Origin of the sequence: Paenibacillus uliginis N3/975, from assembly GCF_900177425.1 — a bacterium.
In the GTDB taxonomy this organism is placed as follows: Bacteria; Bacillota; Bacilli; order Paenibacillales; family Paenibacillaceae; genus Paenibacillus_AQ; species Paenibacillus_AQ uliginis.
The window spans coordinates 6,173,233-6,228,857 of sequence record NZ_LT840184.1; the positions used below are offsets into that span (position 1 = coordinate 6,173,233).

General features: G+C 46.7%; 52 protein-coding genes, 1 tRNA gene, 1 other RNA gene, 1 pseudogene and 2 riboswitches. Of the genes and pseudogenes, 17 read left to right on the forward strand and 38 right to left on the reverse strand.

Features of this window, described 5'->3' with window-relative positions; all coding sequences use genetic code 11:
* Positions 1–240: 240 nt before the first annotated feature.
* The 14 genes from B9N86_RS28680 to rpoE form a co-directional block, all read right to left on the reverse strand.
* Positions 241–504, reverse strand: a complete 264-nt coding sequence (locus B9N86_RS28680; protein WP_208916602.1) for a pro-sigmaK processing inhibitor BofA family protein — start codon at positions 502–504, stop codon at positions 241–243.
* A gap of 48 nt (positions 505–552) precedes the next feature.
* Complete coding sequence (locus tag B9N86_RS28685) at positions 553–840, reverse strand: DUF2508 family protein (protein ID WP_244562884.1); 288 nt, start codon at positions 838–840, stop codon at positions 553–555.
* A 142-nt stretch (positions 841–982) separates the two neighbouring features.
* Entirely contained in the window at positions 983–1,579 is a 597-nt protein-coding gene (recR, locus tag B9N86_RS28690; RefSeq protein ID WP_208916604.1) for a recombination mediator RecR, read from the reverse strand.
* Between the two features lie 27 nt (positions 1,580–1,606).
* Positions 1,607–1,918, reverse strand: a complete 312-nt coding sequence (locus B9N86_RS28695) for a YbaB/EbfC family nucleoid-associated protein (protein WP_208916606.1) — start codon at positions 1,916–1,918, stop codon at positions 1,607–1,609.
* Between the two features lie 39 nt (positions 1,919–1,957).
* Entirely contained in the window at positions 1,958–3,685 is a 1,728-nt protein-coding gene (dnaX, locus tag B9N86_RS28700; protein WP_208916608.1) for a DNA polymerase III subunit gamma/tau, read from the reverse strand.
* Between the two features lie 280 nt (positions 3,686–3,965).
* Positions 3,966–4,232, reverse strand: an RNA gene (ffs, locus tag B9N86_RS28705) — signal recognition particle sRNA large type.
* A 107-nt stretch (positions 4,233–4,339) separates the two neighbouring features.
* The gene (rpmE, locus tag B9N86_RS28710) at positions 4,340–4,537 is read right to left on the reverse strand and encodes a 50S ribosomal protein L31 (RefSeq protein WP_006207505.1); all 198 of its coding nucleotides are present in this window, start codon (positions 4,535–4,537) and stop codon (positions 4,340–4,342) included.
* Positions 4,538–4,721: 184 nt separating this feature from the next.
* The gene (locus tag B9N86_RS28715) at positions 4,722–5,999 is read right to left on the reverse strand and encodes a radical SAM family protein (protein ID WP_208916610.1); all 1,278 of its coding nucleotides are present in this window, start codon (positions 5,997–5,999) and stop codon (positions 4,722–4,724) included.
* 40 nt (positions 6,000–6,039) lie between these two features.
* Positions 6,040–7,362 (reverse strand): transcription termination factor Rho, encoded by a 1,323-nt coding sequence (gene rho / locus B9N86_RS28720; protein ID WP_208916612.1) that lies wholly within the window; start codon positions 7,360–7,362, stop codon positions 6,040–6,042.
* A 191-nt stretch (positions 7,363–7,553) separates the two neighbouring features.
* Positions 7,554–8,810: a UDP-N-acetylglucosamine 1-carboxyvinyltransferase gene (locus B9N86_RS28725; protein WP_208916614.1), complete on the reverse strand. Its 1,257-nt coding sequence runs from the start codon at positions 8,808–8,810 to the stop codon at positions 7,554–7,556.
* A 296-nt stretch (positions 8,811–9,106) separates the two neighbouring features.
* Positions 9,107–9,961, reverse strand: a complete 855-nt coding sequence (gene fba / locus B9N86_RS28730) for a class II fructose-1,6-bisphosphate aldolase (protein ID WP_208916617.1) — start codon at positions 9,959–9,961, stop codon at positions 9,107–9,109.
* Between the two features lie 167 nt (positions 9,962–10,128).
* On the reverse strand, positions 10,129–10,512 hold the full coding sequence (locus B9N86_RS28735) for a response regulator (protein WP_208916619.1): 384 nt from the start codon (positions 10,510–10,512) through the stop codon (positions 10,129–10,131).
* A 248-nt stretch (positions 10,513–10,760) separates the two neighbouring features.
* A complete protein-coding gene (locus tag B9N86_RS28740; protein WP_208916621.1) occupies positions 10,761–12,362 on the reverse strand; it encodes a CTP synthase in 1,602 nt (533 codons plus the stop codon).
* A 465-nt stretch (positions 12,363–12,827) separates the two neighbouring features.
* Positions 12,828–13,385: a DNA-directed RNA polymerase subunit delta gene (rpoE, locus tag B9N86_RS28745; protein ID WP_208916623.1), complete on the reverse strand. Its 558-nt coding sequence runs from the start codon at positions 13,383–13,385 to the stop codon at positions 12,828–12,830.
* Positions 13,386–13,848: 463 nt separating this feature from the next.
* Between rpoE and B9N86_RS28750 the strand changes: the two genes are divergently transcribed.
* On the forward strand, positions 13,849–14,997 hold the full coding sequence (locus tag B9N86_RS28750; protein ID WP_208916625.1) for a S8 family peptidase: 1,149 nt from the start codon (positions 13,849–13,851) through the stop codon (positions 14,995–14,997).
* A gap of 155 nt (positions 14,998–15,152) precedes the next feature.
* Here B9N86_RS28750 and argS read toward each other — a convergent pair whose 3' ends face one another.
* The 4 genes and pseudogenes from argS to B9N86_RS30875 all read right to left on the reverse strand — a co-directional run.
* Positions 15,153–16,832, reverse strand: coding sequence for an arginine--tRNA ligase (argS, locus tag B9N86_RS28755; protein ID WP_208916627.1), 1,680 nt, complete (start codon positions 16,830–16,832; stop codon positions 15,153–15,155).
* Positions 16,829–17,254 carry a YwiB family protein gene (locus B9N86_RS28760; protein WP_208916629.1) on the reverse strand — a complete coding sequence of 142 codons (426 nt, stop codon included), beginning with the start codon at positions 17,252–17,254 and terminating at the stop codon, positions 16,829–16,831. Before B9N86_RS28760 ends, argS begins: the two co-directional genes overlap by 4 nt.
* Before the next feature lie 177 nt (positions 17,255–17,431).
* Entirely contained in the window at positions 17,432–17,956 is a 525-nt protein-coding gene (locus tag B9N86_RS28765; protein ID WP_208916631.1) for a hypothetical protein, read from the reverse strand.
* Positions 17,957–18,101: 145 nt separating this feature from the next.
* A pseudogene (locus B9N86_RS30875) lies at positions 18,102–18,253 on the reverse strand (GNAT family N-acetyltransferase); the annotation flags it as partial.
* A gap of 213 nt (positions 18,254–18,466) precedes the next feature.
* Between B9N86_RS30875 and B9N86_RS28775 the strand changes: the two are divergent.
* On the forward strand, positions 18,467–18,943 hold the full coding sequence (locus B9N86_RS28775) for a YiaA/YiaB family inner membrane protein (RefSeq protein ID WP_208916633.1): 477 nt from the start codon (positions 18,467–18,469) through the stop codon (positions 18,941–18,943).
* 108 nt (positions 18,944–19,051) lie between these two features.
* Here B9N86_RS28775 and B9N86_RS28780 read toward each other — a convergent pair whose 3' ends face one another.
* The 3 genes from B9N86_RS28780 to speE form a co-directional block, all read right to left on the reverse strand.
* The gene (locus B9N86_RS28780) at positions 19,052–19,240 is read right to left on the reverse strand and encodes a hypothetical protein (protein WP_208916635.1); all 189 of its coding nucleotides are present in this window, start codon (positions 19,238–19,240) and stop codon (positions 19,052–19,054) included.
* Between the two features lie 72 nt (positions 19,241–19,312).
* Positions 19,313–20,182 carry an agmatinase gene (speB, locus tag B9N86_RS28785; protein ID WP_208916637.1) on the reverse strand — a complete coding sequence of 290 codons (870 nt, stop codon included), beginning with the start codon at positions 20,180–20,182 and terminating at the stop codon, positions 19,313–19,315.
* Between the two features lie 16 nt (positions 20,183–20,198).
* The gene (gene speE, locus B9N86_RS28790; protein WP_208916639.1) at positions 20,199–21,026 is read right to left on the reverse strand and encodes a polyamine aminopropyltransferase; all 828 of its coding nucleotides are present in this window, start codon (positions 21,024–21,026) and stop codon (positions 20,199–20,201) included.
* Between the two features lie 262 nt (positions 21,027–21,288).
* Here speE and B9N86_RS28795 point away from each other — a divergent pair, with 262 nt between their 5' ends.
* A complete protein-coding gene (locus tag B9N86_RS28795; RefSeq protein WP_208916641.1) occupies positions 21,289–23,361 on the forward strand; it encodes a transglycosylase domain-containing protein in 2,073 nt (690 codons plus the stop codon).
* A 126-nt stretch (positions 23,362–23,487) separates the two neighbouring features.
* On the opposite strand, the gene B9N86_RS28800 is transcribed toward B9N86_RS28795, so the two are convergent.
* Together B9N86_RS28800 and B9N86_RS28805 are read right to left on the reverse strand one after the other, a co-directional pair.
* Positions 23,488–25,143 (reverse strand): zinc ribbon domain-containing protein, encoded by a 1,656-nt coding sequence (locus B9N86_RS28800; RefSeq protein ID WP_208916643.1) that lies wholly within the window; start codon positions 25,141–25,143, stop codon positions 23,488–23,490.
* Between the two features lie 24 nt (positions 25,144–25,167).
* Positions 25,168–26,064, reverse strand: coding sequence for a zinc ribbon domain-containing protein (locus tag B9N86_RS28805; RefSeq protein WP_208916645.1), 897 nt, complete (start codon positions 26,062–26,064; stop codon positions 25,168–25,170).
* A gap of 293 nt (positions 26,065–26,357) precedes the next feature.
* On the opposite strand from B9N86_RS28805, the gene B9N86_RS28810 reads away from it, so the two are divergent.
* From B9N86_RS28810 to B9N86_RS28820, 3 genes are all read left to right on the forward strand, one after another.
* The gene (locus B9N86_RS28810) at positions 26,358–27,074 is read left to right on the forward strand and encodes a DNA-3-methyladenine glycosylase (RefSeq protein WP_244562885.1); all 717 of its coding nucleotides are present in this window, start codon (positions 26,358–26,360) and stop codon (positions 27,072–27,074) included.
* 148 nt (positions 27,075–27,222) lie between these two features.
* Positions 27,223–27,618, forward strand: coding sequence for an ArsR/SmtB family transcription factor (locus B9N86_RS28815; RefSeq protein WP_208920928.1), 396 nt, complete (start codon positions 27,223–27,225; stop codon positions 27,616–27,618).
* Positions 27,619–27,620: 2 nt separating this feature from the next.
* Positions 27,621–29,822, forward strand: coding sequence for a heavy metal translocating P-type ATPase (locus tag B9N86_RS28820; RefSeq protein WP_208916649.1), 2,202 nt, complete (start codon positions 27,621–27,623; stop codon positions 29,820–29,822).
* A gap of 93 nt (positions 29,823–29,915) precedes the next feature.
* Here B9N86_RS28820 and B9N86_RS28825 read toward each other — a convergent pair whose 3' ends face one another.
* Positions 29,916–30,728: an endonuclease/exonuclease/phosphatase family protein gene (locus B9N86_RS28825; RefSeq protein ID WP_208916651.1), complete on the reverse strand. Its 813-nt coding sequence runs from the start codon at positions 30,726–30,728 to the stop codon at positions 29,916–29,918.
* 113 nt (positions 30,729–30,841) lie between these two features.
* Here B9N86_RS28825 and B9N86_RS28830 point away from each other — a divergent pair, with 113 nt between their 5' ends.
* Together B9N86_RS28830 and B9N86_RS28835 are read left to right on the forward strand one after the other, a co-directional pair.
* On the forward strand, positions 30,842–32,095 hold the full coding sequence (locus B9N86_RS28830) for an amidohydrolase family protein (RefSeq protein ID WP_244562886.1): 1,254 nt from the start codon (positions 30,842–30,844) through the stop codon (positions 32,093–32,095).
* Between the two features lie 105 nt (positions 32,096–32,200).
* On the forward strand, positions 32,201–33,379 hold the full coding sequence (locus B9N86_RS28835; RefSeq protein ID WP_208916653.1) for a copper amine oxidase N-terminal domain-containing protein: 1,179 nt from the start codon (positions 32,201–32,203) through the stop codon (positions 33,377–33,379).
* A 127-nt stretch (positions 33,380–33,506) separates the two neighbouring features.
* Here B9N86_RS28835 and B9N86_RS28840 read toward each other — a convergent pair whose 3' ends face one another.
* The gene (locus tag B9N86_RS28840; protein ID WP_208916655.1) at positions 33,507–34,022 is read right to left on the reverse strand and encodes a YwhD family protein; all 516 of its coding nucleotides are present in this window, start codon (positions 34,020–34,022) and stop codon (positions 33,507–33,509) included.
* A 150-nt stretch (positions 34,023–34,172) separates the two neighbouring features.
* Between B9N86_RS28840 and B9N86_RS28845 the strand changes: the two genes are divergently transcribed.
* From B9N86_RS28845 to B9N86_RS28870, 6 genes are all read left to right on the forward strand, one after another.
* Positions 34,173–36,161 (forward strand): M1 family metallopeptidase, encoded by a 1,989-nt coding sequence (locus B9N86_RS28845; RefSeq protein WP_208916657.1) that lies wholly within the window; start codon positions 34,173–34,175, stop codon positions 36,159–36,161.
* 11 nt (positions 36,162–36,172) lie between these two features.
* Positions 36,173–36,997, forward strand: a complete 825-nt coding sequence (locus tag B9N86_RS28850; RefSeq protein ID WP_208916659.1) for a hypothetical protein — start codon at positions 36,173–36,175, stop codon at positions 36,995–36,997.
* 271 nt (positions 36,998–37,268) lie between these two features.
* A riboswitch (cyclic di-AMP (ydaO/yuaA leader) is annotated at positions 37,269–37,407 on the forward strand.
* Positions 37,408–37,410: 3 nt separating this feature from the next.
* Entirely contained in the window at positions 37,411–37,884 is a 474-nt protein-coding gene (locus tag B9N86_RS28855; RefSeq protein WP_208916661.1) for a C40 family peptidase, read from the forward strand.
* A gap of 259 nt (positions 37,885–38,143) precedes the next feature.
* Positions 38,144–38,280, forward strand: a riboswitch (cyclic di-AMP (ydaO/yuaA leader).
* Position 38,281: 1 nt separating this feature from the next.
* Positions 38,282–38,749: a C40 family peptidase gene (locus B9N86_RS28860; RefSeq protein WP_208916663.1), complete on the forward strand. Its 468-nt coding sequence runs from the start codon at positions 38,282–38,284 to the stop codon at positions 38,747–38,749.
* A 113-nt stretch (positions 38,750–38,862) separates the two neighbouring features.
* Positions 38,863–39,387, forward strand: coding sequence for a GNAT family N-acetyltransferase (locus B9N86_RS28865; protein ID WP_208916665.1), 525 nt, complete (start codon positions 38,863–38,865; stop codon positions 39,385–39,387).
* A gap of 132 nt (positions 39,388–39,519) precedes the next feature.
* Complete coding sequence (locus B9N86_RS28870) at positions 39,520–39,876, forward strand: c-type cytochrome (protein ID WP_208920932.1); 357 nt, start codon at positions 39,520–39,522, stop codon at positions 39,874–39,876.
* Between the two features lie 157 nt (positions 39,877–40,033).
* On the opposite strand, the gene B9N86_RS28875 is transcribed toward B9N86_RS28870, so the two are convergent.
* Both B9N86_RS28875 and B9N86_RS28880 read right to left on the reverse strand, forming a co-directional pair.
* Positions 40,034–40,348, reverse strand: coding sequence for a 4a-hydroxytetrahydrobiopterin dehydratase (locus B9N86_RS28875; RefSeq protein ID WP_208916667.1), 315 nt, complete (start codon positions 40,346–40,348; stop codon positions 40,034–40,036).
* Between the two features lie 92 nt (positions 40,349–40,440).
* Positions 40,441–40,734, reverse strand: a complete 294-nt coding sequence (locus tag B9N86_RS28880) for a hypothetical protein (protein WP_208916669.1) — start codon at positions 40,732–40,734, stop codon at positions 40,441–40,443.
* A gap of 192 nt (positions 40,735–40,926) precedes the next feature.
* On the opposite strand from B9N86_RS28880, the gene motA reads away from it, so the two are divergent.
* Both motA and motB read left to right on the forward strand, forming a co-directional pair.
* Positions 40,927–41,727, forward strand: coding sequence for a flagellar motor stator protein MotA (motA, locus tag B9N86_RS28885; protein WP_208916671.1), 801 nt, complete (start codon positions 40,927–40,929; stop codon positions 41,725–41,727).
* Positions 41,711–42,538: a flagellar motor protein MotB gene (gene motB, locus B9N86_RS28890; RefSeq protein ID WP_208916673.1), complete on the forward strand. Its 828-nt coding sequence runs from the start codon at positions 41,711–41,713 to the stop codon at positions 42,536–42,538. Before motA ends, motB begins: the two co-directional genes overlap by 17 nt.
* A 51-nt stretch (positions 42,539–42,589) precedes the next feature.
* Here the strand turns inward: motB and rluF are convergent, their stop codons facing one another.
* On the reverse strand, positions 42,590–43,294 hold the full coding sequence (rluF, locus tag B9N86_RS28895; protein ID WP_208916675.1) for a 23S rRNA pseudouridine(2604) synthase RluF: 705 nt from the start codon (positions 43,292–43,294) through the stop codon (positions 42,590–42,592).
* 36 nt (positions 43,295–43,330) lie between these two features.
* Complete coding sequence (locus B9N86_RS28900) at positions 43,331–45,622, reverse strand: PAS domain S-box protein (protein ID WP_208916676.1); 2,292 nt, start codon at positions 45,620–45,622, stop codon at positions 43,331–43,333.
* 364 nt (positions 45,623–45,986) lie between these two features.
* Here B9N86_RS28900 and tadA point away from each other — a divergent pair, with 364 nt between their 5' ends.
* On the forward strand, positions 45,987–46,478 hold the full coding sequence (gene tadA, locus B9N86_RS28905) for a tRNA adenosine(34) deaminase TadA (protein WP_425298560.1): 492 nt from the start codon (positions 45,987–45,989) through the stop codon (positions 46,476–46,478).
* Between the two features lie 108 nt (positions 46,479–46,586).
* Here the strand turns inward: tadA and B9N86_RS28910 are convergent, their stop codons facing one another.
* The 9 genes from B9N86_RS28910 to guaB all read right to left on the reverse strand — a co-directional run bounded on the left by B9N86_RS28910 (position 46,587) and on the right by guaB (position 55,108).
* A complete protein-coding gene (locus B9N86_RS28910; protein ID WP_208916677.1) occupies positions 46,587–47,663 on the reverse strand; it encodes a DUF6612 family protein in 1,077 nt (358 codons plus the stop codon).
* Between the two features lie 331 nt (positions 47,664–47,994).
* Positions 47,995–48,147 carry a small acid-soluble spore protein P gene (locus tag B9N86_RS28915; RefSeq protein WP_208916678.1) on the reverse strand — a complete coding sequence of 51 codons (153 nt, stop codon included), beginning with the start codon at positions 48,145–48,147 and terminating at the stop codon, positions 47,995–47,997.
* Between the two features lie 95 nt (positions 48,148–48,242).
* Positions 48,243–48,584, reverse strand: coding sequence for a hypothetical protein (locus B9N86_RS28920; protein ID WP_208916679.1), 342 nt, complete (start codon positions 48,582–48,584; stop codon positions 48,243–48,245).
* Positions 48,585–48,753: 169 nt separating this feature from the next.
* A tRNA-Ser gene (locus B9N86_RS28925) sits at positions 48,754–48,842 on the reverse strand.
* Positions 48,843–48,906: 64 nt separating this feature from the next.
* Positions 48,907–50,187, reverse strand: coding sequence for a serine--tRNA ligase (gene serS, locus B9N86_RS28930; protein WP_208916680.1), 1,281 nt, complete (start codon positions 50,185–50,187; stop codon positions 48,907–48,909).
* 140 nt (positions 50,188–50,327) lie between these two features.
* The gene (gene pdxT / locus B9N86_RS28935) at positions 50,328–50,912 is read right to left on the reverse strand and encodes a pyridoxal 5'-phosphate synthase glutaminase subunit PdxT (protein WP_208916681.1); all 585 of its coding nucleotides are present in this window, start codon (positions 50,910–50,912) and stop codon (positions 50,328–50,330) included.
* Positions 50,913–50,927: 15 nt separating this feature from the next.
* Positions 50,928–51,809 carry a pyridoxal 5'-phosphate synthase lyase subunit PdxS gene (gene pdxS / locus B9N86_RS28940; RefSeq protein ID WP_208916682.1) on the reverse strand — a complete coding sequence of 294 codons (882 nt, stop codon included), beginning with the start codon at positions 51,807–51,809 and terminating at the stop codon, positions 50,928–50,930.
* A 187-nt stretch (positions 51,810–51,996) separates the two neighbouring features.
* Complete coding sequence (locus B9N86_RS28945; protein ID WP_425298629.1) at positions 51,997–53,340, reverse strand: D-alanyl-D-alanine carboxypeptidase family protein; 1,344 nt, start codon at positions 53,338–53,340, stop codon at positions 51,997–51,999.
* Positions 53,341–53,650: 310 nt separating this feature from the next.
* Positions 53,651–55,108, reverse strand: a complete 1,458-nt coding sequence (gene guaB, locus B9N86_RS28950) for an IMP dehydrogenase (protein ID WP_208916684.1) — start codon at positions 55,106–55,108, stop codon at positions 53,651–53,653.
* Positions 55,109–55,625 lie beyond the last annotated feature (517 nt).

A 55,625-nucleotide genomic window follows, 5' to 3' on the forward strand; every position in this document is an offset into this window, starting at 1 on the left:
ACCGAAGTAAGATCGGTTTAACTCACTCGTTGTTCAGTTTTCAAAGATCAATGCTTGTTTTTTCGTCATCGCTTTATCTCAGCGGCGACTTTTATAATATATCATACTAGCTTGCTGTTGGTCAAGAACTTTTTTTTGATCTTTTTTTCAATCAATTTTCTCTCAACCTCGTGTTTCTCAATCACCCAATTCAAACGGGCGAAAATTAATATATCATAGAGAAGTGGCTGGCGTCAACCATTATATTAAAGTTAATTTAAGACCGAGCAGCAATGCCACTCCCGGAACACCGAGCACCATCACCGTCCCTACTGTCATAGGATTAAGCGGAATGTATGTTTCAGCCGATAGACCCGAGAAGTTCACAATGTAAATAGCAAGCGCCGAAAGCGCCAAATGAGATCCGAACACGGTAAGCCATCCGAGTCCCAGCCTTTTTTTAAAAACGACAAGTACTAGAAGAAGAAGTGAGATACACAGGACTCCGGCTACTATTAATTTCATCACTATACCTCCTGATTTAAGTTTTGCGAGTTATAACCGCCACTTTTATCACCCATTCTCCCGCTTTCGTTCTTCTTCGTGCATATGAGCACTGTTCATTTTCAATTCTTTGGCTTGTTTCAGGTTCATCTGATATTTACGCTCAGCAGCCTCCAGCATGTAGATCGCATAATCAATCTGATCTTGTCCCATGGCCTCTTGAAACATGAGATGCGCTCGCTCCCACTCCATCTGGGATTTTCGCACGTCCATAAATACACTCCACATTTTTTCTTGCTCTTCAGCCGTTATCATTGGTTCCCGATTGGATTTACCAGTCCTGTTCCACCAACTCATCTGAATCTACCTCCCTAATATGTAGTCCGGATAATACCGCCTGTACCATACATATCGAGAGAAGGACAAACTTAGAACAACAAAAAAAGGAGCCCCTCAGGACTCCTCATGACTAATCTTTAATAATACATATAAGAAACCGTTAGAGCTCTCTTCGGCCCTCAAGAGCCTTGGACAGCGTCACTTCATCCGCATATTCCAGATCCCCGCCTACCGGCAAACCATGGGCTATACGTGTTACTTTAATTTCGAAGGGACGAACCAATCGTGAAATATACATTGCTGTCGCTTCCCCTTCGATATTCGGGTTGGTAGCCAGAATAAGTTCTTTCACCCGTTCATCACTAAGTCGAGTAAGGAGCTCTTTTAGCCGGATTTCCTCAGGTCCAATCCCCTCCATCGGGGAGATTGCTCCATGAAGCACATGATAGTACCCGTCAAACTCCTTAGTTCGCTCCATCGCCACCAGATCCTTGGCATCCTGTACCACACAGATGACGGATGGATCCCGGGTCTTATCCTGACAGACACGGCAGGGATCAGTATCGGTGATATTGCAGCAGACCGAGCAGTAATGAAGATTGCGTTTCACACTGACCAGCGCTTTGGCAAAATCAATGACGTCGTCTTCTTTCATATTAAGGACGTGAAAAGCCAGGCGGGCAGCCGTTTTCGGCCCCACACCCGGCAACCTGGTAAATGCATCGATCAGCTTCGCGATCGGTTCGGGATAGTACAAATGTAAACTACTCCTTCTACCTATAGATTAGAACAAGCCCGGAATTTTCATACCGCCCGTAAATTTACCCATATCGGTGTTAGCAAGCTCCTCAGCTTTAGTGAGCGCGTCATTTACTGCTGTCATAACGAGATCCTGTAGCATTTCAACGTCGTCTGGATCTACTGCTTCAGGCTTGATGTTAATAGCTATAACTTGCTTGTGACCGCTGACTTGTACGGTAACTACCCCGCCGCCAGAAGACCCTTCTACTGATTTCGTAGCGAGTTCTTCCTGCGCCTTCAGCATTTGCTCCTGCATTTTTTTTACCTGCTTCATCATTTGGTTCATATTATTCATGGGTTCATCTCTCCTTTGTGGAATGCACGAAAAAGCGTGCTAATCTTTTATGACAACGAGGTCTTCACCAAATAGTTGGATCGCCTCATCAATCCATGGCTTCTCTCCGCTGGCTTCGGCTTCTTCATGCTCCAGCTTTAATTCCTCGGCTGGAGGCTTACCAGCGCCTTCAACGGCATCGCTCCAATCGCGCAACATCATAGTCACCAGACGGTACGGATTACCGAGCTGAGACTCCAGCACTCCCTCAATCACCTGTTTGTTAGCAGGCTTCTCGGTTGTTTCGCGGTGGATGTTATTCTTGAAGGCGACCAGAACGTTATCTTCCCATACGGATACAGGCTCTCCATCCACAAACCAGGCATGAACGGTGACCTTCTCCTCCTTCACGCTCTGTAGGATCTGACCCCACTGCCGCTGCACATTCAAAAATGGCTCACCGGTTTTTGCCGCTACATACTGATCCATATGCTGCGGCTTCTTAGCTGTTGATGCCATTTTCGGAGCAGGGGTCCGTGTTGGTTTGGAAGCATCACGGCCTTCGGCTGCCGGAACGCCTTTCTGCAGAATACGCTCAAGCTTTTTCTCAAGAGAAACTACCTGCTGCTTCAATCGGTTCAGTTCATCGGCATCAGCCGATCTTCCCGCAGAAGTACCTTGTTCAACCGCAGCGTCGCCGCCTTGCGGTATTCCGCATATCTTAAGCAGCGCCACTTCAAACAACGTCTGTGGCTGTGATGCGTATTTCATCTCGCTTTGGTAGCGGTTGAGCGTATCAATCATCCGGAAAAGCTCTTCCTTGGAGAAAGCCTCTGCCATCTCCTTGAAATCAGCCGGATTCAGTACACGATCCGTCAGCTTATCTGCTCCTGGGACCATTTTGATCATGAGCAGATCACGGAAGTAATACAGCAGGTTTTCCATGCATTTGTCGGCACTTTTACCTTCCTGCATAAACTGTTCTACCATTTGCAGCACAAGTCCTGCATCTCCCTGCTTTATGGCAGCGGCCAGACGGCCAAACTGCTCCGAGGGGATGCCTCCTGTCATGTCCATAACCTGCTGATAGGACACCTTGCCTCCGGTAAAGGATGCAATTTGGTCTAAAATGCTAAGTGCATCACGCATTCCACCGTCTGACAATCTTGAAATATACTGCAGGGCAGACGGCTCAGCAGTAATGCCCTCTTCCAAACATATGCGCTCCAAGCGCTCACTCTGCTCTTCCAGAGAAACCCTCCGGAAATCGAAGCGCTGACACCGTGATATGATGGTGGCCGGCAATTTATGCGGCTCGGTAGTAGCCAATATAAACATCACATGCGCCGGGGGTTCTTCCAGCGTCTTCAGCAATGCATTAAACGCCTCCGTGGTAAGCATGTGTACTTCATCAATAATGTAAACCTTGCGCCGTACCTCGGTAGGTGCGTACTTCACTTTTTCCCGCAAATCGCGGATTTCCTCAACGCCGCGGTTTGATGCCGCGTCAATTTCCTGAACGTCCATTACAGCCCCAGACGTTATCCGCTTGCATGCTTCACATTCGTTGCAGGGTTCCTCTGCCGATCCATTCTCACAGTTCACGGCTTTGGCCAAAATTTTAGCAGCACTGGTCTTACCTGTACCCCGCGGACCGCTGAACAGGTAGGCATGGGAGACCCGCTGCTCGCGGATAGCGTTCTGCAGGGTTTGGATAATATGCCGCTGGCCTACCATGTCGCGGAACGACTGGGGCCTCCAGGCACGATATAACGCAATATGTTCCACTCTGCTTTACCCTCTTTCAACTTCCACTTCCGCGGCTTAATGCCGCTTTTTTAGGATATAAGAAAGCATAAACTCCCTTATATCACAAGAATAAACTTACGCATAACCCAGTCCAGCCAGGCCATATACGTCGATAAAGTTTTTCTTATTATACTACATTCTATACTAATTTCCTCAGCCCAGCAAAACGTTTGCCAAGGAAAAAATCAAGGACATAATTCATGAAAAAAGCACCCCTGTCCAAAATGACAGAGATGCTTGTGTACTCGGTATGTATGTACCGTGCACCTGTTATTGATAATTGCGATCCGAGCGGCAATCCTGAGCAACAACTCGGGTTAGGCACCCCTCCGGCACAAAAGCGGACCTGCTTATGGCTGCTTCCTTCCGGACCTGACCAGGTTCACAGGTGCTCATTGCGGAGGACCCAGCCGTCAACATCGAGCGCAGGGACCAGCCTCACATCGACAATACCTCTAACAGGAATTCAACCTCGCTACAGCGGATTGCGAGTTACAGGGCACCGCTACCTCCCCGTCTAGCACGGCGAAATTAAGTATATCGCATGCATGTCGAAATTGCAACCTGAGGGAAGAACTTGGCGAGCGTTCCATTAAATCGAAAACCCTCCGCACAAGGCGAAGGGTCTGATTATTAGATACCGTATTTCTTTTTAAATCTATCGACACGGCCACCAGCATCCAAGAACTTCTGCTTACCAGTGAAGAACGGATGGCAGTTGGAGCAGATTTCCACGCGAAGGTCCGGCTTTACGGAACCTGTTTCAAACGTGTTACCGCACGCGCAAGTTACCGTGGTAACATGATATTTCGGTTGAATATCTTGTTTCATTAGACTTTCACCTCTTTCCGCCCTGAGCCTCATGCGGACTCAGAGTTAAATGGACACATAAAAAAAGTATATCACGGGGACATTATTTGTGCAATAGCCCATATAAAACGACGTCAGCAGACTCGTCCACGGCCCGAATTTCAGCAGTTGATTGTCAAATAGCTGGCATTCGTATCGCCATTTTCTAGATAACAGACGGCTTCTTCTTCGGACGCCTCATTCCGGGAGGTGGTACATGCGTGTACGAGCCAATAACTACATCAGGCAGCTCTTCCTGCATAATCTCAATCGCTTGCTTCATACCAAGGATTTCTCCTTGCGCAGGCGGAATCAGCTCAAGATAACTCTCCGGATCAATATTCAAGTTCCGAAGCTGAATCAGACGGAGACCTGTGCGGCGGACAAACTCGATCATGGCCTCAACCTCTTCCTCACGGTCGGTGACACCCGGGAAGATGAGATAGTTGATGGACGTATATACCCCTTGATCAGTCGCATACCGCAGTGATTTCTCTACATTAGCCAGGTTGTAGCCGCGGGGCTTATAGTAGGCATTGTAGTGATCATCCAGTGCACTAATCGTGCTGACACGCATCAAATCAAGGCCAGCATCCACGATGCCGCGAATAAAATCGGTCAACCCAGCGTTAGTATTGATGTTGATGTAACCCATATCTGTGATGGACCGGACTTCGCGCATCGCTTCAATGATAATCTTCGCTTGTGTGGAAGGCTCGCCTTCACAACCCTGTCCGAAGCTGATAATGGACTCCGGTGTCTTCAAGTGCTCCAGCATAATTTGAACCAGTTCATCCGTGCGGGGGCGGAAGTTCATCCGGGTCTGAGGTGATACAAAGCCACTGTCGTCCGGCTGTTCTGAAATACACCCGAAGCATCCTGCATTACAGGAATAGGATACTGGTACAGCACCCTCCCAGCGGTTCAGAAACGTGTTGGATGCCGTCAAGCATTCATAACCGAGAGCACAATTGGTCAGATGTTCATAGAGACGGTTCTCCGGGTATTTTTCAGTCAATTTCTTAACACCCAGCTCCAGCTCTCCCAAATCACAGTTAACGGGATTCCACTTCTCGGGATCGTCTGTTAAGCGGGCAGCTGTATAGAAAGCTCCATCTTTCCACACGACAGCAGAGTAACCAAACAGCGGAAGCTTATATTCTTTATCCGTCTTTACGTATCCAGGAAGACACAGACGTGTATAGCCTTGAGGCAAAAGAGCGCCAACGGCTGTCTCGTTCCCAGGTAGCGCAGACATTTCCCCCGTTTCCGGATCCATTCCGATAGCACGGGTGTTCGGCAGCCCCACCAGGGTTGCGCCTTCCGGCAGTGGAATCAATTCATCTTCCAGTATCTCAACAATCATATCCCCACTGCGGGCAAGTCCGAACAGTTCGGAATGATCATAGACATTTCCTTGCTCATCTGCATAAACCAAATACATGTCGTTCTCCTATTCTAAGGTTGATTCTCAAACCTTGCTCTCAGCCTTGTGTAACTGAGGCCGTCGAAGGACGCGTTGTGCGTCTTGTCGGTTGGCTTGGTGCTGCAGAACCGTTGCCCCCGTTCACATCGAATGAAGCGAGGAATTCGGCGTTGGTCTTGCTATCCCGCATTTTTTTGAGGAAACCTTCCACAAAATCAGCGGAGTCGTTCATATTTTTACGGATAGCCCAAATCGTGTCCAGTTCTTCCTTACTTAGAAGCACTTCTTCACGCCGTGTGCCAGAGCGTCTGATGTCGATCGCAGGGAAAATACGACGTTCCGCAAATCTGCGATCCAGGTGCAGCTCCATATTACCGGTTCCTTTGAACTCTTCATAGATGATATCGTCCATTCTTGAACCTGTGTCAACCAAAGCCGTCGCCAAAATCGTCAGACTCCCGCCTTCCTCCACGTTACGCGCCGAACCAAAGAACCGCTTCGGACGATGAAATGCTGCCGGATCAATACCGCCGCTGAGTGTTCTGCCAGAGGGTGGAATGACAAGGTTATATGCCCGTGCCAATCGTGTAATGCTATCCAGCAAAATAACGACATCCTTCTTATGTTCAACCAGCCGCAGTGCGCGCTCCAAAACAAGTTCCGCAACCTTAATATGGTTCTCTGGTAGCTCGTCGAATGTCGATGCAACCACTTCACCCTTTACAGAGCGCTGCATGTCGGTTACTTCTTCAGGACGTTCGTCAATGAGCAGTACAAACAGTTCAATTTCGGGATGATTGGTTGAAATACTGTTGGCAATTTCTTTTAAGAGGAGCGTCTTTCCCGCTTTTGGCGGAGCTACGATCAAACCGCGTTGTCCTAAGCCTACAGGAGCAAGTAAATCCATAATTCGAGTGGACAACTGATTAGGGGATGTTTCTAACACTAGCTTATCTTGCGGATAAAGAGGAGTCAGGGCCGGGAAATGCAAGCGTTCCGCTGCAATTGCAGGATTCTCGCCATTAACGGCATTTACCTGCAAAAGACCAAAGTACCGTTCGTTCTCTTTAGGAGTTCTGCACTTACCGGAGACCAAGTCTCCTGTTCTCAAATCAAACTTGCGTATCTGGGATGCAGAAATGTAGATATCCTCCGTGCTCGGAAGATAGTTGATCGGTCTCAAAAAACCGTATCCCTCTGGTAAAACTTCGAGAACACCTTCCATAAACATCAGGCCGCTCTGTTCCGCCTGTGCCCGGAGAATAGCGAATATTAGTTCTTTCTTCTTCAGCTGACCATAGTACGGTATCTGGTACTTTTTGGCCAGTTTATACAGATCCGTCAGCTTCATGCCTTCCAAATCGGAAATTTGTAAATCCATTCAATAACCACCTATTCAATTTTTAATTCTGGGTAAGGCTTTTCAGCCGCTTCAAGTCTATAAGTCTATGATTGCATCACTAGGATAGGATTACCCAATTCAGAGGGAGATATGCAGGCCAAGTAACCTTTTTTGTGAATTCTTAAAAAGGGCCGCCTCTGCTACTCCCTATGAGGGTTATGTTATCCTGATTAATCTTCTGTCTCCCGCCATACATCAGCGCCAAGCAGACGAAGATTGGTGACCAGATGGTCATAACCACGGTCAATAAACTCCACGCCGCTGACTTCTGTAACACCTTCCGGAACAGTCAATCCCGCAATGACAAGTGCCGCGCCTGCACGAAGATCGGTTGCCTTTACTTTGGCAGCATTCAGCTTCCCGCCATCGATAATAGCAGAGCGTCCTTCGACACGAATTTTCGCTCCCATACGCACCAATTCCGGTACATGCTTGAACCGGTTACTGTATACAAAATCGCTAAGCACACTGACACCCTCCGCCTGCGTCAGCAAGCTGGTCATCGGAGATTGGAGATCCGTTGCAAATCCGGGATAAACGAGCGCCTTCACATCAACATGCCCATAGCGTTCCTTACCAATGACCCGGATGCTTTCGTCCAGCTCTTCAATACCGACACCCATCTCCAGCAGCTTGGCTGTGAGAGCCTCCAAATGTTTAGGAATGACATTATCAATTACAACATCACCGCGAGTAGCTGCTGCGGCAATCATATAAGTTCCGGCTTGAATCCGGTCGGGAATAATGGAATGACGGCAGCCATGCATATGAGTGACGCCTTCGATCCGGATCGTTTCCGTACCGGCGCCCTTAATGACAGCTCCCATGGAATTTAACAAAGTAGCAACATCTATGATTTCAGGCTCTTTCGCCGCATTTTCGATAATTGTGGAGCCTTTGGCTTTCGCAGCCGCCAGCATAATGTTAATTGTCGCCCCGACACTACTTACGTCCAGATAAATTTTTGCGCCCCGCAGCTCTTTCGCGTGCAGATGAATAGCGCCATGCTCATTAGTCACGGTCGCTCCAAGCGCTTCAAATCCTTTGATATGCTGGTCGATAGGACGAGGTTCAAAGTTACAGCCGCCCGGCAGGCCGATAACGGCTTCTTTAAATCTTCCAAGCATTGCGCCCATCATATAATACGAAGCGCGAAGCTTCTTAACAGGCCCGTTTGGCATCGGAATGGATTTGATTCTGGAAGGATCGATTTTCATCTGATTACCTTCCCACAAAACTTGTCCGCCCAGCTCTTCCAATATTTCAGAATACACAGCTACATCACTCAAAAGTGGCAAGTTGTCCAGCACAACTTCTGTTTCCGCCAGAATCGCTGCAGGTATTAATGCAATCGCACTGTTTTTGGCACCACTAATTGTCACAGTACCTTGCAGTGGACGTCCACCGCTGATCATCAATTTTTCCATAAGCTTAAGGGTCCCCCTACATCACTTCGCAGCCGATAATGGTTATGATTGGCAGTATTTTGGGTTGATAACAAGCGACAAACACAGTTTCGCCGTCATAGGATGACATAAGTTTCTAAGAGAAGAATAAAAAACAGCAGAATTATGGCTACCCACAATTAAAATGGAAAAACACCGGCTTAGCGGTGTGCTTTCCATTCTAAACTATGGAAGTGGACAGCCCGGAGAGGGCTGTCCTCATTTATATTAAATCAAAAATATATTGAAGTGCCAAAAAGGCGCATCGCAAAAATCAATTATGCTTTGTTGTTGGATCCAAATTCGCGGATTTTACCAATAACCGTTTGTTTGATTGCTTCACGGCCTGGTTTGAGGAATGTACGCGGATCGTAAGCTTCTGGCTTCGCAGCAAGCACTTCACGAACAGCTTTCGAGAATTCAATCTGGTTCTCAGTGTTCACGTTGATCTTGGAAGTACCCAGCGAGATAGCTTTCTTGATATCATGAGTCGGGATACCTGTTCCGCCATGAAGAACGAGCGGCAGGCTGACTGCGTTACGGATTTCTTCCATTTCTTTAAAGCCAAGGTTAGGCTCGCCTTTGTATGGTCCATGTACAGAACCCAATGCAGGTGCAAGAGTGTCGATACCCGTTTCGTTCACGATACGTACGCAGTCGTCCAACTTCGCATACATAACATCACCGATAACGTCATCTTCTTGACCGCCAACCATTCCAACTTCTGCTTCAACAGAAACACCTTTAGCATGTGCATACTCAACCACTTGCTTAGTTGTTGCAATGTTGGTGTCAATCGGGCTGTGGGAGTCATCGATCATAACAGAAGTAAATCCTGCGTCGATAGCTTCCTTACATTTCTCAACACTTGAACCATGGTCCAAATGGATAGCTACAGGTACAGTAATTTTCAAGTCTTCGATGAGGCCTTGTACCATTTTTACAACCGTATTAAAACCGCCCATGTAACGCGCTGCACCTTCAGATACACCAAGAATTACTGGCGACTTCTCTTCTTCTGCCGCTTCAAGAATCGCATGTGTCCACTCGAGGTTATTGATGTTGTATTGACCAACTGCATACTTTCCTTCGAGAGCTTTGTTGAGCATGTCTTTCATTGATACTAATGGCATGGTCCATCCTCCTATAGTCGATATGTCTAGTATATATAGCCGACGTTCTTATACGTTAGTATTATACCACATCGCGTAATAAATACTAAACAAGCAAATAGCAAAAAGCTGTGCATCCTCTCACAAGAGGCAAAAAAAGAATTCTGCCATAACGCAGAATTCAATGTTTAACTGCATGTATTCGTTTTATTTTTGAGTTGCATATTGACGGCCAGGCGCATTTCATCAATATCGAAAGGTTTGGTGAAATGCATCAGAGCCCCGAGATCTGTCGCTTCCTTAATCATATCTAGCTCACCGTAAGCGGTCATCATGATCACTTTGATATCCGGATTCATCTGTTTGATATGCTTTAAAATTTCAAGTCCGTCCATTCCAGGAATTTTCATATCGAGAAGTACTAAATCAGGTTCATGCTTCCTCACAATATCGAGCGCTATCTTGCCGTTGGCGGCCTGGTAAGTCTCATAACCTTCGCTACTAAAAACCTCCATCAGCAAAATACGAATCCCGTTCTGATCGTCCACAATCAACACTTTATGTTTGTCCATTCAACAACCTCCCCATCAATGATCAGCGTTATATATATCAAACGAAATAAAAGTTCCTAACTTTCCCTTTACTAACCATTATTTGTATTCGCCTGATGATAGCAAATTCCTTCCTTACATCTGAAAAGTACTTAAAAAAACAATGTTTTTCTTCATTCTTATCGCAAGGAACTGGAAATTTCATTTTATGGACGGTTCATTTCTTTGGCATACAAAAAAATCCTCCCTAATGAGGGAGGATTTGCGTATTAAGACTGATGCTGAATCGAAGCTTTTACAAACTCACGGAACAGCGGCTGCGGACGGTTCGGACGGGACGTAAATTCCGGATGGAATTGAACCGCAAGGAACCAAGGATGTCCTGGAAGCTCCACGATTTCCACTAATCTTCCGTCAGGAGACGTGCCGGAAATGCGCAGGCCTGCTTTTTCAACATCTTCACGGTATTGGTTGTTGAACTCATACCGGTGACGGTGTCTTTCATAAACCAGTTCATCATCGTAGCAAGACATAGCCAGGGAACCCGGTGTCAGCTTACAAGGATACAAGCCAAGACGCATGGTGCCGCCCAAATCCTCCACGTCCTTCTGCTCCGGCAGAAGGTCGATGACTGGATATTCTGTTGCCGGGTTGATCTCGGAGCTATTAGCACCTTCCAGACCAACCAAAGAGCGTGCATACTCGATAACGGATACCTGCATGCCAAGACAAATACCGAAGAAAGGAATGTTCTGCTCACGAGCGTAACGGATTGCTGTGATTTTCCCTTCAATACCACGGTCGCCGAAGCCGCCTGGTACGAGGATACCACCGATTCCGCCGAGCATCTGCTCCACATTGCTCTGGGTAATTTCTTCCGCGTTAACCCAGCGGATCTTCACTTCAGCATTAGCATCGAATCCGGCATGTGACAACGACTCAACCACACTAAGATAAGCATCATGAAGGGCAACGTATTTACCTACAATTGCAATTTCAACGCTCTTCTCCAGCTTGGAAACGCGGTCCACGAGCGCTTCCCACTCGGTCATATCCGGCTCCGGTGTGTTCAGCTTCAAGTGATTTACTACGATCTCGTCAAGACCTTCCTCACGCAAATTTAGAGGAACTTCGTACAGTGTAGATGCATCACGGCATTCTACAACCGCATTCGCGTCAATGTCGCAGAACAGAGCTATTTTAGCTTTCATCTCAGTAGAAAGCTCATGCTCGGTCCGGCATACGATAACATTTGGCTGAATACCGATGCTGCGGAGTTCTTTTACGCTGTGCTGGGTTGGCTTCGTCTTCACTTCGCCGGCTGCTTTGATATACGGGATGAGTGTTACGTGAATGTACATCACGTTATCGCGGCCCACTTCGCTTTTGATTTGGCGGATCGCCTCAAGGAACGGAAGGCTTTCGATGTCGCCTACAGTACCTCCGATTTCCGTAATTACGACGTCAGAGCCTGCCTCGCGTCCAGCGCGGAACACACGCTCCTTGATTTCATTCGTAATGTGCGGGATAACTTGAACGGTGCCGCCCAAATACTCTCCACGGCGCTCCTTGCTAATAACGGAGGAGTATATTTTACCGGTCGTGACGTTGCTGTTCTTCGACAGATTGATATCAATAAAACGCTCATAGTGCCCAAGGTCCAAGTCCGTCTCCGCGCCGTCATCCGTTACGAAAACTTCGCCGTGCTGATAAGGGCTCATCGTACCCGGATCTATATTAATGTAAGGATCAAATTTCTGGATCGTTACCTTTAGCCCTCTGTTCTTCAGCAGTCTGCCGAGCGAAGCCGCGGTAATCCCTTTACCCAAGGAAGACACAACCCCGCCTGTTACGAAAATATACTTTGTCACAGTAAAAACCCTCCTAAATAAATTCGAAAAAATCAGGCGACATATGATGTTTATGGTAACCCTTTTACTTCTGATTCATCATCAAACAGCAATAAAAATGAACGGTGCCCGCTTCTATAGTAAAAAAGCGAGCCGACCGATTGACATATGACAGCTTTCCGGTGAATCAAGTCGGCCTGTCAGCTAACAGCAAATAACTCTATAATCACGCGCCGTTAACCCACGGGGGTTACTTGAAATCCGCAAATGGTGCTGCGTACACTATTACAACAATTCCCTAAAACAAACAAAAAAAGTGACCCCGAAAAGTAACGGGGCACTTTTATAAATTAATCATATTTAAACACTTAAATCATAAGCCCAAGCAATAGTTTACTCTGTGCCTTGTCTCCTTGTCAAGAGAAGAACCAGCCCCAAATCGCCCCAATATGGAGGCAAAAAACTAAAGCATGAGAAACCATTTATTTATCGGTCCAAATCGTTGTCGTTCTCATCGGCATCCGAGGCGTCTTCATCCTCGTCCTCAGAATCCTCATCGTCCATATCATCGTCGTCAAGGACAACTTCTTCGTCTACTTCTTCATCGGCATCGTCATCATCGGAATAGATATCATCATCTGATTCTTCATCGACGTTGTCGTAATCTTCTTCCGTATCATCCACGCTATATGTTTCTTCTTCGTCTGCGAAATCATCATCGTCGTCCTCGTCATTAATGATGCGCGGACGCTTCGCATTCGCCACGGGATCGTCGGAACGCTCAAGAGGGTACCACCGCTTCAAGCCCCACAAGTTGGTGCCAACGCAGGCAAAACGCCCATCGATATTGATCTCGGTATATAACTGAGCAATCGTTTCGTTAATTTCTTGTTCCTTAAAACTGCGAAGCTTGGCCACCTCATTCATCAGGTCACGGTAGTAATACGGCGTATTAGCCGCTTTGAGTACCATAAAAGCCAGGTCCACCATCGGGATTTCCTGAATCTTTTCTGGATCGATTTTTAAATTGAGCGGATTACTCACTAACGTACACTTCCTCTCACGCAATCTTCACCTTGCATACCATTATTATCTCAACATATCCATTATCAAAACTAAGTAAAACCTATTTAGACTCAAAAATCAAGTTTTTATCACTTCACTGCCAACGCAAGTAGAAACGACTTCGTCGTCCTGTTCTAAGGGCGACAGAGTTTCTGCGAAAAATATAAGCCAAGTATAAAAATTCAGATTTATACTTTCTTGCATTTGGAAAAAGACGGAGAGCAACTCTCCGCCTTCTGACTGTATCCGCCCCAAGGATCGACTCCTCACGGGATAGATGAAAGAACCCCAATGTTCTCTCCGTTTATATTATGTTCGCCATTAGCGTTTGACACGCCGAACAGGGCCTATTTCCCTGAAAAAAGGGCAGTGTCCCATTCGGGCAACCTCCTCCATTCATACAATACTTCAGCAACGGTTCATCGAAGGGGGATTGCCAGGCATGAACTACACCCGGATCATGCAATCATTGCTTTTGGAGACGGCCCCTCTGCAGCACGGCCTGGAAGAGGATCGGAGGATCCTGACATTTCATGATCCTAAGGTCTACTTCGACTGCGTTCATGAATGGAATGAGCTGTCCGGATCCGCCTCACATTTGCAGAATGTCAGTTATTCTTCACTCACTCACTCGATTATCGCCTCATCTTCCCTTACAGCCCGTATGGAATCAGAATTTAAGCATGATATAACCGTGGAGGAAGATAGCCGGGTATGCATTCATGCCGTACAAGGTAGCATTGGCTCCGGTCCGGGAGTACCTTGGGGAGTCAAACAGATTAGAGCCCCTCAAGCCTGGTCGATCTCAACCGGGCATCGCATCAAGATCGGGGTTATCGATACCGGTGTTGACTTCAGCCATCCTGACCTCCAACATTCCGTGACTAGAGGAGTCAATCTGGTCAACCGAGGTATGCTGCCCTATGATGACAACGGTCACGGCACACACATCTCCGGTACCATCGCAGCAGCTAATAGTACTCAGGGAATGATCGGGGTCGCCCCTAGATCGACAGTGTATCCTGTAAAAGCGTTCGACCACAACGGATCCGCTTTTGTGTCGGATATTGTCATGGGCATTGACTGGTGTGTGAATACCGGTGTTGACATTATCAATATGAGTTTCGGTATGCAAACCCGCAGCCGAGCCCTGCTTGATATCGTCTCTAAAGCCTACCAGTCCGGCGTCATTATTGTAGCTTCCTCAGGTAACGACGGTAAGCGTCGTTCCGTGGATTACCCTGCCCGTTATCCGCAGACCATCTCGGTAGGCGCAACGGACCGGAACCGTAGAATTCCGCCTTTCAGCAACCGGGGGCAGTATGTTGATATTTATGCTCCAGGCGACAAAATTGTATCAGCCTGGCTGCACGGTAAATATCATGAAATGAGCGGCACTTCTATGGCAACCTCCCATATCAGCGGCACAATCGCCCTCCTGCTGGCGCAAAAGCCCGGTATCAAACCCGCCACAATCAAGTCACTGTTGCGGCGAACCTCGATTCCACTACGTCTTCGTAAAGGTCGAACGATGTCTGATAGTGGCGAAGTTCATACACTAAAATTCCTCCGTGAAGGATTAAAGCTTTAATCTCATGGAATCGGAAGTATCATTTCATGTCATAACAAACAGCCGCTTGCCTATAACGGGTAAGCGGCTGTTAAGGTTGAATCGGTTGAATCGGTTGAATACGGTTGTCTCATTCCGTTACTACGCACTATAACTGGCGTAAAGACGATTCGCTGTTACATCCGTTCTGGGGCAGATACGCCCACCAGACGCAGCACATTCGCCAGAACGGTCCGAACAGCTCCGAGAAGCGCAAACCTCGCTTGAGTCTGCTCTGCATCCTCTGTGATCACACGTTCGGCTCTGTAATAACTGTGGAACAGCGAAGCCAGTTCATATACATAGCGGATGAGGCGGTGTGGCGCATAGTTCTCAGCGGCAAGAGATACTTCTTGAGGAAGCTCGCCGATTTTGCGCAAGATGTCATATTCATGCTCCGCTGTAAGGAAGCCGAGGTTAACATCCTTCAGAGGAAGCAGGTTAATTCCCTGTTCTTCAGCTTGGCGGAACACGCTGCAAATCCGAGCATGAGCATACTGCACATAAAACACCGGATTTTCATTGGACGTCGAAACAGCCAGATCCATGTCAAAATCAAGGTGCGAATCCATGCTTCGCATCGTGAAGAAATAGCGGATCGCATCGACGCCTACTTCATCCATCAGATCTTCCATCGTTACGGCTTTGCCGGTACGCTTGGACATCTTCACCTTTTCGCCGTCCTGGAACAGACTTACCATCTGGGCGATCAATACGATCAGCTTGTCCGGATCGTTGCCCAAAGCCTCCATGGCGGCCTTCATGCGTGGTATATATCCATGATGGTCCGCACCCCAGATATTCATCACGCGGTCATAGCCGCGCTCATATTTATTGCGGTGATAAGCGATATCCGGGGTCAAATAGGTGTATGTGCCATCATTTTTCACAAGTACGCGATCCTTGTCGTCCCCGTAATCCGTCGTACGCAGCCAAGTTGCTCCGTCCTGATCGAACGCCTCGCCCTTGCTTCTCAGCTCTTCAAGAACCTGCACAACCAAACCGTTCTCATAGAGAGACGTTTCACTGAACCATTCGTCAAAATGAACGCGGAAACGACTCAGATCGCGTTTGATCTTGCCAAGCTCTTTCTCCAGTCCGTATTGACGGAAAAAAGCTGTCCGTTCCTCCGGTGACAGGGATAGCAGGGAATCGCCTTTTTCAGCAACTAGTTCCTTGGCAAATCCTTTGATGTCTTCTCCATGGTAGCCGTCTTCCGGCATCTCAACTTCTTGCCCCAGCTCCTGCAGATAGCGCGCTTCGATGGACTTGCACAGGTTAACCACCTGGTTGCCGGCATCATTAATGTAGTATTCACGGGTAACATCATAGCCTGCAAAATCGAGCACGTTGCAAAGCGCATCACCGACTGCGGCTCCACGGGCATGTCCCAAATGAAGGCTTCCCGTCGGGTTGGCACTGACAAACTCCATCTGGATTTTTTGACCTTGGCCTGTCTTTACGCGTCCGTAGTTCTCTCCCTCTTGTTGAATAAGTCCAATTACGGGATAAAGGTAGCTTTTGTTCAACGTAAAGTTAATAAAACCCGGGCCCGCAATTTCCGCTTTTTCAATCGATGCTTTGCCCGTATCCAGATGCTCCAGAATAGCTTCTGCGATCTGGCGTGGGTTCTTCTTCGCAATCCGAGTCAACTGCATTGCAGCGTTTGTGGCCAAATCGCCGTGCGACTTGTCCTTCGGCACCTCTAGCGTGATGGCAGGCAATTCTTCGCGGGACACCAGTCCTGCCGCTACCGCTGCGTCAGCTACCGCTTCAGCAACAAGCTGATTAATGTGATCGAGTGGATTCAATGTCATGATTCATGAGCCTCCTGAATAGTCAAACTAATAGAAAAGTGTCCCGAAAACTCATCGAACACATATAAATCATACGCCCACGAAGCACTGCCGGACATGCCGCTGAGATCGATGCTCAGATGCTGGGTGTGCGTAGACAAATTAAATGAGGTGAAAGGGGAACGGTAATAGCCCGGCAGTTTCTGCCCAAGCCTGAAAGCCTGCTCCGATTGTACTTCACCGTGACGTATAATCTTCAGCTCGTCCTCGGTCAGCTTCACAGTCGTGCGGGTCTCTCCTTGGTACGGCCCCATCTTTGGTTCTTCGTAGCGAACATATAAAGCGCTCCCCTTGGCAAATACCTCTGCCGGAAGCTGCTGCACCGTATTCTCTCCTTCATGAAGGCTCTGAAGACGGATCGTCGCTTGTTTTCGGTCTGACATGATACGCTCCTCTTTTCCTTACCTATTGTATTACTATATCCAGTATGGCACGGCAATTCAATTGAGGATTTTTGCAAATTTTCATAGAATGACCTTTGACTAACCATATATTGATATAAAAGATCCTGTAAATCTATATATTGCATTAGAAAAGTAATGAAAATTTGCAAACCCCTTTCAGTCGGTGTATTTCTGTGCCCATTGTGTTATCCACTCCCCATAGGAAATGCCGGTCACTTCTTCAAGTGTTCTGCCATCCAGAGAATAAAGGCTACCATCCAATCCACCGACATCCGGAGTAGATGTACCTCCAATGACTTCACCGTCTGACATCATAATATTTACTATTGTATTTGTGTTGTACTGTTTATCCAAAGGGTGGCCGGAAACGGTAAATATATACGATGAGATTTCTTTCCCAAAATAGTTATCCGGTTCGTTCTCTTGTACGCTCCACGTTTGAATATACGACAAATTTACTGTAGCGGAAGCGGAAACCGACTGAAGAAGTGATTTATCCAATGTGTAGGTATAAACCTTGCCTTGATGGTCCTCAATCTCGTACCCCTGTGATTCAACATAGTTTTCAGCTGTCTTTTCATCCTCAGACCTCGGCGGATCTGAAGCGCAACCTAATGGAATTAGCAAAAGCAGTATTGCCCAAATGAAATATGCCAATAACGGGAACTTTTTTCGGATCACCTTGCACCCTCCAAAAAACGTCTTTTCCGCTATTATATACCCTCTAATTACAATAAAGGGCCGAGACCGTAGAGATCCAATAAAAGAAGCTTAATCCCAAGGATCAAGCCTCAAAATTTTATAATGGAAGCAGTGTTACTGTTTCTTACTGCTCCAGCTTGGCCACCATATCTAAATCATTCGAGGCCTGCGGTTTTTCCGGAAGAACAGCATAGTAGCGCTTCAGGAAGTTCACGATCAATTCGGCGGCAATTCATGAACCGCGTCATCGCTAGGCATGAAGCAGAAATCAAGCCCACATGCTCAAATTGAGCATCTCTCCCCACTCTGGCTTGACCTCCATTAATCAGGGCAAAAAACATATATTTACAATATCATTCCAACTCCTTATACTATATCCAAGTTTAAAACAGCCGCCCGGAACGGTGGAATTAATATCACTAATACATTGTTAAACGCATTCATCAGCTCGTGTATTTTAATTCAAATGATCTGTGGAGGGGGATTTTTTTGCACAGGCGAAAAAGAAACACCTTTGCTTTTACCGCATTGGCTTGGTTATCTTTTGTCCTCGCTTTGAGCTTTGTAATGGTCGCTCTGTTTAATGCGAGTTGGGAGCTCGTTGAGAAGGGATATTACGCAGCCTGTACGCTGTGGGTCATTTCCGCTGCCATCGTCCTGCAAAAGGTCGTACGCGATAACGAGGAAGACAAAGAGTTGTATGGTGAGGCAGGACCGCGAAAACGAAACACCTTCGCTTTTACTGCCTTGGCCTGGGGTTCATTCCTGCTCGCACTCGGCTTTATTCTGGTAGCGCTCTGGAATGCCGATTGGCCTTTGGTGGAAAAAGGGTACTACGCCGGCTGTACGTTATGGGCTATCTCCGCCTCCATCGTTCTGCAAAAAGTCGTACGCGATAACGAGGAGGACAAAGCTTTCTTCCCTCCGGTTCATGCCGAGGATAAAAAGCATGACCTGCTGGGCTGAAAGTTTTGATAGCTCTAAGCTCTCCTTAATGTTTTTAGCTTTAAAATGAAAAACAAGCATCCCCCGATAGCCGCTAGGCTCAGGAATAGGGATGCTTGTTTTTTCAATTCACGATCCGATCCCGCAATAATAGGGGATCGGATCGTGAAAGGTTCTATATTCAGCCGAGGCAGCGAAAGCGAGCCAAGGCAGCCCCGCATGAAAGGCCTCCGATGGCGATCCCGAAGGGAAGCCGAGGAAGGGCCGAGCACACGCGCCACCCCAGCTCATATCCTCTCCCCCAACTCCTACTGCCAAAATTCCGGGTGTCCAGAGGGCAGAGCCCTCTGGGGTCCTCCCTGGTAGGGAGGATTTAGGTGGGTGCCCCTCCTACTTTACAAACCCCAACAACATCTCGCGGATCAGCTTCGCTGCGACAATCTGGGTCTGTTCGGTCGGATCATAGATCGGTGCCACTTCCACCAGATCACAACCGACAACGTTCACATCGGAGTTCGCGATCAGATGTACAGCTTCTAGCAGTTCCTTCGATGTAATGCCGCCTGCTTCAGCGGTACCCGTACCAGGTGCTGCAGAAGGGTCCAGAACATCAATGTCAATCGTCACGTATACGGGACGATTCCCCATTTTTGGAAGAGCTTCTTTCAGTGGAGCAGCTACCTCAAACGGGTGGAAATTGATGTGCTTATGTCCGAACTGGAACTCCTCACGGGAACCGGAACGGATACCGAACTGATAAATGTTCTTCCCGCCCATGATCTCAGCCGCTTTGCGGACTGGCGTGGAGTGGGATAAAGGCTCTCCCTCATAATGTTCACGCAAGTCAGCATGCGCATCAATATGAATCAGCAGCAGGTCTGGATATTTCTCGTGCATCTTTTGGATAATCGGCCAAGTGACTAAATGCTCGCCACCAAGGCCAATCGGAAACTTGCCTTCATCCAAAAGCTTGCCCACATATTCTCCAATAACCTCCAGGCTGCGCCCTGCGTTGCCGAAGGGAAGCATCAGATCACCAGCGTCGAAGTAGGTTATATCTTCAATGCTTTTATCCAGGTAAGGGCTATACTCTTCCAATCCTACGGATGCCTGACGAATCCGGGACGGGCCAAAACGCGAGCCCGGACGGAAGCTAACGGTAAAGTCCATCGGCATCCCGTAGATTACCGCTTTGGAATTCTCATAATCGTCGGAGCTGCAAATAAATACGTTGCCAGAATAGGCTTGATCCAGTTTCATTTGAGTACGCTCCCCCTTACTTCACCAAGTCTTCTACGAATTTAGGCAGCACGAAAGCTGCTTTGTGCAGGCGTGGTGAGTAATACTTCGTATCCATCTCATCAATAGCTGACTCATCGACTTCAAGCGGATCATACTTTTTGCTGCCCATGGTGAAAGTCCACAGACCACTTGGGTAGGTCGGAATGTTGGCACCATACACACGCACGATCGGGAAGATTTCCTTCACGTCTTTGTTTACCTGCTGAATTAGGTCCGCTTTGAACCAAGGGTTGTCGGTCTGCGCAACGAAAATACCGTCTTCCTTAAGCGCCTCATAAATGCCTTGGTAGAAACCGCGCTCAAACAAAGGTGCAGCGGGGCCTACAGGTTCTGTAGAATCGACCATGATGACGTCATATTCGTTCTTATGTTCCAAAATGTGCATATATCCATCGTTAACCAGTACTTCTACCTTCGGATCGTCAAGCTTACCGGCAATCTCTGGCAGGTACTGCTTCGAGTATTCAATAACTTTCCCGTCGATTTCGACGAGTACGGCTTTTTCCACTCCTGGATGCTTAATCACTTCGCGAATAACGCCGCCGTCTCCGCCGCCCACAACGAGCACTTTTTTCGGATTTGGATGCGTGTTCAGTGCGGGGTGAGCGACCATCTCATGATAGACGAATTCGTCCTTAATCGTAGTCATGACCATTCCATCCAGGACAAGCATGCGTCCAAATTCTTCGGTATCGATCATATCCAGCTGTTGAAACTCCGTCTTCTCATGTACAAACGTTTCCCGTATTTTCGCAGTAATGCCGAAAGTCGGCGTTTGTTTCTCCGTATACCATAATTCCATCGTCTCTACCTTCTTTCCGCTAGAATAAATGTTCAGCCTTCCAGATCCAAGCCGTAAAACTTTATTCGGGCGAGATGCCTCTAGTATCAGTTTCACACTTTTTCTATTTTACCAAACAAATAAGATTATATTAAAACAGGCCCAAAATGCAACCAAATTATCCAGCATCCCGTTCGAATCGCAAAAAACCATACCCGATCTATGAATATCCTTACTCATCGGACCCCATAATGTATAGCAAAAGGATGAGAGGGGTATTCATATGGCGGGACACAATCATAAACCGAATAAACGCAAAAGACCGCTATTCCGGCTCACCATTGTTCTATTCGGACTCCTTGTGCTTTCACTCATCGCTGGCGGTGTTATGCTGGCCTATTTGTACATCACGCCGCTGCCTGTTGCCGAAACTCAGCGCTATTCCCGGCTGCTGGACAGCCGCGGCGATGTGATCGCCACGTTCTCCTCTTCCGGTCACCCTCCTGAACGAGTCGTATTAAAAGACATCTCACCGATGCTCATCAAAGCTACACTAGCGGTGGAAGATCGCAAATTCTATGACCATCCGGGATTCGACCTCAAAGGCATGGCCCGGGCCGTGCTCGTCAATCTCGAGCATATGGATAGCAAACAGGGTGCAAGCACGCTAACCCAACAGCTTGCCCGAAATCTATATTTATCCCATGAGAAGACACTGGTCCGGAAGCTCAAAGAAGCCAAGTTCACGGCCCAGCTTGAAATGAAATACGATAAAGATGAAATTCTGGAAATGTACTTGAACGAAATTTATTACGGACACGGGGCATACGGCATAGAATCGGCAGCGCTGATGTATTTTGACAAACCGGCAAAAGATCTGAGTCTCGCTGAAAGTGCCATGCTTGCTGGAATTCCGAAGGGTCCTACCTACTACTCACCTTACAACCATATGGATAATGCGGTTAATCGGCAAAAAATCGTACTGAACGCCATGGTGGAAACCGGGTTTATTACACGTGCCGAAGCCGATAAGGCCGCTTCCGTAAATGTAGCGCTTCAGCCGCAGGACCGTCAGCAGAACAAGGTGATCGCTTCTTTTTTCCGGGATTATGTACGCGGCCTTGTCACCAAGCAGCTTAACATCACGGAGGAGCAGCTTGAGCAAGGCGGATTGAACATCTACACCACCCTTGATCCTCAAGCCCAAAAGGCAGCAGAAGAAGCCGTAGAAAAAGAGATGGACAGCAAAAGCGGACTGGAGACAGCACTCGTATCGATAGATCCTCGCAACGGTCATATCAAAGCCATGGTTGGGGGGAAGAACTATCGCGAAAATCAATACAATCACGCCCTTGCCAAAACACGCCAGCCGGGCTCTACATTCAAACCGATCATGTATTTGACGGCAATCGCCTCCCGCCAAATGACGGGAATTTCGATGTTCAATAGCCAACCGACCCTGTTCCATTACGATAACAACCGAAAAACGTACCAGCCTAGTAATTTCGGGGACAAATATCTCGGTGAAATTAACATGCGCCAGGCAATCGCTGCTTCCGACAATATTTATGCAGTAAATACGATCTTACAGATCGGCCCTGAAGAAGTGAAGGAAATGGCCAAGAAAATGGGCATCTCAAGTCCCCTCGAGGCGGTACCATCTCTCGCACTGGGAACATCACCAATCAGTCCGTTGGAGATGGCATCCGCTTTTGCGGTTCTTGCCAGCAATGGACAGCGTATTCCACCTATAGCGGTGCTCCGGATTACGGATGTGACTGGACGAAATCTCTATACCGCACCGGAGGAGAAGGGTGAACAGGTGGTAGAACCTGCGGCAGCTTACGTTTTGACCCGTATGATGGAAGGTGTCTTTGAGACGGGAGGCACCGGCAGACGAGTCTCCTCACTAATGAAGCGTCCTGTTGCTGGTAAGACCGGGACAACAGATACCGATGCCTGGCTCGTGGGTTATACCCCGGAATTGTCGACTGCTGTCTGGGTTGGATATGACAAAGGAAGGCAGATTAATTCGACTGACTCACGACGGGCAGCACCGATCTTTGCGCAGTTTACGGAAAAGGCGCTTGAAAGTGTACCTCCAAAAATTTTTCCCATCCCAGAAAATGTCGTCAGCGCCTATATTGATCCCAAGACTGGCAAACTGGCCGATACGGAATGTCCAGAGAAATCGCTTGAAGTATTCATTAAGGGGACTGAACCTGTGGAATACTGTGACGCGCATGGCAGTAAGCAAAAATCTGTAAAGCCTGAGGATACCACAAAACCTGAGGACACCGTGAAGCAGGAGGAACGGTCATGGTGGTCTGACTTCAAGCGTTGGTGGGTGGAGTAACACGCTCTCCCTGCTGTGCCTTGAGTTTATAGTACGAATAAAAATAAGCCCTGCATCGGATTTCGGATCCATGCAAGGCTTATCTTCACTTCATTACTGCTCGTCCGTGCTCAGCAGCTTGTAAACCTAGAGCTTGCCGTCTGTAACCTTAATAACACTTTCGGCAGGTGAATCCTCTTTTGCAGTTTCATTCCAAGTCGATTCATAAGTCACTGACTTATCTTCTTTATATTCCTGAAGATCCTCTGTCTTGAATCCCCAAGTGTTAGCAATGAAATCCACTCTCCAGTTACCCTGATTCTCGTCATACAGCAGGCCTGTTTCGCTATAAGCCTCCTGCATTTCAAGGAATGGTGACGCACCTTCGACATAGGTGGCTGCTTCAATCAAAGGCTTCGTGATGAGTGTCAAATACCATTTACCGCCCCGAAGGTCGAGATCAAAGGAACCGATATCAAATACCGTACCTACATAATTGGCCTTGTAAGCATAACCGCTGTCTTTAAACTGATCAATGACGTTTTGAAACACGGCTTTATAATTATCTGTTGAAACCGTGAGCTTGCCTGCATCCCCGGATGCAAAAGCGTCCAGATTCTCCTTCGCATGCTTGATAATCGTATCCTTGATCGTCTTTTGGAAGCTCTCCTGCATTGTAAAATCAAGATCGATATAATCATCCTTTATCGGTACCTCAGCACTTTTCATCGTCCCCCATGGAAAATCGGCCTCCACAGCCAAGGTCATGGAGCCATCCATAGTGACTGGCCCAAATTCAGGGTTGTCAAAAGGGTTCACCTCTACCTTTTTTCCATTGACATACAAACGCCCCTTCAAATCGGCCTGTTCTGAAAAGCGGGTATCCCATCTGACAACCTCACCGTCCAGTCCAAAATATGCACTATAAGACTCTTTCGGATAAAGCAGCTGTACCTCTTTAGCCTCCTGCAGATCGATAAACTCATTATTGAATCTGGCCTCCAGCTGGTATAACCCAGGTACATAAGGGCCTAGCTTGGTCTTATAATCTGGAGTATTGGCTACGGCCGCCTGCTGCCCGTTCACAGTGAACACCGTACCTGCGTAATTCGTCTCTACGCTGATGTATACGCCATCGATGGTGAGTGTATAGTTATCATAAAAAAGCACTTTACCGCTCTTCTCCAGGTTAACGATACTGTTCAAGCCGAGATTGCCAAATACATCTATTAATTGAGCTTCCTCTGCGGATTTTGCTTCTGCTGCAGCTGTCTGCTCTTTCAGCGTATTGATGATCTCTTCTTGCTCACCCGGATGCTGGCCCAGATAATTCATGAAACCTGAGATCGACTTCTCGTCGATAACCAGATCCTTGTTCTTAGAGGTTAGCAGCTGGGCAACAGCTTTATGATCTTTGGACTCCAGTGCTTTCTCGAACCGTCCGATCAGCCGCTCCTCGGATGTGAAGTACTCTCCGACTTTATAACCTCCAAAAAGAGCAGCCAACAAGAGTACGCCCGACAAAATAAATATTTTCTGCTTCCGGCTCATCCGTACAGATGCGGCTACAACTTCAGCTTCACGGGATAGACCAGCAGTCGTTCCGATGGAAACAGCGACCGCGCTCTCACTCTGAGCTCCAGCCAAAGAAGAGCAGCCTTGCCGTTGGGGATCTATCTCATCCTCTGGTAGAGCCTCTTGAGACTTCTTTTCTCCGTCCGCCGGTCTCACCGAGGCACCGCATTCTTTGCAGAACTGAGCCTGCTCAGATAATGATGTACCACATTCTGTACAAAATCTCATGTCGTATAAATTCCTCTCACTATTTTAAAAACCGAAGAAATTAGATGACCCCAACATGGATCCTAGCGAGTCACCCAAAATAAATATCGTAAGGAATACAGCGGCATAAATCAGCAGAATGGAATACAATGTGTCAATTCCACCGGGCGACTCCCGCTTGTAGCTTAGCGTAATAAGTGCAGGAATTGTAAAGATCGTGCCTAACAACGCGATAGTTATAAACAAATTGCCGATCCCACTTCCCATTAACAGAAAGAGAAACGCTACTAAAAAAATGACGATAAACGGAATAAGCAGCGTACCGAAACGGGCAATAACTTCCTTCAGACCTACCCTCGGATTCGTTGAAAGCTTTACGGCTCCGAATGTGTATACGGCAATCAAAAATATAAACAAGGCCAGCCAAAACACGGGTTTCAGCACAATGTCCACGAACGGACTTCTCATAAACCCACGAGCTGATCCGAGTGATAAGTACAGCATTAACGGGAGTAATATGGCGAAAATGACCATAGATATGATCCCGTTCAATAACTGCTCACTACCTGTTTTTTGAGCGACGCGGAGCGGGCTTTTCAAACCGGTAATAAAATAATTGAAATAAATTTTTGAGTTCTGCTTGGCACTTTCCAGATACGGTTTAAGCTGTGAAGATTCGCTTTCCGCTTGTCGAGACGAAGAATGCTCAGTCGGCGGCGGAGCCGTGAAGGCAGTATGCGGGTTACCCGCTGGTGCTTTAAATGTAACCGTCTCTACTTCCTTAGGAAATGTTGTTGTCGTGTTCGCTGAACTATGTATCTCTTGGTGTTCATCCGGCTGAACTGTAACCCTTCCCTCTACTTCATATTCAAGCTTGGACCCGCATTTCTCACAAAACTTGGCGTCCACATTCTCATGCCCGCAGATCTTACAAACCATCATCTTACCTCCTTGTTTGGTTGCACATACTTTTGGATTCGATAGCAGGGACGAAGAACTGGTTCATCCTGTATACTGCTTATGTACCGGGAATACGAAGTACTTATTATATGTGAGCATGGTATGTTTGCCCTAAGTATACATCGTATAACATCCAGAGTATGTGATTCTGGCACTATTTTAGGTACTAGTATAAGTGTGACGGTATATGAATGGAAGCATTTTCTTGTTTACGGCTTACATGCCACTCGAAGAGGTATGCTCGAATTTGTTTATACTATATATAAAGATTCTATATGAGATTCGTACTTAACAAAGAAAGGTACTTCCTGATGAATTCAAATAAAAAAGATACCTCACAGCTCTATGGCCGACCTCTGCCGCCTTCTATTTATACCGCCACCGCACTTGAAGCCGCGCCCAAGCTTCTTGGACAAACACTGGTACGCTGTACCGAGGACGGCGATATCCGGTGCAAAATCGTGGAAACAGAAAGTTACGGAGGCAAAGAAGACAAAGGGTCACACGCATTTGGCGCCAGACGAACAGCCCGGACGGAGATGATGTTTCAGGCAGGCGGTGCATGTTATGTGTATCTGATCTACGGAATGTATCACTGCGTCAATGTGGTCACCGGTGACGAAGATGATCCGCACGCGGTCCTGATTCGGGCCGTAGAGCCTTTGACAGCCCGCGACGCGGAGCTAATGCAGCTATACCGCGGTAAGCTTCCTGCTGGCAAAGCTGCCAATCTGAGCAACGGGCCTGGTAAGCTGTGCCGTGCTCTCCGTATTGACAAAAGTCTGAACGGCTGCCAACTGAACCGTATGGATGGACCGTTATATCTTGAACTAGGCGCAGGTACCTCTGGTCTTTCAATTGTTCAGGGACCACGTATTAACATTCCTTATGCGGAAGAGTATGCAGCTAAGCCTTGGCGTTTTTATATCCAAGAGAACCCGTATGTGTCTGTGATCGATAAGAAAAACGACTATCGACGTACTTCAAAGTAGACAGACCACACTTAGTAACAACAATCAAACCAACGTTTGAATAACGGTTGATTTTGGGTTATATTCAAGATAACAATCAAACTATTGTTTGAATATAATGGTTTGTAAATCCGAATAACGAGGTTTGATGGAACTACAATGGGAGGTAATGAGGGTGACTGCCAAAACGGATCTGATATCCTTTGACGAGACACAAGATATATGCGAAACATTTTGTCCCACTGCCGAGACGGTATCGCAGCTGAAGCAGGCTATATCGGAAGATGACATCATCGGCATGACCGAGATTTTCAAGGCTCTCGCTGACCCTACTCGGGTTAAGGTCGCATATATGCTGGACCGGGGTGGCGAGCTGTGTGTATGCGATGTAGCAGAGGTGCTTGGGAGCTCTACCGCAACGGCCTCCCACCATCTTCGAACATTGAAGAATAAGCATATCGCCAAATCACGCAAAGAAGGTAAAAATGTGTTTTATTCCTTAAAGGACGACCATATCCGCACCCTGCTTCATATGACACTGGAGCATCAGAAGGAGAAGGTGTAAGCATGAGCACTTATAACGAATCCGCACAGAGCGGCAAAGGAAAAGATGAGAACCAGAAGGAATACCGCGTCCAGGGTCTTTCCTGTCCAAACTGCACACGTGAAATGCAGGAAGAAATTCAGAAGCTTGAACATGGTCAGAATGCAAAACTGAGCTATAACAGTGGAAAGCTGACTCTTTCACCGAATGTAGACCTCCGCCGTGTGGAAGGCATTTTAAAAAGCGACGGGGCCCGTATTATTTACATGTCAGATCATAGTGCCGCCGCAGCTTCAAGCTCTGACCACCCACATGGACATAGTCACGACCATAGCCACAGCTCAGGCCGAACTATGAAATGGGTGCTTTCGATTTCGGCTGTCTTTTATCTTCTTACGTTTGTTTTGGAAAACAATGTACCCGCTCCCGTCATTATTACCTTGTATGCTGCGGCTATGATTCTAAGCGGTTATACCACGTTCCTGCGAGGACTCCGGAACTTGACGAAGTTTAAATTTAATATGGATACGCTTATGACTGTGGCACTGATCGGTGCCGTGATCATTGGGGAATGGCGAGAAGCGACACTCGTAGCCATCTTGTTTGGTCTTAACGAGATGCTCGAAGGTTACGGTATGAACCGTGCCCGCCAATCGATGGAAGCTCTGCTTGCCGCTGCCCCAAAAGAGGCGGAACTGCTCAAGGACGGTCAGACCGTGCGTGTGCCTATTGCGAGTCTTTCCCCAGGCGACATTGTACGTGTCCGCCCAGGAGAGAAAATCCCTTCCGATGGAGTCATTTCACAAGGCACTGGAGCAGTCAATGAGGCCGCCATTACCGGTGAGTCGGTGCCAGTTACCAAGCGGGAAGGCGACACCGTGTTCGGCGGCAGTATCAGTACGGACGGCCTGCTGAACATAGAGGTCACCAAAGCCTACGAGGACTCTTCCCTCGCCAAGATTATGCATCTGGTCCAAGAAGCACAGGACAGCAAGACTCCGACTGAGCTGTTCATCGATAAGTTCGCTAAATATTACACACCGGCAATCATGATCATTGCTATGGCTGTTGCCGTGATCCCGCCGCTGCTACTTGGCCAACCTTGGATGACATGGGTGTACCAAGGTCTCTCCATCCTCATTGTCGGTTGTCCCTGTTCTCTGGTGCTCTCATCCCCGATTGCACTGGTTAGCGGTATGACCCGGTCCGCCCGCAACGGGATTTTGGTCAAAGGCGGCGTTCATATGGAGCAACTCGGAAGGCTCGAAGCCATCGCTTTTGATAAGACCGGTACGCTAACACGCGGCGAACCTGCTGTGTACGCGGAAACGGTATATGATGAAGAGAAATTTTACGCTATCACAGGCTCTATAGAACAATCTTCCTTGCATCCGTTGGCAAAAGCAGTCATGAAACACTTGGCTGCGAAGCAGCCGAAAGAGACATTTGCGGAGCCACTGCAGTCCACAGTGTTGCCAGGAGAAGGCGTCCGTGCTGAGGTCGGCGGAAATCTGTATTGGGTTGGCAGCGAGGAAGTGCTACGTTATGTGCAAGGCGGGCAGGAGAGCGTCATGGCCGCTGTACGTGAAGATATCCGAAAGCTAAAAGAGCAGGGATATACGATTATCGTGGCAACAGACGAACATTCTGTACTTGGTCTATTCGGTTTGGCTGACGAGATCCGTGCGGAAACACCGGAAGTTATTTCTCAGCTGCATGAAGCTGGCATCACGAACACCGTCATGCTTACAGGAGACCACGAGCAATCCGCTCAGTCCATTGCCAAGCAGTCGGGTGTCACAAGCTTTTTCGCAAGTTTGCTCCCTGAGGAGAAAGTTGCCAAGATCAAAGAGCTGACACGCAAACAAAAGACCGGTATGGTCGGAGACGGTATCAACGATGCACCTGCGCTTGCGGCAGCGGATTTAGGGATCGCCATGGGAAAAGGAACAGACAGTGCCATCGAGACTGCCGATGTGGTGTTGATGCAGGATCACCTTGGCAAGCTTCCGAGCGCAATCCGGACGGCAAGAAAGGTAAACAGCATTATCCGCTGGAATATTGCTATTTCGTTATCGCTGAAGGCCATTGCCCTCCTGCTGACGATTCCCGGCCTTCTGACCTTATGGATCGCCATTATTTCCGATATGGGTGCAACGATTCTTGTGACGATTCTCGGACTGACGATCTTGATGGGCAAAGACAACACGCCATCTTCATCCTAACAAGTTCCATGCACGCAAAAATCCCCTGTTTCTCGGCTTCAAGAGACAGGGGATTTCTTTTGCTGTAACTGCGGAATCGATTCGCATGTGATTTTACCGCTTGAATATTACATCCGTTGTGATCGGCAGATGATCGGAAGCCTCCGCATGTATTACACGCTGGTTGGCATGCTGAACAGCAGGAGACGTCAGAATGTAATCGATAATTTCAGACGGATTAAATACTGGGAACGTGTATGCATCATCAATCCCCTGGAAGCTGTTTACGAATAAGCCGTTATCTAACAGCAGCTGAATCTCTTCGCTGTCAGGCTCCGCATTAAAATCCCCCGTCAATAAAGCCGGACCGTTTGAGGCAGAAGCTAAATCTATTATTTCCTGTATCTGAGCCATACGACTCGGGACGTCCAGCCCAAGATGGGTGTTGTACACATCCACATGAATACCCCGTACGTTCACGACAGCATGCAGAACGCCGCGCTGCTCTTTTCCAAAGCTGCTGAGCAGAATATTCTCCGAATGAAGGATAGGATATTTACTGAGGATGGCTGTGCCGTACTGCCTATTATTCGTCTGTCCTTCCCCAGACTCCAAATCAAGATTAGCACCGTAGGCATAGTGATAACCAAGTAGGCTCGCTAATTCCTTCGCTTGGTCTTTAAAGTCACTCCGAGCTCCGTAAAACCGGTCCACTTCCTGAAGGCCTACAATTTCTGCACCGGAATCACGAATGACATCTGCAATTCTGTTCAGGCTTAGCTCTCCATCTATACCGACCCCATGATGAATGTTGTAAGACATAACGGTAGTACCAACCTCTTTGCCGTACCCTTTTTCCGCTACCTGTGTATCTAATGAGAGCATAGAGACGACCAGCAAACTAACGACTAATGTAATAACTTTCATGAACGAATCTCCCTTCAAAATGATTCCAAAATATTTATACACTCTTCCTAATTTTCATATATATGGTGCTATGCTAACATAAGTCTATGAAATCACAAAAGGAGTGCGACTAATTGAACGAACAGCTCATTACGGAATACTGGATTACTAACCTGCTTCTTGAGAGCGGTTATGCTTTTGAAGGCGAAGAGATTGTATCCACTTTAACAGAAAAATGCCATGTGAGAATTAACGCCGGCAAGTTCGCTGAGATTATAACAGCCGAGACTCCTTTTCACTCCGAACTCCCCTGCTATGATGCTAATGCACAGCTTCTGCTGCCTGCTTTTAGAGAAATGCACATCCACTTGGATAAAACGTACTATGGCGGTCCGTGGCGAGCTGTTCGTCCAGCACCAAATGGAGTCTTTTCACGGATTGAAGAGGAAAAAGCACTGCTCTCTACCCTGCTTCCAACGGCGAAGGATCGTGCGGAACAGCTTCTAGAGCTAGTCCTGAACAATGGTTCCACACATGTGCGTACCCATTGTAATATTGAACCGACTACCGGCCTGCGCAATTTAGAAGCTACCTTGCAAGCATTAGAGTCTTATCAAAATAAATGTACATATGAAATCGTCGCATTCCCTCAGCACGGGCTTTTGCACTCAGTTTCAGTTCCACTTGTACGCGAAGCATTGAGATCAGGTGCACATCTGGTCGGTGGACTCGATCCTGCTACCGTGGATGGGAATATCGAAGCTTCGCTCGATGCGATGGTACAGCTAGCGGTTGACGCGAATGCAGATATTGATATGCACTTGCATGATGCCGGTCATCTGGGGATATTTACGATGCGACGCTTAGCTGCCCTTACTCGGGAAATTGGTTGGCAAGGAAGGGTGACGATCAGTCATGGTTTTGGTCTAGCTGGAGTACCTGCCTCGCTTGTTAGTGAAATAGCAGATCTATTCGCTGAACTAGGGATTACACTTGCTACAACAGTTCCGATAGGCACGATGACAATGCCCCTGCCGCTACTCTATGAGCGAGGAGCAAAGGTTGTTATTGGACAAGATAGCATTACAGATCACTGGTCGCCGTTTGGTACAGGGGATAATTTAGAGCGTGCAAGCATCTTTGCAGAATGTTACGGCTGGAGAAGCGAACGCAAGCTTGCTGAGGCACTAGGCTTCATTACAGATGGCTTACTGCCACTAGATCGTAATGGAACCCGCGTATGGCCTGCGGTTGGTGATGAAGCAAGCTGCGTGCTTGTAGCAGCAAGCTGCACGGCAGAAGCAGTGGCGAGAAGAGCTCCAAGGAAAGCTGTCATACATAAGGGCAGCGTTGTATCTGGTGAAATCGCACCATCCGAAGATTCCTAAGGAAGCAGCGATCGATCTTATGGACACTACTTCAAACCTCGAATATGAAACTTTTCCCATCAAAGAAACGTCTAGTATATATCACTTGTTGTGGAGGTGTATTTAATGAAATCAGTAAAGTCATATAAAATCACCGGGGCTGCGGCACTGGCTCTAACGCTTGTTCTCACGCCTTTATCTGGTGTCCTTTCAGGCTCAGCACAGGCGGCTTCTGCAGCAGTGGCCCAGAAAGAAAGCCAAAAAACATCCTGGAATGTGGAATTGACAAATGCGCCGTTTAAGAAAAACGGAGTTGTATTTGTTCCCATTAAGGAGCTATCGGAGTATTTGGATCTTCATATTACAGTGACACCTAATAAAAAATATGTGTATATTAATAGTCCCTTCGAGTCTGTCCGTATCGCATCTGGCCAGTCCAAAGCGGTAAATGCCAAGGGAACATCCATTGCCCTTGGAACTACCCCGATTGTGAAACACGGCGTTACTTATGTTCCAACTTCACTCCTGGCTAAAAGCTTTGGAATCCCAGTAAAGTGGAACGGGAAATCCAAGGTTTCGCTTCAAGGAAGCAAACAATATGCTTCCGGAGCTGTCGGTGGCATGGTCTTCTGGTTAAGCCGTGAGGACGGTACATTACTAACTGGTCAAGCCGGTAGTGTCCCGAAGAAAGCCGGCAAGGCTTCAATAGAACATATTGATCTACTCAATATCAAACCCCGTAAGATCAATCCCTCCAGTTACGTGGTGGATATAAACAACTCTTACGGCGAACCGCATATTCACGAGTCTCACATTCGTGTCCTCATTTATAACGGAATGATTGTTAACGCAGGCAGCACCTATTACGCTAACTTTAGCGGCCGCAATACGAAACCGAATATAGACGACTATAAAGGAAATGTAGCGATCATGAACGGTAGTACTCTGCAGCTTGTCCACCCTACTGGGAAGGTAGTCAAAACGTATAATCTTGAGGCCATTACCGGTGTAAAGGATGATTTCGTTGTGGAAGCAATCGAACCGGAGTTTCTGCTAGTCCGCCCTTATAAAAAAGCAACGCTATTTATTGTTCATCCTACAGCTAAGCAATCTATTCTGATCTATCAAAACCTGCAGCTGGATGATGAAGCAAAGAAGCTGATTGAAGAATATCCTCCAAATGAAGCCGGCTATGTCGGCGACGGTCTGACATACACCGGATTTAAAAATCAGAAGCTGACCTTTAATTGGAGTCACCCCTTGCTTGATAAGAATAAAACGTTCACGTACAAGCTCCCCTTTTAATTAATAGTAGATCTCTCGATCCATCGGGAAATACTATTCATGTATCTCAAAATCGAAGTTTTATCCTTTCTTATCTCTTAAATAAAAGCCCGGACGGATCTCATCCGTACCGGGCTTCCTCAATTTATTATTCCGATTCTGTATCGAGCGCCTGTTTAAACTCGTCAGAAGAGGCATTCCACCATTCCTCGTTTTTGGAGATCAGCAGATCCTTCAGTGCTTGCTTCTCCACGTTACCCAACCCATCAAGAATAATTTTACGCTTCAGTGCCGCATCCAACTTATTCACGTGGTCAGCGAGAATTTTCCAGCCTCGCTTCGCTTCCTGATCAATCCACATCTCACATGCGGTCATACCGCCATAGTGCTGTCCCTCAGCTGTACGGTCCACGGCAACCCATACAATCCACAACTGACGACCGTTCGGTACATCCTCCCGGTTAGTGGAAAACCTAATGCCGCGTTCCACCTTGCTCTTCGCGTGCATTGCACCAATCTCAATTTTTGCTACTCCGCCGTCAATGATGACCGGAGATACACTGTTCAGATCAATGGAGCCTGCTCCGAACCCTTTGTGCTTGCTTTTACTGCTTATAATGTTAAGGGCAATCTGCTTCTTGTCTTTTTGTTCCTCATTCTCCATTACGGCAAAACCTCCTATGTAAGGACGGAAGAGACCTCCGCCTTGCTCTTTCTTCTAATAACTAGTCCCAATAATTTTATTTTAACTAATAATCACCTAAAAGCAAACATATACATGCTGTAGATGCTTGTCAACGGGAGGTTGTTCGATATGGTCCCACCACGCACCAAAGTCTTTCTTTCATCCCTGCTCGCCCTCGGTCTCCTCGGAGGGTCAATGCTATTATATCTGCAGGGTATCCGTGTTTCAGCACCTGTTCTCGCTCCAAATTTGGGCAAGCCTACGGTAGTGGAGAAAGCCCCGCTCTCTCCACCTAAAGCTCAGTACGATGTACCTGCTCCTGCACTGAGCAGCAGACTGGTTGAATATCACATGGATGTCAGGTTTGAGCCGGGCGAAAACAAATTGAAGGGAAAACAGACGATAACCTGGACTCATCCTGGTAAAAAAGCTGTAAACGAGCTTTACTTTCATCTTTACCCTAATGCTTTTGCATCCAAAGAAACCACGTTTATGAAGGAATCTGGTGGCAGACTTCGATCAGACCGTATGCCTGAGGACGGGTTCGGATCCATGACGATTACGGGGATCAAAACGATTGAAGGGCTATCCCTGCTCCACCGTCTCCAATATGTGCAGCCTGATGATGGCAACGCGAAGGACAAAAGCCTGGTGAAGCTGCGTCTGCCGCGTTCTGTTAAAGGCGGAGAGAGCATTACGCTGAATATGGAGTTTGAAGTTGATATGCCCAAAATCTTTGCACGTATGGGTACAGCTGATGATTTTGTAATGGCTGGGCAATGGTTTCCGAAAATTAGCGTATATGAGCCTGCGGAAGTACGCGATCGCACGGAGGAAGGCTGGAATCTCCATCAATATCATGGAAACTCTGAGTTTTATGCGAACTTCGGCATTTACAGCGTCCGTATCCGGGTGCCGGAGAACTATATTGTTGCAGCCACTGGTTTTCCGACCAAACCGGCCACAAAATCAAACGGTGAGAAGGTCTACCAATTCTACGCAGACGATGTCCATGACTTTGCCTGGGCAGCCTCGCCCGATTTTGTTGTAGCGGAGGAGGCATTTTCCGCACCTGGCGTACCCGGTGTCCGCATTAAGCTTTACCTTGATCCGGTGCATAAAGACCTGAAAGACCGCTATTTCGATGCTGCCAAAGCAGCTTTATCCTCTTACGGTAAATGGTACGGCTCCTATCCGTACGCTACGTTATCCATTGTAGTACCTCCAGATGCTGGAAACGGCGCGGGCGGTATGGAATATCCAACGCTGGTGACCGCTTTCGGAGCCAAAGATGATTCGCCAGGGTACGAGCTGGAGCGCACGATTATCCATGAAATCGGACACCAATATTTTTACGGCATGATCGCGAGCAATGAGTTCGAGGAGGCTTGGCTCGACGAAGGATTTACCTCCTATGCCGAGGAGCGGGTAATGAAACAGGAATACGGATTAACCACAAACACGGCAGCACAAGCTGCGACCATATCCTCGCCTGAACCACTTAAACAGGAATCTTGGAAATACGGATCTCACGAAAAATACGCTTTGAACGTCTACACACGCGGCAAACTGGTGCTGCAGGACATTGAACGCCTGGTCGGCACGCAGACGATGGACAAAATCATGATGACTTATGCGAAAAAATACCGCTTCAAACATCCGACAACTAAAGATTTTCAACAGGTTGTGGAGCAAATGACCAAACAATCGTGGCAGCCTTATTTTGACCAATATGTATACGGCAACCGGATGGCCGACGTCGCTGTGGAGAACATTCAGACCCAAAATACCGGAACCCGGGAAGACCCCGCCTATAAGACGATTGTGACCATCGTGAGTAAGGGAGGTACCGTCTCCAACATCCCGATCAGATTTGCATTTGAGGACGGGAAGACGGTTGAAAAGGTGTGGGACGGCAAGAACGGAAAAACCCAGTATGAAATCAAGCATAAATCTCCACTCATCTGGACAATGGTTGATCCGAAATACACGATCGTGCTCGAGAACAAACATATCAATAACTATATGAAGGCGGGAATGGATCCGAAAGCTGTCACGCGCTGGAACCTGAGCATCACCAAGCTGGTAGAGACACTATTCGGCAGCCTGTCATGGTAAGGGGGGAGAACATGAAAAGCTACGCAGGCAAAGGCTGGACCAGTGTGAAAGATCAGTTCTATGTTATTATTCTTCTGTTTCTGTATCGGCTTCTGTGGGGATATTGTCTGTATCGCCTTGTTAAATCAGCCGTCGTTCCGCTTCTGATGCGATTCCCGGACCCTGCTCCGAATGAGCTTAGTAAGCTGTTGTATTTTTACGAGGGCGAAATGGCCCTAACCCAAAGCAACGACGTTCATACCTATGCCTGGATACTCATCTGTATGCTTATCATTCGGATGCTTCTGACTCCTCTTATTCATGCCGGTATATTTTACAATCTCCATCAAGAGGCGAAAGGCGAGCGAGGTCTGTTCTTCTTCAAGGGCATCCGTCAGCTATGGAAACCGGTAACTTTATTTTATGTGGTTGAGACGATTCTGACCTTTACCCCCGCATATTGGCTGGTGCCGAAAATGTTACCTTCACTATTAGCTGCCATTCGCGATCCGTCTACGTTGCTAAAGATCGCTCCTTACTTCGTCTGTTGGCTGTTGTATGCGTATCTCATTCATTTGTTCTTTCTTTATATGCAGTTCGGCAAAACAGCTGGCATGAGCATGATATCCGCTCTGATGGTCTGTCTCCGTCACATCGGAAAGGCTATGCTCATCTCCATTACGATCGGCGGAACAGCGATAGCTCTTCTCCTTCTGCTCAGCGGTATGTCCTTCCTATGGTCAGGTCTGATCGGGTTAATCATTCAGCAGACCTCCTATTTTGTGAGCAGTCTGTTCCAGTTGTGGAGCGTTACCGCTCAATATCATGTATGGCATACTCACAGTCGTCAAATTTGAAAAGTGTTCACATAAAAAAACAATTTTCACCTGAAATTTATACATTATATGTGACTGCCAAGCTCAAACGATGCATAACGCTAGCCAACTAAATAAAAAAAATCCCGCTCTTCTCTAGGAAGAACGGGATTTTTTGTGTTCAAATATACTTTCCTCGTTTGCCAAAAAGTTAATACTCTGTTAAAATAACGAATGTGTTAGTAACAACTTTGTCATCTTTCCTGTAACTATTTCATATGGATAAACCATCGTATACTTATAATCTGTCTTATATCTTAAGAAGCCGAATTCCCGTTTCAACGGGAAGCGGGGGAACCGTCTTGGGTGAATTGATCTCGCAACAGAGGGGTCATAGGCTAACCTTCAGCCGAACCCTTAAGCTAACCTCGCAGGCATTGGAAGGAGCTTATCACTTGAAAAAGAAGCTAACAGCCGTTTCACTCGGTCTAGCTCTCGCCCTTACGCTAGGCACCGGAAGCGCTTTCGCGGATTCCAAGTTAAACAGCGCAATCAAACCCGTCATTGGCGTCTCCTATAAATCAGGCGGAACCACAGCCAAAGGATTCGATTGCTCTGGATTTACAAGTTATGTATTCAAGAAACTGGGGCTGACTTTGCCGCGTTCATCTGTATCCCAGTATAAAGTTGGGACTGCAGTACCGAAGAGCCAACTGAAAGCCGGCGATCTTGTATTCTTTAACACCTCAGGCAGAGGCGTATCCCATGTAGGGATCTATATAGGCGGGGGCAAATTTGCACATTCCTCAAGTTCCCGCGGTGTCACCATCACCGCAATCAACTCGAGCTATTTTGGCAAGCGTTACATTGGAGCCAAACGAGTCATGAGCTCAAGCAAGTACAAATCCGCCGCCGTGAACTACAATTAATTTCATAACCAAAAGTTTACTTAAGCCCGAATGAGATTCACCACAATCTCCTTCGCGGCTTTTTCTTTATACTTTTATAACGGATGAAATAGGGAAAAAGTTTGCACCTTTACGAGAAAATTTTTTGTGACAATAATTCGACACGAATAGCCATCTATTCTATTCAAAAGACAGCAAGAAACAATTGCCAAGTGGACAGGCCCTCTGATAGAATATTCAATGTAATAACTTTGTCATTATTGTAAGGGCTTTTATATATAGAATGCATATGCCAAATTCCAGAGCAATGGAAGCGGGGGATCCAACCACGGGTGAATTGATCTTGCTACTAAGGGATCATAGGGGACCTTCAACCGAACCCTACAGCTAACCTCGCAGGCAGCGGAAGGAGTTATTTATGCTTAAGAAGTTCAGTGCAACCGTGTTAGGCCTTTCGATGCTGTTCACGGCAGGCTTAGGCAGCGCTTTTGCCGATAGTAATCTGGATCAAGAAATCGATAAGGTGCTAGGGACAAGATACAGCTATGGTGGTATGACAACAAGCGGTTTTGACTGCTCTGGATTTACAATGTACATATTCTCCGCAATGGGAATGAAGCTTCCCCATCAGTCGGGCTCCCAATTTGAGATGGGTACGGCCGTATCCCGCGAAGACCTTCGCCCGGGGGACCTCGTATTTTTCAATACATCAGGTCAAGGCGTATCCCATGTAGGCATTTATATCGGCGATGATCAATTCGCCCATGCCTCCACTTCAAGAGGGGTCGTGACCAACCGACTGGGTGACAGCTATTATGCGGAGCGTTATATTGGCGCCAAGCGAATTATGGATGATTCAGCATACGAAAGCCACGCGTCTGAATAATTTGAAATCATTTATATCATACAAATATACCCGCGAAGAGAAGCATCCCTTCTTTTGGCGGGTGTTTTCTTCTTATTCCATAAATCATGAAAGGAGAATGACAATTGCTTCCCATGGCACAGCGGTTTTATGCGGTTCCAATGGATTCGTATCATGCGGCGGAGATTTGCAGCTGGACCTACCCATCTCCTTACAATATCTATGGCTGGCTCCCCTGGGAGCAAATGAAAGGACTTGGTATCGAGTTTGGCGATCCGGACATCCGCGAGCAGCAGTATGTATCCATTCTCGATGAAGAACAGCGGATGTGGGGATTCGCGCAGTTGTTCCCAATGGAAGGCGTAACGCGGATTGGTCTTGGTATGCGACCGGATTGGTGTGGACTCGGAATGGGTAAACAATTTGTGCAGTCTATTGTGGATGTGGCCAGGCAGCGTCGTCCTGAGGATGAGATTGACCTTGAGGTCTTAACTTGGAATGAACGTGCAATCCGCACATACTACAACGTCGGTTTTCATGTTACGGACACGTACGAACGGATGACTCCGACTGGCAAAGCTCTTTTTCATTGCATGGTTTATATGTCTCCGGACGATTCTGGAAATTCCATCCGAAACCGTTATGACTATGAAAAATAGCACAATTTTGTGTAATTTTAGTTAAAGAAAGCGTTGTTTTGTTGCTTTTTTTGTCACAACTGCTATGATGTCTTTGTATGTTCGTTTATAATAGAATCAATTGCAGTATACATAAGAAGGGACGATATGACGATGCAAAAATGGATTATGAGCGGATTGTTCTTCGTCGCATGTGCGTTGGCCCTTGCGCTGATGTTTACGCTTCCAGGGAAAGAAGAAGTAGCTGAAGAAGCAAAACCAACAATGCCTGAGGTAACTTTGGACGCGGCGGCGGCTGAAGCTACGTTGAAAGCCAGCTGCATTACTTGTCATGGTGATCAGCTCCAGGGCGGAGCAGGACCAGCTCTCCAGCAAGTAGGCGGACATATGGACACTAATGCATTGTTTAGCGTGATCACGAAGGGCCGTAAAGGTATGCCTGCCTTTAAAGATCAACTTAAACCAGATGAAATTGCCAATCTTGCACTTTATCTGTCTGAGAAAAAATAATAAGGCAAACCAAGCAGACACGATTTTGTCATCCTTCTCAAATGACGAAAGAGCGTTTCTGCGAGAAATATAAGATATTTCTTATATTTAAACAAAACACGCTTGGACAGGACCTCTCCCTTTCCAAGCGTGTTTTTTATATAAGTATCCGCTGCTGCTAGTCCTGCTCCTTATTGTCCTTGGAGCGGCTTTTTTCGTATGCCTCATTAAACTGCTGTGCCTCTTTGATATCTACAGCCGTAATACCGCCTTCATCCCAAGAAGTCAGACGTAGCGTCACGGTTTTGTAATCGATTGTAATGTAGGGATGGTGACCGAATGCCTCCGAGATCGCAGCGACTTCATCCACAAAAGCAATCCCTTTCATAAACGCAGGAAAGGTATATTTACGGATAATCCACCGTCCCTGCTCCAATTCCCAGCCTTCAAGTCTTTCCAGATGTGTTTCAACTTCCTGCTGTGTATACAGCATTTTATCTTCCTCCCCAAAAAAAACCTCTCCCACCAAGGCGGGACCAATTATTCATCTATTCTATTCCTCTGATCTTTGATTCATTACCTTAACTAGACGAGAGCTACAAACGCCAATTCTTCTTCCCCAATTAAAATATTTATCCGATGGTTTGTCTGATCGTGAATGACAACTCCACTGCCTACCGATATGACAGGCTCTGTGCCCAGTGCATAAAATAAATCCTCCGCCAGCGCCTCATGAACCTCATTTTTCTCCGTATCGTTAAGGTTGCTCCAATCCTCCGATTCCATTTCAAAAAAAACGTAGCTGTCTGGAATACGTCCGACTGCTTCAGTCAAATCTGTCAAAATATCACCGTAATCACGCCCATGCTTAACACCCATCTCTCTCACTCCTTTCTGTCACTTCATACCTGCAAGTTTCCCTTGCTTCTATTATACCGGAAATTACAGCTAAAAAAAAAACACTAACCTGACGATAAATAGTGTAATGCGCTCATTTGCACAATGCTGTCTACCCAAAAGGACGGCAAAACGAATGGATTCGTTATTTATTTCTCATGGATGAGGTGTATTATGGAAATTTCAACGATTATAGGTTTAGTGCTCGGGTTTGTATCCGTACTGGTCGGAATGGTGTTAAAGCATGCACCACTTACCGCTTTAGTTAATCCTGCCGCCTTTGTCATTATTTTGGGCGGTACGGCAGCCACACTGTTTATAGGTTTTCCTTTGTCGGAGCTTAAGAAATTCCCTAAGCTTGTCAAAATGACTTTCGTGAAGCAAAAGCTGATGAATAAAACAGATTTGATTACACTCTTTATGGAGTATGCCTCCATTACCCGCCGCGAGGGATTGCTCGCGCTCGAATCAAAAGTCGAGGAAATCAATGATACTTTTCTCCGCAACGGGATGCGCATGATTATTGACGGCAACGACCAGGAATTCGTGAGCGACGTTTTGATGGAGGATATTAACGCTACCGAGGAGCGCCACCGCTCCGGTGCACTTATCTTCTCCCAGGCCGGCATGTACGCACCATCCCTCGGGGTATTGGGTGCGGTTATCGGTTTGATCGCAGCCTTAGGACAGATGAGCGATATGACAGAGCTTGCAAAAGCAATCGGTGCTGCCTTTATCGCAACGCTACTTGGTATTTTCACCGGTTATGTCATCTGTCACCCAATCGCCAACAAACTGAAGCGCTTGTCCAAACGTGAAGTGGAGATCCGGCTGATGATGGTTGAAGGTCTTCTTTCCATTCAATCAGGTGTTTCGACTATTGCGATCAGTCAGAAGCTGTCCGTCTTCTTGACCCCTTCTGAGCGCCTTAAAATGAACCAAAGGGAGGCTGGTTCTAGTGAGCAAAAAGACTAGACACGAGCCCCACGAAGAGCATGCTGACGAATCCTGGCTCCTTCCGTATGCAGATCTGCTTACCCTATTGCTCGCGCTCTTCCTGGTTCTTTACGCAATGAGCGCGACGGACGCTAAAAAGTTTCAAGAAATGAGCGAAGCATTCAATATTGCCCTGACTGGCGGAACCGGAGTTCTTGATTACAACAAGACGGAACCGAGCAATGATCCAGCTGATAAAGGTAATAATAAAGCAATTAACTCCATTCCAACCCCGAAATCTGATGATAAGAAACGCGAAAAGCTTATGAAGCAGGAGCAGGAGGATTTGGAGAAGCTGAAGAAACAGCTGGATAGTTATATTAAAAACAATGGTTTAAGTACCGAATTAAACACAAAGCTGAATCATTCACAGTTGATGATCACCATCCGGGATAATGCGCTGTTTGCTCCAGGCGAGGCGATTGTGAAGCCAGAGGCCAGCAAGCTGGCAAAAGAGATGTCTAACATGCTCCAGCAATTCCCGGACTTCGATATTATCGTATCTGGTCATACTGACGATGTCCCGATGAACACCAGCAAGTACCCATCCAACTGGGATTTGAGTTCTGACCGGGCGATGCAATTCATGAAGATCCTTCTGGAGAATACGTCACTTGATCCGAAGCGGTTTATGTCAGTCGGTTACGGAGAGTATCACCCGATAGCGACCAATGAAACCGTCGAAGGCAAATCCAAAAACCGACGGGTAGAAGTATCTATTATTCGTAAATATTCGAGTCACAATACGTATACCAACGTGCCCAAATCAAAAGATGATTCATCTAATTAAAAAAACAACCGGTTCTCAGGCAGACGTTCCCGAGAGCCGGTTGTTTGCTATTTAGGCCAGTGTGTAGTTAAGAAGCTTGCCGAGCTCCTGCTTTTCTTGATCTGATAGGTCACGCCATGCCCCCGTCTTCTGACTGCCTAAACGGATATTCATAATCCGGATACGCTGCAACTTTCTCACCTCGTAACCAAAAGCGCTGCACATACGCCGGATTTGACGATTTTTCCCCTCGGTTAGAATGATACGAAACACTCGCTCCGACATCCGTGTGATGGTACAAGGAAGTGTCATCTCCCCAAGAATCTTCACTCCGCTCGACATGCCTCTGATAAAAGCCTCTGTCAGCGGACGATCTACAGTAACGATATATTCCTTCTCGTGTCTGCCTTCAGAACGCAGTATTTTATTCACGATATCCCCGTCACTTGTAAGCAGAATCAAGCCTTCGGAATCCTTATCCAGCCTGCCAATCGGAAAGATCCGCTCGGTATGGCCTACGAAATCAACGATATTCCCCTTGATGTGGGACTCCGTAGTACTCGTAATGCCCACAGGCTTGTTCAGGGCGATATAAACATGCTTTGCCTTCTTCTCGCTTAGCTGTCGACCGTTCACTCGAACGTCATCGCCTTCCTCCGCCTGGCTACCCAGCACGGCCTTCACTCCGTTAATCGTGACCTGGCCACTCTCCACAAGCTTGTCCGCTTCCCGGCGGGAACAGAAGCCTGTCTCACTGATGAATTTATTAATCCTCAAGGTGTCATCCTCTCCATCCATACTCAAATTTATGTGCTACGCCCGATCACCTTTAGCAGCAGCCGGCAACAGGATGGTTACCGCTGTGCCTACGCCCTCTTCACTTTCTATCTCCAGAACGCCTTGATGACCTTGTATAATTCGCTGACAGACCATAAGTCCAAGACCTGTACCCGTTTCTTTATTAGTAATGAATGGTTCCCCGACATGGGGCATCAGATCTTCAGAAATGCCCTCTCCCTTATCGATAATTCGGACAGCCACCTGCTCTGAAGACGGTTTTGTCATCTCTATCGTAACATAACCACCATCCGGCATAGCTTCCACCGCATTTTTAAGCACATTAATAAACACCTGCTTTAGCTGGTTCTCCTCACAGTGTACCAACGCCGGCTCGTTCATGTAGTTGTAACTAAACTCAATCCCATATAAACGGGCCTGACTACCCAGCAGTGAGATCACATCGTTCATAATAACCTGTAAGTCCTTTTCCTGAAAGCAGACCGCCTGCGGCTTGGCCAATATGAGAAACTCACTTACAATCAGGTTAATCCGGTCCAGCTCGGACAACATCAAACTGATGTGATCCGGATTAATTTTATGGGTTTGTTGTTGGAGCTGCATAAAACCGCGCAACGTAGTTAGCGGATTACGGATTTCATGAGCTACACCGGCAGCCAGTTGTCCGACTGTCGTCAGCTTCTCAGATCGCCGCAGCATTTCCTCCATCCGGTTACGTTCCGTGACATCCCGTGACACACTGACCATCGACGTAATATTTCCCGTCTCATCCTGTATCGGAGATGTGCTGATACTGACTTCAATCATACTGCCATCCTTACGCATCCGAACGGTTTCGACCGATCCAAGCCGCTCTCCAGCTCTAAGCCGTCTCCACCGCTCTCTCTCCTCATCTTCCATCTCAGCAGGTATCATTTCAAGTTTCCGGCCAATCACTTCATGGCTATTCCAGCCATATAACTGTTCAAACGCCTTGTTCACACTTGTGATTTTTCCGTACATGTCCGTCGTATGAATCGCATCGGCCGTCTGGTTGATAACAGATTCCAAATATTCCTTAACCGACTGATTTTCATCTACCATTTGTTTCAACTGGCTTGTATAATTCCCCAGATTGCGGGTCATCGCATTAATTCGACCGGACAACTGCCCGAGTTCATCCCTGCTCGTTACTTCCAAACGCCGCTCAAAGTTTCCATCGGCAACCTCATTTACAGTACCCAGTATAGCTTGAATCGGCTTTGTAAAATAACCAGCCACAATATAGCTGCCGAATATAACAATTTCCAGAAGAACAAGCGAGATCGCGACCAAGCTAATCATCTGCTCCCGCATCACAGAAGAGATGGCTTCATAGTCCATGACCACACTGATAACATAGGGAGCCTTATTTTCGATTTGGATCGGGATAAAGCTTTTCATCACTTTCTTCCCATTCACCGTACTGACAAAAACTACATTCTCATCATTCGTTACCGATTGCTTAACTGCGGCCTGGTCTCCCTTTAAAGTGCCGTAGTCATATGTCCCAAATTTGATGGGGCGGTTGCCCAGTTTATAGTGAATTTTATCGGTTCCATCCTTCTCCATAAAAATATTACCGAAAGTTTCCGGGTTAATGCCCGTAACTTCCAATATGCGGGGGTTGGATTTAATGGTCTGCTCGATAACGACGCCCGGACTTGTTATTTTGAAAAAATCCTTGATGTCCGTACTACGGATATAGGGATCGATAATGTAATTGCGCTTGCCGTCATAATAATATCCCCATTTATCAATAAACTCTGGCATAGCCGTCGAAAATTCAAATGGCCCAGACCAAAAGTGCTTGTTAGTCTGCCCTTCCTCGACCGAACGTACCTCCTTATACTTAAACAGCTCTTGAAAGGCTGTGAACCAGTAGCCCCATGTTCGGGTAGACATACCCATTTGTTCAGTTTCGCTCGAACGGGCAACTACTATATCATCACTCGTCTCGATTAAAAGGGAAATATGGGTAACTCCGAGCTCTTCACTGAGTTTAACAAGATCTTCGTTCGTTACATTCGCAATGTCGGGATCCAGCATTTTAGCAGCATTTACTGATGCGATCCGAAGCAGGTCCCCAAATACTCCGTCTACATATCTGGAACTGTACTCCGTTTGCTCCACGGTAATTGCGATCTGGGTAGCAGCCATAACCATCTTAGTCTCACTGTCCTGCCTTAAATTCTCTTGTGTTGTATAAAAATTAAGCGCGATGTTAAGCAACAAGATAAAAAGCACAGATATGGACATGATCAATGATAATTTTGTCTTGATGGACAAAGTAATCTACACCTTTCGGCACTTCGTTGACAATAAACTAATATAGCCTGTCATAATTTATGATAACGTGAGTCCGGTGGTTTGAAAAGAATTTTTGGCATACGTATCGGTGGTGTGAGTTAAAGGAGATGGATTTATTGATCTTGAGAGGTTCTTTCTCTACAATAAAGAAGCAAAACATCTGTTTTTTCCACAGAAGTGTCCACAGATTGCTAACAAATACACATGTTTTCTGTGGATTATGTGCATAAGTTTGTGCATAACTTTTTATTTATCCACAAAAATGTCCACATCATGTTAACAAACGAATAGATGTTCGTTGTATAACAACTACTTTAGTCCCAGACCGAGAGGAGATATTGAATTGAATTTAAAATTTAATGATCCGCACACTGTGGATAATTATAATCATAACTATTGGATGCGTGAGGCCATTGCTGAAGCCCGAAAAGCGGAGGAGCTTGGTGAAGTCCCCATCGGCGCTGTGATTGTCCATGGTGACGAGATCATCGGCCGTGGTTATAACCTGCGCGAAACTACTTTTGATGCCACTGCACACGCAGAGATGGTTGCTATTCGCGAAGCTAGCCGTCACCTTGGCGCGTGGCGGCTGCTTGATTGCCGTCTCTACGTTACCCTAGAACCCTGTCCTATGTGTGCAGGGGCCATTGTCCAGTCCAGAGTACCCCAGCTTATTTACGGCACGTTAGACCCCAAGGCAGGCTGTGCCGGTACGCTCATGAATCTCCTTCAGGAATCGCGTTTTAACCATCGTACCGAAGTGATCGAAGGTGTACTGCAGGAGGAGTGTGCGGCCCTTCTAACTCAGTTCTTTCGGCGCCTGAGAGGTAAATGACTTTCAGCTTTCACAACATCTCCAAAAAATTTAAATAACCGTTTCACAGCAACACAAAAACCCGGCCAGTTTTCTACGGCCGGGTTTTTGTTAAAGCGTAATTAGGAATTAATAAGCGCCCATGGATTCCTCAAACTGCTCCATGGTAATCACGTCAGCATCTTTAGGAATTCCAATTTTGAATGTTTGCTTTTCGTTGATTTTGCTGTATTGTGTACTACCTTTCACAGCAAGCTTCACTGTATCCTTCGTTTCAGGATCATTGAAGTCAACATTCATTACGAGATCCTGGTAAACCGGGAAATCTTTCTTGTCAATTGCTGTGGTAATGTTAAAGGTGTTGATTTTCAGATATTTCTGGAGTTCCTCCAGACCTTTCTTGAACTCACCTTGATCTACTGAGCTTACTTCTTTCTTCGCTTGCTCGATGTCTTCTTTGGTCAGGCTGAGCATTTCGCGGTACTCATCTTTGCCTGCGATATCCACAATCTTCGGAGCAGCCTTATTTACCAAAATATCCAATGCTTCTTTAACGTTCTCATTGGTAATGTAGAATTGTACAACTTGTTTCGCATCTACACCTTCTGGAAGCTTAGCATCCTTGGTTTCGATTTGCTTGAAGTATTTCGCTTGATCATATTCAGCGATCAAAGCGTTCATGACTTCGGTTGCGAATTTCTGGGACTTCTGAGCATCCAGACTTTCTGGATTGAATGTTTCCCCAGCCTGTTCAGCAAGTTCTTTCAAATCCATAACGAGATACTTACCTACAACATCCTCAGGGAATGGAAGCATTGGAATGCTTGGAATTTTTACATAGATCTTCTCTTTGGTCATGACCATATCAATGTTGAAAGTCATGGCCATATCGCCCTTCAGATTGATCCCCATTTGCATTTCAGTTTGTTGAGGCTCTGCTTGGTGGATACCAGTCAATGTCAACTCAGCGTTCTTCAACATAGTAAGAACCTGGTCAACGTTAGGATTACCCTCGGTAGCTGCCATTTTCATTTGCAGGTCTTCGATAACGAAGCTGCTCTTCATCTCGTAAGACGTCATCTGCATAGCGTTAGCAGCAGCAGCATTCATTGCCTCTTTAGGTTCTTGCTTCTTCGCACAGCCTGACAGTACAACTGTCAAAGTTAACAGTAGTGAGAGCATCACCACTCCAAACTTTTTATTCATTACTCTTTCTCTCCCCTCATAACCATAAAAAATAACAAGACCTATTAATCATAAACCATTTCGACAAAATGAGAAACACTTTATGGAATATTTACAAAATATTTTTCCAATCATTTTCCTTTCTTCAAAGTGGAAGATAAGATAATAATTGCGAAAATTCACTCATTCATCAAAAGGTGGGGCCCCGATGAAGCTTACATGTTCTATATACGGAAAATTCAGGAATAGGTTTCACACCTTTCATGAAAACTTTTGAAATAGGTTAAAACAACAGCAAAAGGCCCCTGTCATTACGACAGAAGCCTCTGAATACATGATAAAATGAATAACACTACCCCTCTGGGTTATAATTCCCGGATTGTTTGTGAATTTTGGCTCGGTGAGACCCGGTCATCGGTTCCTGCACTCCACCTTCTCCATTATCTTTACGTCTTCTTTCCGGCTTTTGAGCCTCCGGCACCGGTATGGACTTTGGTTTACTCATAATTTCTAACCCTCCGTTTCATGCGGAATCCATTGCTTTACAGCTCTTCTCATCTCCTACTGTGGAAGTCATCGAAGACTGTAGCCGTAAAATGTCTAAGGGTTCGTTATTTGTTGAAGCGCCTGCGCACACTCGTGAATATGACGGGTATAATCTCCAGCCATTCCCTGAATGTTCTCATTGCGCTCATCAATAACAACGCCTGCCCGCTCCACATCGACCAGCTTAACCTCAACTTCTCTGGAATCCACGTAGCGGCATTCAAAATCGAAGGAATAATCCTGCCTTCCAGCCGCATCAATGTGAATCCGAACAGCATGAGGGTTCGCCATGTCGGCAGCCACTTCGGCATGATCGCCAGGCTTCAGTACCGTGGGCAGTCTTTCCTGCCACGCATTCACCAACGCTGTCTGATCAACATTTAGCTCTGAGTTCATCTATCACACCTCCCCTTGTCTTTAAATTGCGGAGATGCGTTTCTTTTTATACTTTACAAAAAATAAGAAAAACGGCTAAAGCTGTACCGTATCTGTAAATATGAATGGAGCCATTGGAAGAAACAAAAAAACCGTTTCCTGATCAGGAAACGGTTATTATGTATATGTATGGCGGAGAGGATGGGATTCGAACCCATGTGAGCTTGCACTCTAACGGTTTTCAAGACCGCCCCGTTATGACCGCTTCGGTACCTCTCCAAGTGATAAAATGATTAATCACGTGCATTAATTATTTTACCACAAACAATATTATTACTGCAAGCTATTTCTTTGGTTCAATAACACTTACATTTCTCATGTATGGGCGCAGCACTTCTGGAATGATAACACTGCCGTCAGCTTGTTGATAATTTTCCAGAATAGCAGCTACTGTTCTACCCACAGCGAGTCCAGATCCGTTCAACGTGTGTACAAACTCTGGTTTCGATTTCGGTTCCGGACGGAAACGGATATTGGCGCGGCGAGCTTGGAAATCGCCTATATTCGAACATGAGGAAATTTCACGATATACACCGCTCTCCGGAAGCCATACCTCCAGGTCGTATGTTTTCATGGAGCCAAAGCCCATATCCCCGGTACACAATACAAGCACACGGTATGGGAGATTCAGCAGCTGAAGAACGCGCTCCGCATCAGCTGTCATTTGCTCCAGCTCATCAAAGGATGAGTCCGGATGCACAATCTTCACCATCTCCACTTTGTTGAACTGGTGCTGACGAATAAGGCCGCGTGTATCGCGTCCTGCCGCCCCAGCCTCTGAACGGAAGCAAGAGCTGTAAGCTACATATCTTTTAGGGAGATCCTCTGTGTTCAAAATCTCTTCGCGGTGATAGTTCGTTACAGGAACCTCTGCCGTCGGAATGAGATAATAATCAGAGTCATCCAGCTTAAAGAGATCCTCTTCAAATTTAGGAAGCTGACCTGTACCGTACAGGCTGTCCCGGTTGACGATATATGGAGGCAGCATTTCTTCATAACCGTGCTCACTATGAAGATCCATCATGAAGTTGATCAATGCACGTTCCAAGCGAGCACCTAGACCCTTATAGAACGTAAAGCGTGATCCCGTTACCTTAGCACCAGCTTCAAAATCGAGAATGTCGAGAGACTGAGCGAGATCCCAGTGTGCTTTCGGCTCAAAATCAAAATTTCTAGGCTCGGACCAGCGGCGAAGCTCTACATTTTCTTCCTCCGATGCTCCTACAGGCACACTTTCGTGAGGAATATTAGGAATCGCCGAACTGAGCTCGGAAATTTGGCTTTCCAGCTCGCGTACTTCTTCATCCATACCTTTAATCCGGTCTGAAACTTCACGCATTTCCAGAATCAGATCATCCGCATTCTCACGATTTTTTTTCAGCTTAGCCACTTCGGCCGACACGGTATTTCGCCGGTTCTTCAGACTTTCGCTCTCCTGCAACAGCTCACGGCGGCGTGCGTCAAGCTTTGGGAAATCCGCAATCAAATCAAGTGATTTGCCGCGGTTTTTCAGCGCTTCTTCCACACGGCTGTAATCACTGCGCAATATTTTCACGTCTAACACAGGAAACCCTCCTAAGTAAAACATCCATCGGTGTAACGAATTAATATTACTTCATTCTATATATTTTATTGAAAAATCAATAAAAAAACAAACTTGACCCTTAAAAAAGAGTCAAGATGCTTTTTCAATAACCGAATTTACTATTTTGCCGACAAGGCAGCATCCTTCACCATGTCTACAAAATACTGATGAAGACGGTAATCATCCGTCAATTCCGGATGATAAGAAGCCGCGAGTAAGGCCCCCTGCCGAGCGGTCACGATCTCATCGTTAAAGGCGGAGAGGATATCCACACCTTCTCCAACTTCCATAATCAGTGGAGCACGGATAAATACGGCGCGAACAGGTTCCTTTATTCCTTTTACCGCAAGTTCGGTCTCAAAGCTCTCCCGTTGGCGTCCAAAGGCGTTCCGGGCAACTTTGATATCCATTAGCCCCAAATGTGCCTCTTCGCCGTTGTCGATCTCTTTAGCCAGCACGATTAGACCGGCACATGTGCCGAATAAAGGTTTACCCTTCGCCGAGAATTGACGTATCGCATCGATAAACCCATACTTACGCATTAGTTTACCAATCGTCGTGCTTTCGCCGCCTGGTATAATCAGACCGTCAATCGTCTCCAGCTGCTCGATTCGTTTGATCGGAACGCCCTCCGCGCCAGCCTTAGTAATACTGCGGATGTGTTCAGCAACCGCCCCCTGAAGTGCAAGTACTCCAATTCTCATGCTGATCCTTCTCTCTTACCAGCCGCGGTCCGACATACGTTCGGATGGGGACAGCTTGGAAATTTCGATACCTTTCATCGGTGCACCCAGGTTCTTGGATACTTCGGCAATCAATTTATAATCATCAAAGTGAGTCGTAGCTTCCACGATCGCGCGAGCGAATTTTTCGGGGTTATCCGATTTAAAAATACCAGATCCCACAAATACTCCATCTGCACCCAAATGCATCATAAGTGCGGCATCCGCAGGAGTTGCAACTCCGCCTGCAGCGAAGTTAACGACTGGAAGTTTACCATTCTCCTGAACACCTCTCAGCAGATCGTAGGATACACCCAGGTTTTTAGCTTCAGCGTACAGTTCGTCCTTGGACATGTTCTGTACCTTGCGGATTTGGCTGTTGATGAAACGCATATGGCGTACAGCTTCAACGATATTGCCTGTTCCTGGCTCGCCTTTTGTGCGGATCATAGATGCGCCTTCCCCTATCCGGCGGAGCGCTTCACCCAGATCTTTAGCGCCGCAGACAAAAGGTACAGTGAAATCCCACTTGTCGATATGGAATACTTCATCAGCCGGTGTCAAAACTTCACTCTCATCAAGGTAGTCTACACCTAACGATTCCAGAACTTTTGCTTCTACATAATGGCCGATACGAGCCTTAGCCATGACCGGAATAGATACAACCTTCATTACTTCTTCAACGATGGTAGGATCAGCCATACGGGCAACTCCCCCAGCCGCGCGAATATCAGAAGGCACGCGCTCCAGCGCCATAACTGCTGTAGCCCCAGCCGCTTCAGCGATTTTTGCTTGTTCCGCATTCATGACGTCCATGATGACGCCGCCTTTTTGCATTTCTGCCATACCTCTTTTTACAGTAGCTGTTCCCGTTTCCATGTCCCTAGCCTCCCGAAATAGTCACTTATCTTGTTTTTCATTAAATCTATAATCTAACTTGTAATTCTACTCCACGGGTAGCAAATAGGCAACCCATTTACTCGGAATTTAAGAAGAAATGACTTTATCGCCCTTTTCAAAGGGCGACGGCATTTCTGCGAGAAATATAAGCCAAGTATAAAATATATTAGAAAAGATTTTTAATCGATTCGAACAGGTCTGCAAAGAACTGCTGAATGGCTCGCAAAAAGAGCTTAAACCAGCCTGCTTTTTCGGTATCCTCATACGTTACGAGATCTACGGTTTCCTTTTGGACGTTTTTCATACCCTCAATTTTATAAGTATAAGTGACCGTTCCTGCTTTGGTTCCCTTTTTGACAGGGGCTGTCAGGTTCTCATTGTCGATCTTACCTTCAAACGTAACACTGCTTCCGTCAGAACCCTTTGGTACCATAAAGCTGACTGGTTTGTTGGTAACGAGCTTGACCTCTGTTTCTTTACCTTTTTTTACGTCAACTGTTTCATATCCTTCAACAATTGTATTTTCATCAACAATCTGCTTGACTTCAAAGTTATTAAAGCCGTAGTCGAGTAATTTGCGTGTTTCGGTAAACCGTGAAGCTTTGGTCTCGGCTCCCATCACGACACTGATCAGACGCATACCATCACGCTCAGCGGTTCCTGCAAAAGTGTTCTTTGCTTCTTCAGTGAAGCCTGTTTTCATGCCGTCCAGTCCATCATAAGCAAAAGAGCGGAAGTTTGGAACATTTTTATTCGCTTCCAGCATCCAGTTCAAGTTAATAATGGGATCCTTATCACGCTCACGGAACTTAAACGATTGAATCGTTGTATATTTCGAAAATTCAGGATGTTCTTCCACGATGAACTTGACCAATTTTGCCGTGTCCATCGCGGACATCACCGTTTCCTCTTCACCTTCCGGACGGTATTTCTCAGGCATGTCGGCACGGCTCAGACCGGTAGCATTGATAAAATGAGCTGTTTTCATACCCATACGTTTCGCGTTCTCATTCATCATTTTAACGAATTCTTCCTCAGAGCCCGCAATATGTTCAGCCAGCGCAACAGTTGCATCATTCGCTGAGCCTACGGCCATAGCAATGTAGAGTTCTTCCACCGTATGCTGGTCATTCACAGCCAGAAATATACGAGAACCACCGCTCTTAGCCGCATTCTCTTTTACGGTCACGACGGTGTCCCAACTTAGATTACCCTGCTTTATTTCATGCTGCACAATATATTCCGTCATCATTTTTGTCATACTGGCAGGCGGGAGTGCGTTATCAGCATTTAACGATAGAAGTACCTGTCCCGTTGTAGGCTCCATCAGTACAGCCGATCTTACTTGTAGTCCAAGTGTATCAATGGAAGGAACTTTATCTGCTTTTGCTGTTTTAGTCGATTTCGCCTCTGTTGATGTAGTTTCCTTCTTCTCGGCGGTAGCCACCGTGACCGGTTCGGCAAGTGCCAGAGCAGGAATGGCGGAAAGACATAGTATATTCATAAGCATCACCGATGCTATAGTTCGTTGTACGATAGGACGTTTATTTTTCCTTACAGTCTTAGATTTCAATTGATATAACTCCCCTCTTAACTCAATAAATCGTTTGCTTGTTCTATTCTATCACAGGGGGGTTATCAAAAAAAGGACAAGCCGGATACATTTCAACCGGCTTGTCCTTCTTTACGATCGGCGTTTAGGCTATCGCACTCTAATGGTTTATTCAAAAGATACTTGTATGTCCCTCATGCATTCACATAACAACCGATATTATTCATTATTTAGGTCATCTCGGGAACAGAAATGAAGCATCTTTATTTTATAACGAGTAGTTTGGTGCTTCCTTCGTGATTTGAATATCATGCGGATGGCTTTCACGAAGACCGGCGCCCGTTATCCGGATGAACTGCGTATCATTGGTCAGCTGCTCCAGGTTTTCTGTTCCACAGTAGCCCATACCGGAACGTAAGCCTCCAATCAGTTGATGAATCGTGTCGGCCAAAGGCCCTTTGTAAGCAACACGGCCTTCAATGCCTTCCGGAACGAGCTTCTTGTCATCATCCTGGAAGTAGCGGTCTTTGCTGCCTTGTTTCATCGCAGCGAGGGAACCCATGCCGCGGTAAGCCTTAAAGCGTCGTCCTTGATAGATCTCGGCTTCACCAGGGCTTTCCTCGGTTCCTGCAAACATACTACCGAGCATAACGGCACTAGCGCCTGCCGCAATAGCCTTGGTAATTTCTCCAGAGTATTTGATACCGCCATCTGCGATAATAGGAATGTTATATTTTCTTGCAACCGCTGCACAATCGTAAATCGCTGTAATTTGCGGTACACCGATACCAGCAATAACACGAGTCGTACAAATAGATCCTGGTCCGATACCCACCTTAACGACAGAAGCACCGGCTTCAATCAGCTCTCTGGTAGCTTCGCCTGTTGCTACGTTTCCAGCTACAATGGTCAGCTGCGGATACAGCTCACGCAGTTTGCGTACAGCTTCGATAATATTGATATGGTGTCCGTGTGCGGAATCAACCGTAATCAGATCTACACCGGCTTTAACCAACGCTTCAGCACGATCAAATGTGTCTTTTGAGATACCGATGGCTGCGCCGACAAGTAATCGTCCTTGAGCGTCTTTGGCTGCATTCGGGAATTGAATTGCTTTTTCAATATCTTTAATGGTAATAAGTCCTTTAAGAACATTATTATCGTCCACAAGCGGAAGCTTTTCAATTTTATGTTTCTGCAAAATGGTCTCAGCGTCTTCAAGTGTCGTTCCTACGGGTGCTGTTACCAGGTTCTCGCTGGTCATTACTTCGCTGATCGCAATGCTGTAGTCATGTACAAAGCGAAGATCGCGATTGGTCAAAATACCGATCAGTTTGTTATCCTCGTCCACAATTGGAACACCCGATATGCGGAATTTGGACATTACGTTCTCCGCATCGGATACCAAATGATCCGCTCTCAGGGAGAACGGATTGGTGATTACGCCACTTTCAGAGCGCTTAACCCGATCTACTTCCTCAGCTTGTTGTTCTACGCTCATATTTTTATGAATAATGCCGATTCCACCTTCTCTGGCAATAGCGATTGCCAAAGGAGCTTCTGTAACTGTATCCATTCCTGCACTCATTAATGGAATGTTCAGCTTCACCTGCTCACTCAATCTCGTCGATACATCCACTTCCTTGGGCAGTACCACTGATTTTCTAGGAACCAACAATACATCGTCAAAAGTAAAGCCTTCCTTGCTAAACTTATCTTCCCACACCTGGGTTATTCCTCCTTTTTGTCGTCTTCCGGCGGACTTCAAAATCCTGTCAGAACTGGGCCGGACGGCATTTTCATGATTATTTTCAAAAATATATTATTGCCATCTTAGCAAAGGCCCTATAGGCTGTCAAGAAAAGAATAGGTCCTTTATATGGCCTCACAAAACGCTCTCGCTCAAGAGAATCTGTCTCCTGTGAATGGACATATCACTTATATTTCCCAAAATAAAGTGAAAACATCCATTAATACTTACTGAAGTGCTTCCTGAAATAAACATACGCGAAACGTCTATCGACGTACCTCAATGAAGACAGACCGCACTTAGCAGTTGTTTTTCTTGCGAGATAAGGATGCTCTTTACTTCGAAGCTTATACTAAAAAAAACCACTATCGATTGCTCGATAGTGGTTTCTCCGGTTGTTCGCTTGGCGACGTCCTACTCTCCCGGGACCCTTCGGTCCAAGTACCATCGGCGCTGGAAGGCTTAACGGTCGTGTTCGGGATGGGTACGCGTG

Coding starts and splice junctions, on each gene's coding strand:
- B9N86_RS28680 (WP_208916602.1), bottom strand. CDS start 504: ATGAAATTAATAGTAGCCGGAGTCCTGTGTATCTCACTTCTTCTTCTA.
- B9N86_RS28685 (WP_244562884.1), bottom strand. CDS start 840: ATGAGTTGGTGGAACAGGACTGGTAAATCCAATCGGGAACCAATGATA.
- B9N86_RS28695 (WP_208916606.1), bottom strand. CDS start 1,918: ATGAATAATATGAACCAAATGATGAAGCAGGTAAAAAAAATGCAGGAG.
- rpmE (WP_006207505.1), bottom strand. CDS start 4,537: ATGAAACAAGATATTCAACCGAAATATCATGTTACCACGGTAACTTGC.
- B9N86_RS28715 (WP_208916610.1), bottom strand. CDS start 5,999: ATGTATTTGGTTTATGCAGATGAGCAAGGAAATGTCTATGATCATTCC.
- rho (WP_208916612.1), bottom strand. CDS start 7,362: ATGGATTTACAAATTTCCGATTTGGAAGGCATGAAGCTGACGGATCTG.
- B9N86_RS28725 (WP_208916614.1), bottom strand. CDS start 8,810: ATGGAAAAATTGATGATCAGCGGTGGACGTCCACTGCAAGGTACTGTG.
- fba (WP_208916617.1), bottom strand. CDS start 9,961: ATGCCATTAGTATCAATGAAAGACATGCTCAACAAAGCTCTCGAAGGA.
- B9N86_RS28735 (WP_208916619.1), bottom strand. CDS start 10,512: ATGGACAAACATAAAGTGTTGATTGTGGACGATCAGAACGGGATTCGT.
- B9N86_RS28750 (WP_208916625.1), top strand. CDS start 13,849: ATGAACTACACCCGGATCATGCAATCATTGCTTTTGGAGACGGCCCCT.
- argS (WP_208916627.1), bottom strand. CDS start 16,832: ATGACATTGAATCCACTCGATCACATTAATCAGCTTGTTGCTGAAGCG.
- B9N86_RS28760 (WP_208916629.1), bottom strand. CDS start 17,254: ATGTCAGACCGAAAACAAGCGACGATCCGTCTTCAGAGCCTTCATGAA.
- speB (WP_208916637.1), bottom strand. CDS start 20,182: ATGAAACTGGATCAAGCCTATTCTGGCAACGTATTTATTTGCAGCTCC.
- speE (WP_208916639.1), bottom strand. CDS start 21,026: ATGGAATTATGGTATACGGAGAAACAAACGCCGACTTTCGGCATTACT.
- B9N86_RS28795 (WP_208916641.1), top strand. CDS start 21,289: ATGGCGGGACACAATCATAAACCGAATAAACGCAAAAGACCGCTATTC.
- B9N86_RS28800 (WP_208916643.1), bottom strand. CDS start 25,143: ATGAGATTTTGTACAGAATGTGGTACATCATTATCTGAGCAGGCTCAG.
- B9N86_RS28805 (WP_208916645.1), bottom strand. CDS start 26,064: ATGATGGTTTGTAAGATCTGCGGGCATGAGAATGTGGACGCCAAGTTT.
- B9N86_RS28810 (WP_244562885.1), top strand. CDS start 26,358: ATGAGATTCGTACTTAACAAAGAAAGGTACTTCCTGATGAATTCAAAT.
- B9N86_RS28815 (WP_208920928.1), top strand. CDS start 27,223: ATGAGGGTGACTGCCAAAACGGATCTGATATCCTTTGACGAGACACAA.
- B9N86_RS28820 (WP_208916649.1), top strand. CDS start 27,621: ATGAGCACTTATAACGAATCCGCACAGAGCGGCAAAGGAAAAGATGAG.
- B9N86_RS28825 (WP_208916651.1), bottom strand. CDS start 30,728: ATGAAAGTTATTACATTAGTCGTTAGTTTGCTGGTCGTCTCTATGCTC.
- B9N86_RS28835 (WP_208916653.1), top strand. CDS start 32,201: ATGAAATCAGTAAAGTCATATAAAATCACCGGGGCTGCGGCACTGGCT.
- B9N86_RS28840 (WP_208916655.1), bottom strand. CDS start 34,022: ATGGAGAATGAGGAACAAAAAGACAAGAAGCAGATTGCCCTTAACATT.
- B9N86_RS28845 (WP_208916657.1), top strand. CDS start 34,173: ATGGTCCCACCACGCACCAAAGTCTTTCTTTCATCCCTGCTCGCCCTC.
- B9N86_RS28850 (WP_208916659.1), top strand. CDS start 36,173: ATGAAAAGCTACGCAGGCAAAGGCTGGACCAGTGTGAAAGATCAGTTC.
- B9N86_RS28860 (WP_208916663.1), top strand. CDS start 38,282: ATGCTTAAGAAGTTCAGTGCAACCGTGTTAGGCCTTTCGATGCTGTTC.
- B9N86_RS28865 (WP_208916665.1), top strand. CDS start 38,863: ATGGCACAGCGGTTTTATGCGGTTCCAATGGATTCGTATCATGCGGCG.
- B9N86_RS28870 (WP_208920932.1), top strand. CDS start 39,520: ATGCAAAAATGGATTATGAGCGGATTGTTCTTCGTCGCATGTGCGTTG.
- B9N86_RS28875 (WP_208916667.1), bottom strand. CDS start 40,348: ATGCTGTATACACAGCAGGAAGTTGAAACACATCTGGAAAGACTTGAA.
- B9N86_RS28880 (WP_208916669.1), bottom strand. CDS start 40,734: ATGGGTGTTAAGCATGGGCGTGATTACGGTGATATTTTGACAGATTTG.
- motA (WP_208916671.1), top strand. CDS start 40,927: ATGGAAATTTCAACGATTATAGGTTTAGTGCTCGGGTTTGTATCCGTA.
- B9N86_RS28910 (WP_208916677.1), bottom strand. CDS start 47,663: ATGAATAAAAAGTTTGGAGTGGTGATGCTCTCACTACTGTTAACTTTG.
- B9N86_RS28915 (WP_208916678.1), bottom strand. CDS start 48,147: ATGAGTAAACCAAAGTCCATACCGGTGCCGGAGGCTCAAAAGCCGGAA.
- B9N86_RS28920 (WP_208916679.1), bottom strand. CDS start 48,584: ATGAACTCAGAGCTAAATGTTGATCAGACAGCGTTGGTGAATGCGTGG.
- pdxT (WP_208916681.1), bottom strand. CDS start 50,912: ATGAGAATTGGAGTACTTGCACTTCAGGGGGCGGTTGCTGAACACATC.
- pdxS (WP_208916682.1), bottom strand. CDS start 51,809: ATGGAAACGGGAACAGCTACTGTAAAAAGAGGTATGGCAGAAATGCAA.
- B9N86_RS28945 (WP_425298629.1), bottom strand. CDS start 53,340: ATGCTTATGAATATACTATGTCTTTCCGCCATTCCTGCTCTGGCACTT.